The sequence below is a fragment of the Kutzneria viridogrisea DSM 43870 genome (assembly GCF_000525635.1).
Classification (GTDB): domain Bacteria; phylum Actinomycetota; class Actinomycetes; order Mycobacteriales; family Pseudonocardiaceae; genus Kutzneria; species Kutzneria viridogrisea.
The window spans coordinates 512525-569135 of sequence record NZ_CP007155.1 but is presented as its reverse complement, the minus strand read 5'-3'; the positions used below and the strand labels follow the sequence as shown (position 1 = coordinate 569135).

53 protein-coding genes and 2 riboswitches (2 of these 55 cut by a window edge) are annotated in these 56611 nt (G+C 71.5%); of the genes, 23 read left to right on the top strand and 30 right to left on the bottom strand.

Translation table 11 applies throughout. The features are described from left to right. The 3 genes in view from KALB_RS49015 to KALB_RS02735 are tightly spaced (at most 21 nt apart) and all read right to left on the bottom strand, a layout consistent with a single transcriptional unit that may run on beyond the window. Positions 1-592 carry the 5' portion of a DUF742 domain-containing protein gene (locus KALB_RS49015; protein ID WP_025354195.1) on the bottom strand. It extends 329 nt beyond the left edge of the window, so the window shows 592 of its 921 coding nt (coding positions 1-592); it begins with the start codon at positions 590-592; its stop codon lies off the left edge, out of view. A gap of 21 nt (positions 593-613) precedes the next feature. Next, entirely contained in the window at positions 614-1039 is a 426-nt protein-coding gene (locus tag KALB_RS02740; RefSeq protein WP_025354194.1) for a roadblock/LC7 domain-containing protein, read from the bottom strand. Beyond that, positions 1036-4299: a sensor histidine kinase gene (locus KALB_RS02735; RefSeq protein ID WP_236650158.1), complete on the bottom strand. Its 3264-nt coding sequence runs from the start codon at positions 4297-4299 to the stop codon at positions 1036-1038. The genes KALB_RS02740 and KALB_RS02735 overlap by 4 nt, the downstream gene beginning before the upstream one ends. Positions 4300-4725: 426 nt before the next feature. On the opposite strand from KALB_RS02735, the gene KALB_RS02730 reads away from it, so the two are divergent. After that, positions 4726-5712, top strand: a complete 987-nt coding sequence (locus tag KALB_RS02730) for an ABC transporter substrate-binding protein (protein WP_025354192.1) — start codon at positions 4726-4728, stop codon at positions 5710-5712. Here KALB_RS02730 and KALB_RS02725 read toward each other — a convergent pair. Further along, on the bottom strand, positions 5709-6692 hold the full coding sequence (locus KALB_RS02725; protein ID WP_025354191.1) for a Bug family tripartite tricarboxylate transporter substrate binding protein: 984 nt from the start codon (positions 6690-6692) through the stop codon (positions 5709-5711). The two genes, KALB_RS02730 and KALB_RS02725, sit on opposite strands and share 4 nt — an antisense overlap. 219 nt (positions 6693-6911) lie before the next feature. Continuing rightward, the gene (locus KALB_RS43600; protein ID WP_025354190.1) at positions 6912-7502 is read right to left on the bottom strand and encodes an LppU/SCO3897 family protein; all 591 of its coding nucleotides are present in this window, start codon (positions 7500-7502) and stop codon (positions 6912-6914) included. 407 nt (positions 7503-7909) lie between these two features. On the opposite strand from KALB_RS43600, the gene KALB_RS02715 reads away from it, so the two are divergent. Then, positions 7910-9571, top strand: coding sequence for a DNA repair helicase XPB (locus KALB_RS02715; RefSeq protein WP_025354189.1), 1662 nt, complete (start codon positions 7910-7912; stop codon positions 9569-9571). A 4-nt stretch (positions 9572-9575) separates the two neighbouring features. Further along, on the top strand, positions 9576-10523 hold the full coding sequence (locus tag KALB_RS02710; RefSeq protein WP_025354188.1) for an o-succinylbenzoate synthase: 948 nt from the start codon (positions 9576-9578) through the stop codon (positions 10521-10523). A 354-nt stretch (positions 10524-10877) separates the two neighbouring features. Here the strand turns inward: KALB_RS02710 and KALB_RS02705 are convergent, their stop codons facing one another. Then, a complete protein-coding gene (locus tag KALB_RS02705) occupies positions 10878-11996 on the bottom strand; it encodes an XdhC family protein (RefSeq protein ID WP_025354187.1) in 1119 nt (372 codons plus the stop codon). 85 nt (positions 11997-12081) lie between these two features. On the opposite strand from KALB_RS02705, the gene KALB_RS02700 reads away from it, so the two are divergent. The 3 genes from KALB_RS02700 to KALB_RS02690 all read left to right on the top strand — a co-directional run bounded on the left by KALB_RS02700 (position 12082) and on the right by KALB_RS02690 (position 15489). After that, on the top strand, positions 12082-13377 hold the full coding sequence (locus KALB_RS02700) for a helix-turn-helix domain-containing protein (RefSeq protein ID WP_025354186.1): 1296 nt from the start codon (positions 12082-12084) through the stop codon (positions 13375-13377). A gap of 122 nt (positions 13378-13499) precedes the next feature. After that, positions 13500-14594 (top strand): hypothetical protein, encoded by a 1095-nt coding sequence (locus KALB_RS02695; protein ID WP_025354185.1) that lies wholly within the window; start codon positions 13500-13502, stop codon positions 14592-14594. A gap of 667 nt (positions 14595-15261) precedes the next feature. Beyond that, complete coding sequence (locus tag KALB_RS02690) at positions 15262-15489, top strand: PspC domain-containing protein (RefSeq protein WP_025354184.1); 228 nt, start codon at positions 15262-15264, stop codon at positions 15487-15489. Positions 15490-15562: 73 nt separating this feature from the next. Here KALB_RS02690 and KALB_RS02685 read toward each other — a convergent pair whose 3' ends face one another. From KALB_RS02685 to KALB_RS02655, 7 genes are all read right to left on the bottom strand, one after another. Then, complete coding sequence (locus KALB_RS02685) at positions 15563-16849, bottom strand: GGDEF domain-containing protein (protein WP_025354183.1); 1287 nt, start codon at positions 16847-16849, stop codon at positions 15563-15565. 211 nt (positions 16850-17060) lie between these two features. Further along, a complete protein-coding gene (locus KALB_RS02680) occupies positions 17061-18608 on the bottom strand; it encodes a beta-N-acetylhexosaminidase (RefSeq protein ID WP_025354182.1) in 1548 nt (515 codons plus the stop codon). A gap of 3 nt (positions 18609-18611) precedes the next feature. Further along, on the bottom strand, positions 18612-19454 hold the full coding sequence (locus KALB_RS02675; protein WP_025354181.1) for a carbohydrate ABC transporter permease: 843 nt from the start codon (positions 19452-19454) through the stop codon (positions 18612-18614). After that, a complete protein-coding gene (locus KALB_RS02670; RefSeq protein WP_025354180.1) occupies positions 19451-20338 on the bottom strand; it encodes a carbohydrate ABC transporter permease in 888 nt (295 codons plus the stop codon). Before KALB_RS02670 ends, KALB_RS02675 begins: the two co-directional genes overlap by 4 nt. Continuing rightward, positions 20335-21618 (bottom strand): extracellular solute-binding protein, encoded by a 1284-nt coding sequence (locus KALB_RS02665; protein WP_030108233.1) that lies wholly within the window; start codon positions 21616-21618, stop codon positions 20335-20337. The genes KALB_RS02670 and KALB_RS02665 overlap by 4 nt, the downstream gene beginning before the upstream one ends. Before the next feature lie 106 nt (positions 21619-21724). Then, complete coding sequence (locus KALB_RS02660; protein WP_051912937.1) at positions 21725-22888, bottom strand: glycoside hydrolase family 27 protein; 1164 nt, start codon at positions 22886-22888, stop codon at positions 21725-21727. 10 nt (positions 22889-22898) lie between these two features. Further along, positions 22899-23579 carry a copper homeostasis protein CutC gene (locus tag KALB_RS02655; RefSeq protein WP_025354178.1) on the bottom strand — a complete coding sequence of 227 codons (681 nt, stop codon included), beginning with the start codon at positions 23577-23579 and terminating at the stop codon, positions 22899-22901. A 681-nt stretch (positions 23580-24260) separates the two neighbouring features. Between KALB_RS02655 and KALB_RS02650 the strand changes: the two genes are divergently transcribed. From KALB_RS02650 to KALB_RS02635, 4 genes are all read left to right on the top strand, one after another. Beyond that, positions 24261-24518 carry a hypothetical protein gene (locus KALB_RS02650; protein ID WP_025354177.1) on the top strand — a complete coding sequence of 86 codons (258 nt, stop codon included), beginning with the start codon at positions 24261-24263 and terminating at the stop codon, positions 24516-24518. 311 nt (positions 24519-24829) lie between these two features. Continuing rightward, on the top strand, positions 24830-25417 hold the full coding sequence (locus KALB_RS02645; RefSeq protein ID WP_025354176.1) for an RNA polymerase sigma factor: 588 nt from the start codon (positions 24830-24832) through the stop codon (positions 25415-25417). After that, positions 25414-25920 carry a hypothetical protein gene (locus KALB_RS02640; protein ID WP_025354175.1) on the top strand — a complete coding sequence of 169 codons (507 nt, stop codon included), beginning with the start codon at positions 25414-25416 and terminating at the stop codon, positions 25918-25920. The genes KALB_RS02645 and KALB_RS02640 overlap by 4 nt, the downstream gene beginning before the upstream one ends. 63 nt (positions 25921-25983) lie before the next feature. Then, positions 25984-28638 carry a CHAT domain-containing protein gene (locus KALB_RS02635; protein WP_236650157.1) on the top strand — a complete coding sequence of 885 codons (2655 nt, stop codon included), beginning with the start codon at positions 25984-25986 and terminating at the stop codon, positions 28636-28638. 264 nt (positions 28639-28902) lie between these two features. Here the strand turns inward: KALB_RS02635 and groL are convergent, their stop codons facing one another. From groL to KALB_RS02620, 3 genes are all read right to left on the bottom strand, one after another. After that, positions 28903-30525 carry a chaperonin GroEL gene (gene groL, locus KALB_RS02630; RefSeq protein ID WP_025354173.1) on the bottom strand — a complete coding sequence of 541 codons (1623 nt, stop codon included), beginning with the start codon at positions 30523-30525 and terminating at the stop codon, positions 28903-28905. Positions 30526-30703: 178 nt separating this feature from the next. Next, positions 30704-31897, bottom strand: coding sequence for a serine/threonine-protein kinase (locus tag KALB_RS02625; protein WP_025354172.1), 1194 nt, complete (start codon positions 31895-31897; stop codon positions 30704-30706). A gap of 129 nt (positions 31898-32026) precedes the next feature. Then, positions 32027-32230 carry a cold-shock protein gene (locus KALB_RS02620; protein ID WP_025354171.1) on the bottom strand — a complete coding sequence of 68 codons (204 nt, stop codon included), beginning with the start codon at positions 32228-32230 and terminating at the stop codon, positions 32027-32029. 239 nt (positions 32231-32469) lie between these two features. Here KALB_RS02620 and moeA point away from each other — a divergent pair, with 239 nt between their 5' ends. From moeA to KALB_RS02595, 5 genes are all read left to right on the top strand, one after another. Continuing rightward, on the top strand, positions 32470-33657 hold the full coding sequence (moeA, locus tag KALB_RS02615) for a molybdopterin molybdotransferase MoeA (protein ID WP_025354170.1): 1188 nt from the start codon (positions 32470-32472) through the stop codon (positions 33655-33657). A 9-nt stretch (positions 33658-33666) separates the two neighbouring features. Beyond that, complete coding sequence (locus tag KALB_RS02610) at positions 33667-33939, top strand: GlsB/YeaQ/YmgE family stress response membrane protein (protein WP_025354169.1); 273 nt, start codon at positions 33667-33669, stop codon at positions 33937-33939. An 81-nt stretch (positions 33940-34020) separates the two neighbouring features. Then, entirely contained in the window at positions 34021-34743 is a 723-nt protein-coding gene (locus KALB_RS02605; protein ID WP_025354168.1) for a phosphatidylserine decarboxylase, read from the top strand. A gap of 61 nt (positions 34744-34804) precedes the next feature. After that, positions 34805-35722, top strand: a complete 918-nt coding sequence (gene pssA / locus KALB_RS02600; protein ID WP_042221570.1) for a CDP-diacylglycerol--serine O-phosphatidyltransferase — start codon at positions 34805-34807, stop codon at positions 35720-35722. Between the two features lie 24 nt (positions 35723-35746). Continuing rightward, positions 35747-37966, top strand: coding sequence for an AAA family ATPase (locus KALB_RS02595; RefSeq protein WP_025354166.1), 2220 nt, complete (start codon positions 35747-35749; stop codon positions 37964-37966). 42 nt (positions 37967-38008) lie between these two features. Here KALB_RS02595 and KALB_RS02590 read toward each other — a convergent pair whose 3' ends face one another. Further along, the gene (locus tag KALB_RS02590) at positions 38009-38620 is read right to left on the bottom strand and encodes a LytR C-terminal domain-containing protein (protein ID WP_025354165.1); all 612 of its coding nucleotides are present in this window, start codon (positions 38618-38620) and stop codon (positions 38009-38011) included. Then, a complete protein-coding gene (locus KALB_RS02585; protein WP_025354164.1) occupies positions 38617-38913 on the bottom strand; it encodes a DUF3263 domain-containing protein in 297 nt (98 codons plus the stop codon). Before KALB_RS02585 ends, KALB_RS02590 begins: the two co-directional genes overlap by 4 nt. Positions 38914-39132: 219 nt before the next feature. On the opposite strand from KALB_RS02585, the gene KALB_RS02580 reads away from it, so the two are divergent. After that, complete coding sequence (locus tag KALB_RS02580; protein WP_025354163.1) at positions 39133-39714, top strand: peptide deformylase; 582 nt, start codon at positions 39133-39135, stop codon at positions 39712-39714. 132 nt (positions 39715-39846) lie between these two features. Here KALB_RS02580 and KALB_RS02575 read toward each other — a convergent pair whose 3' ends face one another. Beyond that, entirely contained in the window at positions 39847-40266 is a 420-nt protein-coding gene (locus KALB_RS02575) for an ACT domain-containing protein (RefSeq protein WP_025354162.1), read from the bottom strand. Between the two features lie 53 nt (positions 40267-40319). Between KALB_RS02575 and KALB_RS02570 the strand changes: the two genes are divergently transcribed. After that, positions 40320-40913, top strand: a complete 594-nt coding sequence (locus KALB_RS02570) for a LysE family translocator (protein ID WP_025354161.1) — start codon at positions 40320-40322, stop codon at positions 40911-40913. On the opposite strand, the gene KALB_RS46265 is transcribed toward KALB_RS02570, so the two are convergent. Beyond that, positions 40910-41311 (bottom strand): BP74-related protein, encoded by a 402-nt coding sequence (locus tag KALB_RS46265; RefSeq protein WP_025354160.1) that lies wholly within the window; start codon positions 41309-41311, stop codon positions 40910-40912. The genes KALB_RS02570 and KALB_RS46265 overlap by 4 nt on opposite strands. Positions 41312-41447: 136 nt before the next feature. Further along, positions 41448-42095, bottom strand: a complete 648-nt coding sequence (locus KALB_RS02560; RefSeq protein ID WP_030111538.1) for a hypothetical protein — start codon at positions 42093-42095, stop codon at positions 41448-41450. An 84-nt stretch (positions 42096-42179) separates the two neighbouring features. Further along, positions 42180-42308, top strand: a riboswitch (TPP riboswitch). Here KALB_RS02560 and thiC point away from each other — a divergent pair. Together thiC and thiD are read left to right on the top strand one after the other, a co-directional pair. After that, entirely contained in the window at positions 42300-43961 is a 1662-nt protein-coding gene (gene thiC, locus KALB_RS02555) for a phosphomethylpyrimidine synthase ThiC (protein WP_030111537.1), read from the top strand. Its footprint overlaps the riboswitch before it by 9 nt. Continuing rightward, positions 43958-44785: a bifunctional hydroxymethylpyrimidine kinase/phosphomethylpyrimidine kinase gene (gene thiD, locus KALB_RS02550; protein ID WP_025354157.1), complete on the top strand. Its 828-nt coding sequence runs from the start codon at positions 43958-43960 to the stop codon at positions 44783-44785. The genes thiC and thiD overlap by 4 nt, the downstream gene beginning before the upstream one ends. A gap of 110 nt (positions 44786-44895) precedes the next feature. Here thiD and KALB_RS02545 read toward each other — a convergent pair whose 3' ends face one another. Further along, a complete protein-coding gene (locus KALB_RS02545) occupies positions 44896-45861 on the bottom strand; it encodes an AsnC family transcriptional regulator (RefSeq protein WP_025354156.1) in 966 nt (321 codons plus the stop codon). 82 nt (positions 45862-45943) lie between these two features. Here KALB_RS02545 and KALB_RS02540 point away from each other — a divergent pair, with 82 nt between their 5' ends. Next, positions 45944-47152 (top strand): carboxylesterase/lipase family protein, encoded by a 1209-nt coding sequence (locus tag KALB_RS02540; RefSeq protein WP_025354155.1) that lies wholly within the window; start codon positions 45944-45946, stop codon positions 47150-47152. Here KALB_RS02540 and KALB_RS02535 read toward each other — a convergent pair. The 4 genes from KALB_RS02535 to thiO all read right to left on the bottom strand — a co-directional run bounded on the left by KALB_RS02535 (position 47149) and on the right by thiO (position 49773). Further along, complete coding sequence (locus KALB_RS02535) at positions 47149-47583, bottom strand: MarR family winged helix-turn-helix transcriptional regulator (protein WP_025354154.1); 435 nt, start codon at positions 47581-47583, stop codon at positions 47149-47151. The two genes, KALB_RS02540 and KALB_RS02535, sit on opposite strands and share 4 nt — an antisense overlap. Before the next feature lie 116 nt (positions 47584-47699). Beyond that, entirely contained in the window at positions 47700-48458 is a 759-nt protein-coding gene (gene thiG / locus KALB_RS02530) for a thiazole synthase (protein WP_025354153.1), read from the bottom strand. 2 nt (positions 48459-48460) lie between these two features. Further along, positions 48461-48661, bottom strand: coding sequence for a sulfur carrier protein ThiS (gene thiS, locus KALB_RS02525; RefSeq protein ID WP_025354152.1), 201 nt, complete (start codon positions 48659-48661; stop codon positions 48461-48463). Continuing rightward, the gene (gene thiO / locus KALB_RS02520; protein ID WP_081789806.1) at positions 48661-49773 is read right to left on the bottom strand and encodes a glycine oxidase ThiO; all 1113 of its coding nucleotides are present in this window, start codon (positions 49771-49773) and stop codon (positions 48661-48663) included. The genes thiS and thiO overlap by 1 nt, the downstream gene beginning before the upstream one ends. Beyond that, positions 49774-49883, bottom strand: a riboswitch (TPP riboswitch). It lies immediately after the preceding gene. Between the two features lie 31 nt (positions 49884-49914). Here thiO and thiE point away from each other — a divergent pair. After that, positions 49915-50610 (top strand): thiamine phosphate synthase, encoded by a 696-nt coding sequence (thiE, locus tag KALB_RS02515; protein ID WP_025354150.1) that lies wholly within the window; start codon positions 49915-49917, stop codon positions 50608-50610. A gap of 186 nt (positions 50611-50796) precedes the next feature. Here the strand turns inward: thiE and KALB_RS02510 are convergent, their stop codons facing one another. From KALB_RS02510 to KALB_RS02495, 4 genes are all read right to left on the bottom strand, one after another. Beyond that, positions 50797-51807 carry a S1 family peptidase gene (locus KALB_RS02510; RefSeq protein ID WP_318296917.1) on the bottom strand — a complete coding sequence of 337 codons (1011 nt, stop codon included), beginning with the start codon at positions 51805-51807 and terminating at the stop codon, positions 50797-50799. Positions 51808-52373: 566 nt separating this feature from the next. Further along, positions 52374-53054: a hypothetical protein gene (locus KALB_RS02505; protein WP_025354148.1), complete on the bottom strand. Its 681-nt coding sequence runs from the start codon at positions 53052-53054 to the stop codon at positions 52374-52376. Positions 53055-53136: 82 nt separating this feature from the next. Continuing rightward, positions 53137-54639 carry an MFS transporter gene (locus tag KALB_RS02500; RefSeq protein WP_025354147.1) on the bottom strand — a complete coding sequence of 501 codons (1503 nt, stop codon included), beginning with the start codon at positions 54637-54639 and terminating at the stop codon, positions 53137-53139. Positions 54640-54682: 43 nt separating this feature from the next. Then, complete coding sequence (locus KALB_RS02495) at positions 54683-55270, bottom strand: TetR/AcrR family transcriptional regulator (protein ID WP_025354146.1); 588 nt, start codon at positions 55268-55270, stop codon at positions 54683-54685. 64 nt (positions 55271-55334) lie between these two features. Here KALB_RS02495 and KALB_RS47425 point away from each other — a divergent pair, with 64 nt between their 5' ends. Together KALB_RS47425 and KALB_RS02485 are read left to right on the top strand one after the other, a co-directional pair. Beyond that, positions 55335-55583 (top strand): hypothetical protein, encoded by a 249-nt coding sequence (locus tag KALB_RS47425; RefSeq protein WP_025354145.1) that lies wholly within the window; start codon positions 55335-55337, stop codon positions 55581-55583. Next, a protein-coding gene (locus KALB_RS02485) for a carboxylesterase/lipase family protein (RefSeq protein ID WP_025354144.1) crosses the window boundary here: on the top strand, positions 55580-56611 show its 5' portion. It continues 471 nt past the right edge of the window; 1032 of the gene's 1503 nt are visible here — the first part of the coding sequence; it begins with the start codon at positions 55580-55582; the stop codon falls past the right edge of the window. Before KALB_RS47425 ends, KALB_RS02485 begins: the two co-directional genes overlap by 4 nt.

Here is a 56611-nt window from a genome sequence, read left to right as displayed (position 1 = left end):
ACGAGCCGGTTTCCACGACGGGCTCAGGTGGCTCCGCGACCGGTTCGGGTTCCGGATCGACGAAGTGCACCTCGTAACCGTCGGCATCGTAGAGGGGCCCCGAGATGGGGTCCGAGATCGGCCCCGACGGCGGACCGCCACGATACCCCCCGGTGCGCTCCGGCGGGCGCTCCTCCGCGAAACCGAAGGCATGTGCTCCGGGCATGTCCTCGGGCAGCCCGTAGGCCCCCCGGTTCGTGGGCGTGCCCTCGGCGAAGCCGTGCTCGCCGAACAGGTCAGCCCCCGGCCCGCCGAACAGGCCGTTGCCGTACCCGTCGATGTCGAACCGGTTGGGCACCGCGTCCAGCCCGTGCTGGGGCGGATCGTCAAGACCGTGCGCTGCCATGTCGCCTAACCCCTGTTCGGCGGCGTCGTGCAGCTGGTGTCGTGGCGAGTCATCCAGCACCTCATCCAGCTCGTAGTGCGCTTCGTCCTCGGCGTCGGCGAGGCCTTCCGCATCGGGGTCGGAGAAGCGGAAGCCCTCGGCGGCCCATGCCTGGTAATCGAACTTCTTACCGAACCGGCCGCCGGGTACGCCAGAACCCTTGGCCATCTCTTCTCACCCCCGCCGCGGCTATCTCCGGACCACGCCCTGCAGCTGAGCCCGCAACTCGGGCGTCAGCTGCTGGCCGACCCGCTCGACGAGAAGGGTCATCTCGTAGGCCACCAGCCCGATGTCGCAGTTGGGCGCGGCCAGCACGGACAGACAGGACCCGTCGCTGATGGACATCAGGAACAGGTAGCCGCGCTCCATCTCCACCACGGTCTGGTTCACCGCGCCACCCTCGAAGCAGCGCGCGGCGCCCTGGGTGAGGCTGATCAGGCCGGAGGACACAGCGGAGAGCTGTTCGGCGCGGTCGCGCGGCAGGCCGTGCGAACCGGCGAGCAGCAGCCCGTCGGCGGAGACCACGACGGCGTGTGCCACGCCGGGCACCCGCCGGACGAAGTCGGTGATCAGCCAACTGAAGCTGCCGGGCTGCTGTACAGAGGCGGTTGTCACTCCTGCTCCTCGTCCTCACTGCTCTGGGGCGATTGGGGCGCATCGCCAGAGTAGGCGTCTATCAGTGCGTGCCGTCCACGGCGCACGCCCTGCTGGAAGCTTGACATGCGACCCCGCACCGAGTCAGCAGATCGTGGTGCCGCCGGCGACCTCGTGGGCTGCGCAGCGGGCGTCCTCGGTGCCGCCGATCCGGGGATCAGCTGCGCCTTCGGCACACGTTTGGGCAGGCCAGCGGTGGTGGTGCTGTCCGGTACCCGCGACAGCAGGGACTCTGCCGCGTGCCACCCTTCGTCGCCAGGAGATGTCCATTCGTTACTCCTGGCCGCGGCGGGACGCGGGGCCGCGGGCTCCGACGTCACCTGTTCGGGGGCTTCCGCTGGGACCGGCTCGTACTGCGCGGTCGGCTGCTCCACGACCGGGCGGCTCGACGCGCGGGGGGTGCGCCGCGGCAGCGGGGCGGCAGCGGCCGGCTCGGCGGGCGCCTGCGGGGCGGCCTGCGCCGGCTCGGGCTCGGGCCAGGCGGCCGGCTGCTCGGCCTGCGTGGCGGCCTCGGGCTCGGCGGGCGCCTCGGGCTTGGCCGTCGGGGCGGGGGCGACGCCGTTGCCGCTGGGACCACCGCTGATCGACGCGGTGGCGGGGCCCGCGGGCAGGTCGTTCAGACCGGTTCCGGGCTGCGCCGGCACCCCGAAGGGGCCCTCCAGGTCCGGGGTCTCGTTCTCGACGGCCTGGAACCACTGGGACAGCAGTGCCTCGTAGATCGGTAGACGCTCGGTCGGGGCGTCCAAGTCGTGTTCAACCTCCCTGGCTGGCACCGCGCCGTCCGAAGGCGGCGAGGAGGCCACCGGGGCGCGGGGAACCGGAGCCGGTTCCGCGGCTCCAGCATGCCCGAGAGGATCATCCGTTCGAGTGAACACGCCGGTGGGCTCACCCGCCTCGGAGGCGGGCTCGGGCTCGTCCTGCTCCTCGAAACCGGCGAACAGGTTGAGCGACCCGCTGGGCGTGTCGGCCCACTGCTGGGTGGACTCGGCGGGGGCCAGGGCCTGCGGGCTCCACTTCGGCACGGCCGTGGCCCCGCCGTGCTCGGCCTCGCCCTGCACGAACTGCACCGGCAGCCCCGGCTCCTCGGCGGCCGACCCGGCGTCCTGCTCGGCCGGCTCGCTCCCGGCCGCGGCCTGCTGGGCCTGCCTGCGGGCCACGCCGAAGGCGCTGGCGATGCCGCCACCGGCCTGGGCCGGCGGCCGCTCGCCGGTGGTGCCCGCCGGGGACGGGGTGGCACCGGGGGCCAGCACGAGCGTGCTGGGCACGACGACCAGCGCGGTGGTGCCGCCCTCGATGTCCTCGTTGGCGCGCAGCCGGACCTTGATCTCGTGCCGCTTGGCCAGCCGGGCGACCACGTACAGACCCATCCGGCGGGACACCGCGACGTCGACCTCGGGCGGGTCGGCAAGCCGCTGGTTGGCGTCCTCGATGTCCGGCCCGGACATGCCGACCCCGCGGTCGTGGATCTCGATGGCCAGCTCGCCGCGCCGCGTCTTGGCGGTGCGCACGGTGACCTTGGTGTTGGGGTCGGAGAAGACCGTGGCATTGTCCAGCAGCTCCGCGATCAGGTGCACCAGGTCGTTGACGGCCCGGCCCTGCACGGTCAGCTCCGGGGTGGGCGCCACCTGCACCCTGGCGTACTGCTCCACCTCGGACACCGCGGCGCCGACCACGTCGCCAGCGGGCACCGGCCGGGTCAGTCTGCGGCCCAGGTCGGTGCCGGAGAGCACCAGCAGGTTCTCGCTGTTGCGCCGCATGCGGGTGGCCAGGTGGTCCAGCTCGAACAGGTTGGCCAGCTGGTCGGGGTCCTGCTCGTCCTGCTCCAGCCGGTCGATCAGGCCCAGCTGGCGCTCGACCAGGGTCTGGCTGCGCCGGGACAGGTTGACGAACATCGCGTTGACGTTGTCGCGCAGCAGGGCCTGCTGGGCCGCCATGCGCACCGCCTCGCCGTGCACCGCGTCGAAGGCCCTGGCCAGCTGGCCGACCTCCTCCTTGGTGTGCACCGGCACCGGCTCGACCACGTCGCGCGCGGCCTCCTGCGGGTTCGGGTCGGTGAGGATGCGCTGCACTTCCTCGGGCAGCCGGTGGTCGGCGATGTCCAGGGCGGCACGGCGCAGCACGCGCAGCGGCCGCAGCAGCGAGCGGGCCACGAACAGGGCCATGACCAGCGCGAGCAGCAGGGCGGCCAGCACCAGCACCGAGTTGCGGATCGCCGAGTCCTGCGAGGTGGCGGCCAGGTTGTTGGTCTGGCTCTGCAACTGGTCCAGCAGGGCGGCCTGCACGGAGTTGGTCAGGTTGACCGTCAGCGTGGAGTCCACGTCCCACTGGGTGGCGTTGAGCCCGTCCAGGGAGCCGTTGCTGGCCACCCCGCGGATCAGCGCCGACTCCTCCAGCTTGTTCGCGTTGTCGACGATCAGGCCGGTCACCGTGTCGTCGAAGATGCGCTGCTGGTCGGGGGTGGCCGACTTGCTGAAGTCGGCCTTGGCGGCGTCCAGCTCGGCGTCGGCGGCGAGCAGGGCGCGCTTCTGCGCGAAGGAGAACTTGCCGGTGGTGAAGACCTGGAGCAGGATGCCGCGCTTGCGGGAGGTCTGCTCCTTGACCCGCGCGACGGCGTTGGTGGCCAGTTGCAGGCGGACCAGGTCCGAGTCGCTGATCGAGGAGACCGTCTGCCCGGACAGGTCGAGCAGGTTGAGGATGAAGTCGCTGTAGGCGTTGAAGGTGGCGTCCGCCGGGTAGGAGGACTCCTGCACCGCCTTGCGCAGGTTGGTCAGCCGGGACATCTGGTCCGAGGCGGTGCTGAACCGGTCGCGGGTCGACGGGTCCATGCCGGGGCCGAGCTGGTTGAGCTGGTCGCGGAAGGCGTTGACCCCGGCGACGACGCGGTCGCGCTGGCGGTCGAGCACCACCCGGTCCCCGTTGCGGTTGTCCGCGACGAAGCGCGCGGTGAGGTCGCGCTCGCGCTGCAACTGCTGGATCAGGTCGGCGACCGTGACCTCCAGCTGGACCTGCTTGGCCAGCCGCTGGGCGTCTGTGAGGTTCAACACATCCGCGCGGACACGCACCCCGCCAAGGATCAGCGCGAGCACGGTGGGGATGAGCAGGACGACCAGCAGTTTTGTCCGCAGCCGCCAATTGCGTAGCCGCCAGCGGCCGGACTCGGTCACACCTTGGTCGGACGCCTCGGCCTCGACGGGTGTTGCTTCTTCTACTGATTCACTCACATCATCACGCTGCGCAGTCAGTCCTTCACCCGATCCGGTGCCTTCTGTGCGCGCCGACTCAGTTCGGCCTGGTCGACCGGGACCTCTCTCGCGACGGGCCACCGTGGGCATCCTCTTCCAGCAGCAGTGTCCTGGCCTTCCCCGGACCGAGGTTGGACCCGGAGTGGGCCGAATTGCAGCACAGTGCAGGGCGTAATGCCAGATCCCCGGCAACTGTTAGCCGCGGTGGTCCTCACCGACCACCGCCACTAGCCCAAGAAGCGTAGTGGCGCCCCCCACCCATCGGAAGACTCCAGATGCACTCACCGTGTCCGCCGCCGGGGGTGCCTTCATACGTCCGGGTGGCTACGATCCCCGCACGGTGGTATCGACCTGGTCGGTGCCCGAAGCTGTCGGGGGCGACGCTGACCAACTAATGAGGTGTGCATGGCCATCGGAGCGGTACGTCGGACCGCGGTGCTGCTCGCGGGGGTCCTCGGGCTCAGCGCCACGGCGAGCGGGTGCAGCCTGATGTCCTCGGGTTCGAGCGGCTCCCCCTCGCTGGAGCACCCCACGCTGCGGGTGGGCTACGAGGCCCAGGTGGACGTGGCCCCGCTGTACAAGGCGGTCAACAGCGGCCTGTTCGCCGACGCCGGTCTGCGCATCGAGCTCCAGCAGGAGCCCAGTGACGCCGACGCGATCAAGGCGCTGTCCGACGGCAAGCTGGACGTCGCCTTCGCCACCCACGTGAGCCTGTTCAAGGCCGCCGGGGCCGGTACCCAGTTGCAGTTGCAGGGCGAGGCGTACCAGGCGGGCGCCAACACGATGGCGCTGGTCAGCCTGCCCTCGCTCGGCTACGACGACCCCTCGCAGAAGCCCTCGCCGCGGATCGCCGTGAACGCGCCCGACGACCTCGGCGTGCTGACCACCAAGTCGGTGCTGGACACCGCTGGCGTTGCCCAGAACAAGATCCAGTTCAAGACGGTGCCCTTCGCCACCATGGCCGACGCGTTGCAGAACCGCGAGGTCGACGCCGCCTGGATGGTGGAGCCGTTCATCACCAAGGCGCAGAAGGCGCTGGGCGCGACCATCGTCACCGATGCCGCGCGCGGGGCCACCCTGGACTTCCCGATCTCCGGTTACGCCTCGCTCAAGAAGTTCGCCGACGGCAACCCGAACACCATGTCGACCTTCCGCAAGGTGCTCGCCCAGGCCCAGCAGCAGGCCTCGGACCGGTTGCAGGTGCAGACCGTGCTCAAGGACTACGCCGGGGTGGACGCGGCCACCGCCGACCTGATCTCGGTCGGCTCGTTCCCGACCACGCTCAACGCGGTCCGCCTGCAGCGCGTGGCCGACATGATGCAGACCTCGCAGATGCTCGCCAACCGGCTGGACGTGCAGTCCATGATGCCGCCGAACGAGCAGCGCGGTTAGGCGCCGCCGCGCAGCCCGACCTGGGCCAGCAGCCCCGACACCTTGCTGGTCTCCTGGTCCACGAACCGGTCCAGGTCGGGGCCGGTCAGGAACTGGTCGAGCCAGTCGTTGGCCGAGACCACGCGCTGCCAGGCCGCCGACTCGTGCAGGCGGGTCACCATGTCGACCAGCCGCTGCTTGGCGCTGGAGGACAGACCGGGCCGCGCGACCAGGGCCCGCCACTTCGTCAGCGTCACGCCCAGTCCCTGCTCGCGCAGGGTCTTGACGTCAGGCAGCACCGTGGACCGGCGGTCCGCTGACACGCCCAGCGCGCGCAGCTTGTTGGACTTGACCTGCGCCGCGTACGTGGCCACCCCGGAGATGCCCGCCTTGGCCTCACCGGAGAGCAGCTTGTTCACCGACTCGCCGCCGCCGGAGTTGGGCACGTAGCGCACCAGGCTCGGGTCGATGCCGATCTGGTCGGCCAACTGGTAGGCCAGGATCTGGTCGTCCCCGCCCGCGGAGCCGCCGGTGATCGGCGTGCCCTTGGGATTGGCGGCCCAGTCGGTGAGGAACTGCTCCAGGGTCAGCCACTTGGAGTCGGCGGGCACCACGAAGATCTCGCTCTCGGCGACGGTGCGGGCGATCAGGGTGGTGTCGCGCAGGGACTTGGCCGACTTGGCGGCCACCGTGGCGCCGACCATCACCTGGCCGGTGGTCATCACGGTGGCGTCGTCGGCGCTGTTCACGAGCTGGTTGAGCCCGGCGATGCCGCCGTCCCCGTCCACGTTGTAGGTGCTGACCCCGCTGGCCAGCTTCTCCTGTTGCAGGACGTCGGCCATCTTCCTGCTGGTGATGTCCCAGCCGCCGCCCGGTGCGGAGGGCGTCATGATTCTCAGCCCCGAAATCGGCTGGAACTCGCCGCCGCCGAAGACCGAACAACCGGTCACGGCGGAGACGGAAACGAGCAGTGCGACCGCGCCGAGAAATGTACGGGACATCGTTGTCCTTGATTGCCACCCCAGAGGAACGAGTCGGCCCAGAACTGGACAAACCCGGCGTCGGCCGTGTCGACGCGGTGAGCATTCCACCACAGTCGGTGATCGTCCACCAGCGATGTGCACGATTCACGGTCGATTGGCCGTGACCATTCACCCGCGGACGCGCGAGAGCCGGGCCGCCCCGCGTGGGACGGCCCGGCTCAGGTACTCGCCGCCTGCTCAGGCCCCGGTGGGCTTGGCCAGGCAGTAGGTGGTCTTGATCTCGCTGTAGGCCAGCGTGGCCTCCGGCCCGCCCTCACAGTTGGCGGCGCCGTCCCCCTTGACCACCTTCACCTGCAGCGCGCTGCTGTCGGTGCAGGCGACCTTCGGGTAGCCCATGGACGTCGCGACGGTGCTGAACTTGTAGCACTGGCCGTCGACGAACACCGGCGCGAGGCACAGCTTGACCGGGTTGACCGCATTGGTCTCGTAGTACTCGTCGAAGTCCTTGCCGCAGGTGGCACTGGAGGAGCTGAGCACCTTGGCCACGGTGTAGTTGGCGTCCGCCGAACCGCAGTCGGTCTTGGTGTAGTGCGGCTTGGACATGGTACCGCTGACCTGTGCGCACTCCCCGACCGCGGTCTGGTGCGCGTCGTTGAAGTTGCTGGCGACGCCGCCGATGACCAGGCGGATGCCGACGTAGGCGATCACCGCGACGATCAGGGTCCCCGCACCGATCACGAAGCGCAGCCAGGGCTTGCGCCGCTTCGGCGCGGCGGTACCCACCGGGGCCTGCGGAAACGGCTGCGGCTGGCCGGGAACGGGCGCCACCGGACCGGTCCCCTGCGGAAAACCGGGGGCAGGCGGAACGGGCCCGGTTCCCTGCGGAAAACCGGATGCGGGCGGAACATTCTGTCCCGCCGGATCCTGCGGAAAACCAGGGCCGGGCGGAACGGGCGGAGTGGTCATGACAGCCTTCACTGTTCGGCACTTGACGTGCGGTTATCGCCTGGTTACACCGGAACAGAGCCCCCCAGACGGAAATGGACTTTAACGCCCAGCCCAAGGCCATAACCAATTCTTTACCGAGCCGAATCCGACAAGTGATGTTCATGGTTCACCGTGGGCAGTCAGTCAATTGCCGGGAGTGATCCAACCTCGTCGGCCACCCCGGATTGGCCGAACGGCCTCCGGGATTGGGACACTGGTGGGACCCACTACGGGGAGGAGCCCGCCCGGTGACCGACGGCCCCCTGATCGTCCAGTCGGACAAGACCCTGCTGCTGGAGGTCGACCACCCCCTCGCCGAGGAGACGCGTACCTCGATCGCGCCGTTCGCCGAACTGGAGCGCGCCCCCGAGCACGTGCACACCTACCGGATCACCCCGCTGGCGCTGTGGAACGCGCGCGCCGCGGGCCACGACGCCGAGCAGGTGGTGGACGCACTGGTGCGCTACTCGCGCTACCCGGTGCCGCAGCCGCTGCTGGTGGACGTGGTCGACACCATGGCCCGGTTCGGCCGGTTGCAGCTGGTCAACCACCCCGCGCACGGCCTGACCATGCTGTCGCTGGACCGCGCGGTGCTGGAGGAGGTGCTGCGCAACAAGAAGATCAGCCCGATGCTGGGCGAGCGGGTGGACCCCGACACGGTGGTCGTGCACCCCAGTGAGCGCGGCAGGCTCAAGCAGGCGCTGCTCAAGGTGGGCTGGCCCGCCGAGGACCTGGCCGGGTACGTGGACGGCGAGGCGCACCCGATCTCGCTGGCCGAGGACGGCTGGCAGCTGCGCGAGTACCAGCGGCTGGCCGCCCAGGCGTTCTGGGCGGGCGGCTCCGGGGTGGTCGTGCTGCCCTGCGGTGCGGGCAAGACCCTGGTCGGCGCGGCCGCCATGGCGCAGGCCCAGGCCACCACGCTGATCCTGGTCACCAACACGGTGTCGGGCAGGCAGTGGAAGCGCGAGCTGGTCGCGCGCACCTCACTGACCGAGGACGAGATCGGCGAGTACTCCGGGGAGCGCAAGGAGATCCGCCCGGTCACCATCGCCACGTACCAGGTGATCACCCGCAAGACCAAGGGCGAGTACCGGCACCTGGAGCTGTTCGACTCCCGCGACTGGGGACTGGTCGTCTACGACGAGGTGCACCTGCTGCCCGCCCCGGTGTTCCGGATGACCGCCGACCTGCAGTCACGCAGGCGGCTGGGGCTGACCGCCACCCTGGTGCGCGAGGACGGCCGCGAGGGTGACGTGTTCTCGCTGATCGGTCCCAAGCGCTACGACGTGCCCTGGCGCGACATCGAGGCACAGGGCTGGATCGCGCCCGCGGACTGCGTGGAGGTGCGGGTGACGCTGACCGACAACGAGCGGCTCACCTACGCCACCGCCGAGCCCGAGGAGCGGTACAAGATCTGTTCCACGGCGAACACGAAGATCCCGGTGGTGCGGGCCGTGCTGGACCGGCACAAGGGCGAGCCGACCCTGGTCATCGGCGCGTACCTGGACCAGCTGGAGGAGTTGGGCGCCGCGCTGGACGCGCCGGTGATCCAGGGCTCCACCAAGAACAAGGAGCGCGAGGAGCTGTTCGACGCGTTCCGCCGGGGCGAGCTGCGCACACTGGTCGTGTCCAAGGTGGCGAACTTCTCCATCGACCTGCCCGAGGCCTCGGTCGCGGTGCAGGTGTCGGGCACCTTCGGGTCCCGGCAGGAGGAGGCGCAGCGGCTGGGCAGGCTGCTGCGGCCCAAGGGCGACGGCCGGCAGGCGCACTTCTACTCGATCGTCTCCCGCGACACCCTGGACACCGACTACGCCGCGCACCGGCAACGCTTCCTCGCCGAGCAGGGCTACGCGTACAAGATCGTCGATGCGGACGACCTGCTGGGCCCGGCACTGCCGGAGGTGGACTAGCCCGGTGCAGGCGCACGTCTACGCGATCCCGATGCGCAACCGGTTCCGCGGCATCACCGAGCGGCAGGGCGTGCTGCTGCGCGGCGAGTCCGGCTGGGGCGAGTTCTGCGCCTTCGAGGACTACACCGACACCGAGTCCGCCCTGTGGCTGGACTGCGCCCTGGAGTCCGCCGAGCAGGACTGGCCGGAACCGGTGCGCGACCGGGTCCCAGTCAACTGCACGGTGCCGGTCGTCAGCCCGGAGCGGGCGCACGAGATCGTGGCGGCATCGGGGTGCCGCACCGCCAAGGTCAAGGTCGCCGACCCGGGCTCCCCGCTGGCCGGGGACTGCGCGCGGGTCGAGGCCGTGCGGGACGCGCTCGGCCCGTCCGGCGCGATCCGGGTGGACGCCAACGCCGCCTGGTCGGTGGACGAGGCGGTGCGGGCGATCTCGGCGCTGGACAAGGCGGCCGGTGGCCTGGAGTACGTGGAACAGCCCTGCCCGAGCGTGCCGGAACTGGCCCAGGTGCGGCGGCGGGTGGACGTGCGCGTCGCCGCCGACGAGTCGATCAGGCGTGCCGAGGACCCGCTGCGGGTCGCCGTGGCCGGGGCCGCCGACGTGGCGGTGCTGAAGGTGGCTCCGCTGGGCGGGGTGCGGCGCGCGCTGCGGGTGGCCGAGGCGTGCGGGCTGCCGTGCGTGGTGTCCTCGGCCGTGGAGAGCAGCGTCGGGCTGGCCGCCGGGCTGGCGCTGGCCGGGGCGCTGCCCGAACTCGACTTCGCCTGCGGGCTCGGCACGCTGTCACTACTCACCGCCGACGTGGTGGACCAGCCCCTGCGGCCGGTGGACGGCTGGCTGCCGGTGCCGCGCCGTGCGCCCGCGCCAAGCGCGGACCTGCTCGCCGCGGTCACCGCCAACCCCGCCACGAGCCAGCGCTGGCTCACCCGCCTGGACCGGATCCGCGCCCTGGCCTGACCCGATACGGCGGCACCGGTCGGTCAGCGGCCAGGGACGTGTACCGGTCGCGGCAACGGCGCGTGTCGGACGTTCCGGTACCGCGTGTCGGCGCTCCCGGTACGGCGTGTCCCGCCCTGGCACACGCGAGTCCCGCTCTCCTGCGCGCGAGTCCGGCCCAGCCGACGACGAGTCCCGCCCACCAGACCGCGAGTCCCGCCCACAGGTCGACGAGTCCCGCCCTGCCGCAGCCAAGTCCCGCCCTGGGGAGGCCGAGTCCCGCCCACCGGACCGCGAATCCCACTCCCCCGCAGCCGAGTCCCGCGCACCGGACCGCGAGTCCCGCCCACAGGTCGACGAGTCCCGCCCAGCCCCTCAGGACGAGCGGTGGATCGGCCCGCTGACCTCGACCAACCGCCGCCCATGCCCACCCCACCGCAGAGCGATGATCTCCGCGGCGATGGACACGGCGGTCTCCTCCGGCGTGCGAGCACCCAGGTCCAGGCCGATCGGCGAGGACAACCGGGCCAACTCCCACTCGGACACACCCGCCGCCCGCAGACGCGCCACACGGTCCTCATGCGTACGACGCGACCCCATCGCACCGACATAGGCCACATCCAGCCGCAACGCCACCTCCAGCAACGGCACATCGAACTTCGGATCATGGGTCAACACCGTGACCACCGTGCGCTGATCGACCCGCCCGGCGGCCGCCTGCGTGGTCAGATACCGGTGCGGCCAGTCAACAACCACCTCGTCGGCCTCGGGAAACCGGCCACGGGTAGCGAAAACCGGGCGCGCGTCACACACCGTGACCCGATAACCCAGATAACTACCGAGCCTGGCCACCGCGGCGGCGAAGTCGATCGCGCCGAACACGAGCATCCTCGGCGGCGGCTCGAAGGAGTTCACGAACACCGCCAGACCCTCACCACGGCGCTGGCCGTCCGGGCCGTAATGCAGCAGGCCACTGCGACCGCTGGCCAGCATGCCCCGCGCGTCATCGGTGACCGCATCGTCCACTCGGGACGAACCCAGGCCGCCGAGGGTGCGGTCCGGCCACACCACCAGGTGCCGGCCCACGCGCTGCGGGTCGGGGTGGCGCACCACGGTCGCCAGCACGACCGGTCGTTGCGCGCGGATCGACTCGGTGAGCTCGGCCAACTCCGCGAAGTGCTCGGCGTCCACCGGCTCGACGAACACGTCCAGGACCCCGCCGCAGGTCAGTCCAACGGAGAAGGCGTCCTCCTCGCTGACGCCGTAGCGCTGCAACACCGGCCTGCCCTCGGCCATCACCCGCTGGGCCAGCTCATAGACCGCGCCCTCCACGCAGCCGCCGGACACACTGCCCCAGACCTGCCCATCCTCGGCCACCAACATCGCCGCACCCGGCGCACGCGGCGCGGAGTGAAACGTGGCCACCACCGTGCCCAGCGCACTCGGCCGCCCACCCTGCCACTGAGAACTCACCTCGGCGAGGACGTCACGCACGGCGCACCTCCGTCACGACCTGGATGCCGGACTGTACCCGCCGCTAGTCCGAATGCGTGGCCGCGCCGGGGTCTAGCCTGCACGCATGGATCGGTCGGCGCACCTGGGCGAGCACCTCAGGCGGCTGCGCGCCGAGCGCGGGCTCACCCAGCGTGAGCTGGCCGAACCGGAGTTCAGCCGTGGCTACCTGTGGGCTCTGGAGGCCGGTCGCAAGACGCCGACCGACGAGGTGCTGCGCTACCTGGCCGGTCGGCTGGGGGTGTCCGAGGACGACCTGCGCCACGGGCGGCCGGCGGGGCTGGCCGAGGACTTGCGCGAGCGGCTGGCCCAGGTACGGAGGCGGTCGGCGGCCGGCCAGGTCTGGGCGGCCATCGCCGAGTTCGCGGAGATCGCACGGGAGGCCGCGCAGGCGCACCTGGTCGAGGAGGCGGCACTGGCCACGCGGTGCCTGGCCGAGGCGAGGATGACGCTCGGTGAGGCAGGTCAGGCCCTGACCGACCTGCGCACGCTGGGCCCGACGCTCACCGAGTTGAGCAGCCCGCTATGGGCCTCGGTGATCGCGGTCGAGGCGGCGGCACGCTACCGGATCGAGTCCGCCGAGGCAGCGATCACCTTGCTGGAGAAGGCATTGGGCGAGTTGCGGGCACGCCCGTCCGCCCAGCCTGACGCCGAGTTGCGACTGGAGAGCGCGCTGATCCACCCGTGTCTGGCCAGCGGCGCCGTGGAACGTGCGCGACAGGCCGCCGAACGGGGTCGGCTGCTCCTCGCGCACGCCGCCGAGCCCGAGTGGATCGCCATGTACCACCTCAACGCTGGCCAGTTCTGGCAGGCCGTCGGCGAATTGGCCGAGGCCGAGCGGGGCTTGGTCACCGCGACCCGGCTCTACCGCGAACTGGGCATGGAGGTGCTGGTGGCACGCTGCCTGTGGTCGCGGGGTTATGTGCTGGGCCGGATGGACCGCTTGCCCGAGGCACGCGAGGAACTGGCCCAGGCACGAAGGATCCTGTCGGAAGCCGGTGCCGTGTTCGAGTACGCGGGCGCCACGTTGGAGGCGTGCGACCTGGCCCGGCGGCTGGGTGATCTGGACGAGGCCGCTGCACTGGCGGAGGAAACGCGCCGCCTGCACGAGGAGTTCGAGTACGCCGAGGGGCTCGGCGAGGCGCACCGGCTGATCGGGTTGATCGCCCGCGACCGGGGCGACCTGGACGCCGCCGAGTCCGCGCTACGGCGGTCGCTGGACCTGCAGATCGGTGCCGGGCTCTGCGGGGAGGCGGTGGCCACCGCGCGCGTTCTCGGTGCGCTGCTGCTGGGCGTCGGGCAACTGGCGGCGGGCATCGCGGTGCTGCGTCGCGCTGTGGTCGCGGCCGAGGAGACCGGATGACGACCGACCACATAGGACAGACCATATACCGCTTGCGCACGGGATTGTCCCTGACACAGCGCCAATTGGCCGAGCCGAGGTACACGGCGGCATATGTGTCCTCTGTGGAGAGTGGTCGACGAGTGCCTTCCGGTGACGCCCTGCGGCACTTCGCCGCGAGGCTCGGCGTCGCGGAGGAGCAGTTGCGCACCGGGCAGTCCCCGGACCGGCACGTGGCCGCCGACCTCGCCGTGATCGAGGCCGCACTGGCCGGTGACGTGTCGGCGCTGATCGAGGTGGAGCCTCGGCGGCCTGCCCGGGTGGCCCTGGTGCGCGGGCACCTCGCGCTTGCGGCGGGCCAAGCCGCTGACGAGCACTTCGACCGGTCGGCACACCTGCTGGCTGAGGCCCCGTTGACAGCGCTCGTCGACTGCACGATCGGTCGTGCACTTTGTCTGCTCGGGCGGCAGGAGGCCAACGTGGCGGCACACCTGGTCAAGTCGGCCGCCGACGGGTTGTACGCGGCGAACCACCTCGACCCTGTGTCGTTGCTGCTGCTCAACGCCCTGCTGGCGCAGTGCCAACTACGGGCCGGCGACGAACGGCAGGCAAGGCGGGCAGCGACCACGGCGCTCGGCCTCGGCCCGCTGCCCGATCCCAGAGGCTCCTGTGCGATGTACCTGGCCTGGGCGCGAACCTTGTTGGTGGACAACGAGATCGATCAGGCCGCGTTGGTCGCCGAGCAAGCGTGGCAGGTGTACCGGCAGGTCCCGTTGGGCACTGCGGTGGCGCACTGCCTGCGGGCTCGCGGCAGCCTGGACGACCTCGCGGCGGCCCAGCGCGGGTTCGCGGCGGCCGGGCTGGTCGAGGACGCACTGGCCTGCCAGGTGGACGCCGCCGAACTGAACAGAACGAACGGTCGTGCGGAAACTTCCCGTGCCCTGCTCACCGAGGTCCTGGCCAGCGCAGGAGCGGGAACGCTCGTGCAGGCCAGGGCCCAGCACACGCTCGCGCTGCTGGCGCTGGACAAGGCGGATCGGGTGACCGCCGAGCCACTGCTGCGCTCCGCGATGGAGACGCTGCTGCATGCCGGGTCACGGGTCGTGCTCGCGGCGACGACCAGGGAGCTCGGCGACCTGCTCGTCGCCGAGGGGCGTCACACCGAGGCCGCTGAGGTGCTCGTGCGCGGACTGGGCAGGATCGGGCAGTTGGTCTCACCCAACGTGGTCATGGACTGACCACGCCATACACGGCGGGACCATCGCGTGACAGCGCAGAGCGCGGATGCTCCGGCGCGGGACTCGCACACGCCAGGGCGGGACTCGCCGTCGCCCGCGCGGGACTCACCACCGCCAGAACGGGACTCACCGTCTCGAGGGCGGGACTCGCCACCAAGACGGGACTCGCGCATCGCCAGGCTGGGATTCACGAAGACCAACGCGGGCACCGCGCGCCGCAGAGCGGGACTCACCGTCTCGAGGACGGGACTCACACGCCCCAGCACGGGACTCACCACCACCAGAACGGGACTCGCGCATCGTCAGAACGAGACTCATGGGGTGGCGGACGGTGAGGGTGGACGGACGGCCCCTACACACCCCGTCCGCCCACCCTCGCCGAGGCCTCGCCAGGGTGCGCGGGCGAGGTCGCTGTGGGGCCTGGTTCGCCGGCAGCGCTTCGGGGGGCGCCACCGGCGAACCAGGAGTCTCGGTTGTGCAACCTAACTGTTAACTCGTGTTGAGCATCAGGTAGCACAGTCGAGTGTGTGCCCCGGACCGGGGTACGTCAAGGGGTCAGCACGCGCTTGCCCGTTCGGCCCCGCGTCCTGCCCAGGGGTGCCCTCAGGGTCCGAACCAGGGACGTTCCCCGATGGCAGGGGGCACGCGGGAGGGCAGTGTTGTGGTCATGACGAACAACATCCTGAACGAGGCCGGCCAGCAGGTTCGCAAGTTCCGCCGCAGCAGGGACAACCGGATGCTCGCCGGGGTGTGCGGCGGCGCTGCGGAGCTGCTCGGTGTGGACGCCACCCTGCTGCGCGTGGCGATGGTGGCCATGACCGTGTGCTTCTTCGGCTTCGGCGTGGTGCTCTACGGCGCCTGTTGGCTGCTGGCACCGGAGGCCGATGACGACTGATCTACCGGGGGTGAGTCGGGGGGCCGGGCGCGAGGGCCGTCGGGGGGTGGGCCCGCACGCCCGGCGGCGGCACTCAGGCCGCCCTCGGGTGGCCGGAACTGGCGACCACGCGGTTGCGCCCGGTGCGCTTGGCCCGGTACACGGCGGTGTCCGCGGCCAGGAGCAGTTGCTCCATGGAGGTGCCGGTGGTGGGCAACACCGCCACCCCGATCGAACAGGACAGCCCGGTGATCGAGATGTGCTCCACGGGGGTGGGCACGCTCAGCGCCGACACGGTCGCCCTGATCCGCTCGGCGGTGGCGATGGCCCCTCGCTCGTCCGCGCCGGGCAGCAGCACCACGAACTCCTCACCACCGAACCTGCCGACCGCGTCGCCCGCGCGCACCTGGGCCTTGACCGCGGTGGCCACCGAGCGGAGCACCGCGTCCCCGGCCAGGTGGCCGTAGGTGTCGTTGATCCGCTTGAAGTGGTCCAGGTCGACCATCAGCACGCCGACCTGGTCCACCCGGTCCAGTTCCCGGCTGGCCAGCCGGTGCCAGGTGACCGCGTTGAGCAGACCGGTCTTCACGTCGGTGGTCGCGTCGGTCTCCAACTGCTTGACCAGCACACTGCGGTGCAGCAACAGGACCGGGCAGAGCAGCAGCGGCAGGAACAGCGGCTGGCACACCAGTACCAGTGCGGTCAGCCCGCCCAGGCACAGCGTGGTGATCTCCAGGGCGTTGTCGTCCCAGGTGCCGAACAGCTCACCGAGCGGGGTGGCGCCACGGGTCCTGAGCTTGATCGACACGGCCAGCAGCACGGCGTCGACCAGCTCGAAGACCACCAGGGCCGCGACACAGGACATGTTGGTGTAGAAGGAGAAACCGGCCGGTCCCCCGGCCAGCGGGGCGGCGACCGCGACCGCGGAGGCGGCCAGGCAGCTCACCAGGGCGGCACAGGCGCCGAACACGGTCCTGCGGGTGGAGATGCTGTCCAGCGTGCGCCAACACCGCAACCACATGTGCAGGTACAGCACGGCGCAGAGCAGTACGAGCAGGTGCCGGGGCAGCACCAGCACCCCGGCGATCAACCAGACCGAGGTCATGGTGATGTGCATGTTCCCGCACAGCCTGCGACGATCGCGCTCGATGCGCCGGGACAGCTCCGCCTGCACCACGCCGAGCACCACCAGCCCACCGAACCTGAGCAGGTCGGTGTTCGTCGCGGTGACGTGCAAATGGCAGAGCGCGGCCGCGGTCAGTGCGGCCGCCTCGACCAGCACGGAGTAGACCACCCAGCCCGCGGGCAGCCCGGCCCACCAGGAACCGCTCAGCAGACCGGTGTGCCCCGGTGACGATCTGCTCTGCTCCGCACCCGGCATGGCTCCCCCCGTATCGTCCCGGACATCCAGTGTTCAACCGAGCGGGGTTGGCTGGCTAGCTGACATCCGGGTGAGCCGAACGGCCGTTCTGGACAGCTGTTGACGAGGAATTACCCTTGGTGCAGAACAACATTCGACCGAACGGCGGTGGTGTGCCTTCATACCACCACCGCCGTCGCACGAATGGACTCAACCTGTGAGGAACACTCGACTACCGCGGCCTGCCCGGCACACCCGGCCTGGTCTGCCACGGGTGCGGCCCGGCCAGCGGGCGGTACTCCACGCCCAGCGCGTCCAGGCGGGGCAGGTGGTGCTCGGCCAGCCTGCGCAGGAACTCGTCGGTGTCCTTGCCCGCCCTGCTGGACCAGACGACCTCGGCGAACGCGGCCAGTCGGGGGAATGCCGCGTAGTCCACGCGCCGGGGCGAGTCCAGGTGCTCGGTCCAGACCTGCGCCTGCGCCCCCAGCACGCGCGCGGTGGCGCCGCCGGTCAGCTCGGCGGGCACGGGCTCGTACTCGTAGACGTCCGCGGTGGTGTGCACCTCACCGACCGGGATCGGCTCGTCCTCCCGATCGGACTCGCGGTGGTCCAGGTAAACCTTCTGCTCGGGGCACATCACCACCTCGTAACCCGCTTGTGCCGCAGCGATTCCGGCCTCCTCGCCGCGCCAGGAGGTGACGATCACGCCATCCGGCAGGGGGCCCACCTCCGTGATCTCGTCCCAGCCCATGGCGCGCCGGCCACGCTTGGCCAGGTGGTCGGCGATCTGCCGGATGAACCAGCCGTGCAGACCCGCCACTCCTTGCACACCAAGCTCTTCAGCGCGCTCCTCGGTCCACTGCACGGTGGGCACCTCGTCCCCGCCGAGGCAGATCACCTCGGAGGGGAACACCTCGACGAGTTCGTCGAACACGTCACGGAAGAAGTCCACAGTGGACTCCTTGGTGTTCAGTACGTTCTCGTTGATGCCCCACAGGGGCCACACGGGCAACTCGGTGCCGAGGTTGCCCAGCTCCGGGTACGCGGCGATCGCGGCCTGGCTGTGCCCCGGGATGTCGATCTCCGGAACGACGGTGATGTGCCTGCGCGCCGCGTATGCCACGACCTCACGCAGGTCGTCCTGGGTGTAGAACCCGCCGTGCGGTCGGCCGTCGTGCACGTTGTCCCTGTGCGCGCCGACCCGTGAACCCGCCCGCCAGGCACCGACCTCAGTCAGCCTCGGGTAGCGCTTGACCTCGAAGCGCCACCCCTGGTCGTCGGTCAGGTGCAGGTGCAGCACGTTCAGCTTGTGCGCGGCGAGCAGGTCGATGAACCGAAGCAGACCGTCCTTGGGCATGAAGTGCCTTGCCACGTCAAGAAGGCAGCCACGCCAACCAAACCTCGGCCGATCGGTGACAATGCCACAGGGGATCTCCCACTGTCCACTGTGCACATTGGCGGCACGGAACGCCTGCGGCCCCAAGAGCTGCCGCAAGGTCTGAGCAGCGTGAAATGCGCTGGCCTCATCCCCAGCAGTTACCACAACAGACTCAGGTGAAACGGAAATCTGGTAACCATCCACGGTGGACACCACGTTGACGGCGATGTCGGGCGTGGTCGAAGGCGCGAGCGCGAAGCCCGTCGCCGCACCGAGCACCTCGCGGAGCCAGCTGACCGCCTGCGCGTCCCCGCCGAGGGTGGCGGAGCGGCCCAGCACGAACACCCCGGGATGTTCATCCACACTGGACGGTTTGGGCAGCAGCACGTCGAATCCGGACACGCCTCATCCCTTCACGGCACCCGCGAGGCCGGAGACCAGCCTGCGTTGCACGAGTACGAAGAACACCAGCACGGGCACGGTCATCAGAGTCGATCCTGCCATGATCGCGCCCCAGTCGTTCTGGTCCGGTTTGAAGAAGGCCAGCAGGGCCAGTGGCAGGGTCTGGTTCTCCGAGGCGGAGATGATGAAGGTCTTGGCGAACAGGAAGTCGTTCCACGCGTGGATGAACGACAGCACGCTGGTGGCGACCAAGCCCGGTGCCACCAGCGGGAACAGCACCTGCCACAGGAAGCGCTGGCGGCTGGCCCCGTCCAGGGTGGCGGCCTCCTCCAGCTCCACCGGCACCGCGGCGACGAACCCGCGCAGCATCCAGATCGCGAACGGCAGGCTGAACGCCAGGTGTACCAGCACCAGTCCACCGAGTTGGTTGAGGCCGAACGCGGGCACCGCGTCACCCACCGAGCGCATCAGGAAGAACATCGGGATGGTCAGCGCCTCGACCGGGACCATCTGCGCCACCAGCAGCATCACCAGCAGCAGGGTGCGCCCTCGGAAGCGCAGGCGGGTCAACGCGGTGGCGGCCAGGAAGGAGATCAGCAGCGACAGGGCGACCACCACCAGCGCCACCAGCACGCTGTTGAGGAAGTAGCGGCCGAAGCCCTGCGTGGTGAGCACCCGGGTGAAGTTGTCCAGGCTCGGTTGCAGGGTCCACGGCTTGGGGTCGCTGGAGATCACCTCGCTCTCCGGCTTCAGCGCGGAGAGCACCATCCAGTACAGCGGGAACGCGATCGCCGCGGCGGCGAGCACCGCGAGGACCTCGGCGAGGGTCCTGCCCGGCCGCTTCACAGCGCCTCCCCACTGCGGCGCAGCGCGCGCAGGTAGATCGCGGTGAAACCAAGCAGCAGCACGGTCATCACCACGCCGATCGCCGAGCCGAGCCCGTACTCGGAGGCCGCGAACGCCTGTTGGTAGGCGTAGACGTTCAGCACGAGGTTGCCGCCCGCGACCCCACCGCCGCCGGTCATCACGTAGATCTGCGTGAACACCTTGAAGTCCCAGATCACCGACTGGATGGTGACCACGACGAGCAGTGGGCGCAGCAGCGGCAGGATCACGCTGCGCACGGTGCGCGGCACGGAGGCGCCGTCCAGGGCCGCCGCCTCGACGACCTCACCGGGAATCGCCTTGATCCCGGCGTAGAGCGTGACCATGACAAACGGGAACGAGCACCAGACGACCTGTGCGGCAACGAGCCCGAAGGCGACCCACCGGTCGTAGGTCCAGGAGAAGCCCTGGAGGCCGAGTACCTCGTTGACCAGGCCGAAGTTGGCGTCGAACAGGAACAGCCACACGGTGGATCCGGCGACCGTGGGCGTGGCCCAGGCCCCGAGCGCGGCGAGGAACAACAGGGCCCTCGGCACAGCGCGGACGCGGGTGGCCAGCACCGCGAGCGCCGCACCGACGAGCAGGGTGCCCAGCACGCAGCAGGCGGCGAATCCGACGGTCTGCGCCAGCACGGTCCAGAACTGGCTGTCGGACAACAACTTCGCGTAGTTGCCCAGCCCGAGCCAGTTCAGCGGGGCGCCACCGCTGACCTGCTCCTGGCCGTAGTCGTAGAAGGAGATCAGCACCAGCTGGTAGATCGGGTAGCCCAGCAGGCCGATCAGCACCAGGGCGGCCGGGGCGAGGTAGGCCAGCGCCGCCCGGCCGTCCCGGCTGATCCCGATCATGAGCCGAATGCCTCGTTCATGTGCTGGGCAGCCGTGGCGGTGGCCGCCGTGAGGTCCTGGGCCTTGGTGGCGATCTGTTGCAGCATCGTGGGCAGCACCGCCTGGGCGTCGATCTTGGCCCAGGCCGGGGTCGCGGGCACGAAACGGGGGCCCGCGTCCAGTGTCCGCACGAACGGTCGTTCGAATTCATCGCCCTCGGCGACGGCGCGCTGCACGTCGGTGAACGTGGGCAGGTTGCCCATGGCGTCGAACATCTTGCGCTGGAAGGACTTGCCGCCCAGCAGTTGCAGGAACTGCACGGCCAGCGTGCGGTGTGCCGTGCTCTTGGTGACGCCCAGCAGGTTGCCGCCCGCGAACGCGGGTGCGACCGAGCCCTCGGTCATGCCTGGCAGCGGCACGACCGCGTATTTGCCCGACACCGCACCGGCTTTCATGGCGCCGCGGTTGAAGTCCCCACCGATGGTCATGGCCGCCTTGCCGGAGACGAACGCCTGCACGCTGGCGTCCCCGCCGTTCTGCGCGCACTGCTGCGGCGGGCAGATGTCCTCGGCGAGCAGCTCGGTGTAGCGGCCGATTCCCGCACGACCGTTCGTGCTGTCGACCGCGCTGGTGAACTTCCCGTCCTGCTGGCTGGCCAGGTCACCGCCGGACGCCCACAGGAAGGGCAGCATGCCGTAGGTGTACTTGCCGCCGACCGAGATGCCGAACAGGTCCGGCTTGGCGGCGCGGATCCTCCTGGCCAGCGGGGCGAGTTCGGCCAGCGTCTTGGGCGGGGTCAGGCCGAGCTCGCTGAACACGTCGGTGCGGTAGTACAGCGCCCGCACGCCGACGTACCAGGGCACCGCGTACACCTTGCCGCCGACCTTGGCCGTGTCCAGGATGCTCGGGCTCAGGTCCTTGGCGTCCGGCCACTTGTCCAGGTCGGCGCCCACCTCGGCGAAACCGCCCGCGGCCACGTACCCGGCGAGGTCGGTGTTGCCGAACTCGGCCACGTCCGGCGCGCTCTTGGGGTCGCCGAAGGCCCCCTTGAACCGCTCGGCCCGCGTGCTGATCTGGATGTACTGCACGTCGACGGTGACACCCGCGTGCTCGGACTGGAACTGCTTGACCGCCTGGTCCACCACGGCCTGCTTGGGACCGCGGTTGACCTCGTCGAACAGCCACACGCGCAACTGCCCGGACTTCTCGTCGGCAGCACCGCCGCTCGGTCCGGACTGCACTGGGGCGCACCCGGCCACGGCCAGTGCGCCCACGGCGACCAGCAGTGCGATCCGCTTCATGCCTACCTCCCCGATATTGCACTGTGCGCAACGAACGTTTCGCTAGAGGCAATGACGGCATGTTAGGTCGACCACAGCAATTCGGACAAGGTCTAGACCAAGACGATCAGCGGGCAGCCCAGACGCGGTAGGCCAGCGCCGACTGGGCGGGCACGGAGCCGTAGTGCAGGGCGACGGTCTCGCGCTGCTGCCCGGTCCACAGGTCCCGGACCAGGTACGGACCGTTGGCGGGCAGGCCGAGGCAGCGCGCGGCGAACCCGGCCTCGGCCGGGGACGCACCGCGGTTGAGCAGCACCACCGCGGCCGAGCCGTCCGACATGGGTTTGACCCACGCCTGCACCGAACCGACGGTGCAGGCCAGCCGCCCCGACACACCTGCCCAGTCGCGGTCCACGGCGATCAGATCGGGGTTGAGCAGGATGCGAGCGGTGTCCTGGTTCATCGAGCGCAGGTCGTTGCCCGCGATCAACGGCGCGTTCAGCACCGCCCACAGCGCGAAGTGCGCCCGGTACTCGGCCTCGGTCATGCCGCCGTTGCCGACCTCCAGCGAGTCCGGGTCGTTCCAGCCGCCCGGTCGCGCGTAGCCGCCGAGCGCGGCCTGGCGGTCCAGGATGGACAGCACGCTGGCGAAGTCGTCAGCGATGTCGGGCGCGGTCCGCCACAACTGGGCGCCGACACCCGCACCCCACCGCCACGCCTCGTTCTGCCCGAGGTCGCTGACTGACAGCACGATCGTTCGATCAGTTTTCGCCAGGGCCTCGGCCATGGCCTGGACGCGGGCCGGTGCGGTCTCCGCGTCGCTGCCGCAGTGGTCGTACTTGAGGTAGTCCACGCCCCATGCCGCGAAGGTCGCCGCGTCCAGGTCCTCGTGCCCCAGGCTGGCGGGCAGCCCGGCGCAGGTGGTCTCGCCCGCCGAGGAGTACAGCCCGAGCAACAGCCCCCGGCCGTGCAGGTACCGAGCGAGGGCCGCGATGCCGTGCGGGAAGCGGACCGGGTCGGCGGCCAGCCTGCCCGCCGCGTCCCGGACCGGGGCCATCCAGCAGTCGTCCACGTTGGCGTACCGGTACCCGGCGGCGCGCATGCCGCTGGCGACCATCGCGTCGGCGGCCTGCTCGACCACCTGCTCGTCCACGGCGCAGCCGAACCGGTTCCAGCTGCTCCAGCCCATCGGCGGCGTGGGCGCGAGCAGTCCGCGCGCCGGGTGGAGGTCCGGTGCCGAGCCGGTCAGCAGCGCGGCGAGCACCACCAGCACCGCGACCAGCCTCAGCACCGGGTCGAGGCTAGTCCCCGGAGATCAGCTCAACCCAGCTCCGCACCGCCTCGGCGCTGACCGGTTGGTCCCAGCCCTGCGGGCGTACGGCGCTGCCCACGTGGAAGCAGCGGACCCCGGCGGACCGCAGGCCGCTCACCTGGTCGACGCGCAGGCCACCGCCCGCCATCACCACGGGCGCGCCCTCGCACTGGCGGGCGGCCAGCTCGCGCAGCATCGGGATGCCCTGGGCCACGCCGTGCTTGCTGCCCGCGGTGAGCACGGTGTCGGCGCCCAGTTCGACCACCTCGTCCCAGGCGGCCAGCGGGTCGGCGGCGTTGTCCAGCGCGCGGTGGAACGTCCAGCGGGCGCCGTCCAGCTCACCGAGCACGGTGCGGCACACGCCGACGTCCACGGCGCCCCGGTCGTCCAGGAAGCCGAGCACGAACTCGGTGACGCCCAGTTCGCGCAGGGCCACCGCGTCGCGGCAGAGCCGGGTCAGCGACTCGGGCGCGAACCCGGCGGCGTCGCGCAGCATGGCCCGCACCGGCAGGTCGGTGGCGGCGAGCACCCGGCGTGCGGTGGCGGCCGTGGGAGTGAGCCCGTCGGCGGCCATGTCGCAGACCAGTTCGATGCGGTCCGCACCGCCCGCCTCGGCCTGTTCGGCGTCGCGGGCGTCCAGCGCGATGACCTCGAGCAGCAAGTCCGACATGGTCTAGACCATAAGGCCAGGTGGGCAGGGGGCACCAGCGCCGGAGGACCAAGATCGGATTCGGTCCGAGAATTTTTCCCACCCGTGTATCTGCGCCGGGACACCCGGCTCATCTCTGGTGTCCGGCCAGTTCACCGAGCCACGGGGGACGGGCGGGACCTGCACCACGCGCCGGGGGGCGCGGGTCGGGGGTGGCACGACCGGTCGCGGGGATCTGGTCGTGCCGGGTGAGAACCACCAGCGGTGTGCGACCAAGGGGCGTCGCGGGGCAGGTGTCGAGGGGGCACCGTAGTCCCACGGCGAGGGAGCGCGCGACCGCCAGTGGGGAGCCTTCACGTCAGCGGGGGTGTGAAGGGTCCAGGCGCGCGGACTTCGGCGGTCCGCGCGCCGCGACGAACAGGGCGGGGTGTCCGCCGGTACCGGCTGGGAGGACCGGTACCGGCGGACACCCCGCCCTTTGTCGTGCCCGGGACACATCGCCCCTAAGGGATCACTTGTGGTGAGTATCTACTCCGTTCGAGCGGTCTCTTGAATAATCGTTGGGCTGATCGAGCCAACGAGCAGTCACAATCGACACGCATGGTGACGCGAGTGGGAGCGCATCGCCATGGCGTTGGTCCACTGGGCGCAAAGCCCCCGGGAGGAACCCTCCGGGGAGAACCAACAGAGGGGAACAGCACCATGAGCACCACAGACGACAGCATGAAGATCGCAGCCACTCCCGACCCGTTGATCGTGGACGAGGTCGAGCAGGCGATGAGCGGGGTCGCGAAGGTCCGTGGCATGGGCCACCCGGACGCCCCGCCGCCCATCGAACTGGACCCGGTGACCGAGGACGGCGACTCGGGCATGGGCCACCCGGACAAGCACGAGCCGCAGGCCGCGCCCGGGAAGCCGGCCGAGATCAAGGCCGAGCAGGGCGCAGGGCACCGCGCCTGAGGCGGACCGGCGCCGGTCACGGGGGTCGCGGCCGGCGCCGACCAGGCGTTGCTGATTCGTGATGTATCTGAGTAGTTTCCCGCCCCACCTGTCTGAGTCGGGCTCATCCGGGGCCCGCGGTGCGGATCGGGGCGGCGGTGGTCGGACACGGGAGCACGCCGGGGGGCGTGGCCGTCGTCAAGCGCGACGTGAGCTGGCCGTACTGGGCGCGGGGGGCTGTGCCGGGTAGGGCAGGATGCAAGGTGAAGGAGCGCTACCGCGACGGGGGGACCGGACTGCGCCGAAGTACCTCAGATCCGGAGGTGCACGGAATGGCAGTGGACACCTGGGAGGGCCTCAGCGGCCACGACCGCCACGCGGCATGCCTCGTCGCCGCGCAGGGCGGCAACCGCAGGGCCCTGGACACGCTGGTCACCGACCTCACCCCACTGGTGTGGCACGTGACCAGGAGCCAGGGACTGGACCGGGTCAGCGCCGAGGACGTGGTGCAGACCGTGTGGCTGGCCCTGTTGCGCCACCTCAACCGGCTGGAGCACCCCAGGGCGCTGGCCGGTTGGCTGATCACCACCACCCGGCGGGAGGCCCAGCGGGCCCGCACGACCGGGTACGACCGGGAGTCGCCGGTGCCCAACGAGGGCCTCAGCGACATCCCCACGCAGAACGACGGCCCCGAGCAGGAGGCGCTGCGCGACGACCGGGACCGCCGGTTGTGGGCGGCCTACGCCCAGCTCACCGAGCGGTGCCAGCACCTGCTCAAGCTCACCGTGCTCGCGGGCAGGGCACAGTACGACGCCGTGGCCGAAGCACTGCACATGCCTCGGGGCAGCATCGGCCCGACCAGGGGTCGCTGCCTCAACCAGCTACGTGACCTGCTGAACAGGGAAGGGGGGCCTCAATGAACGCGGGCCAGGACAACAACCCGACCGCCAACGGCCAGGACGACAACCCGACCGAGGAGGACCTCCTCCTGCTGGCCGAACTGGACGTGCTGTTCGACAAGGTCGACCCGATGCCCGCCGACCTGGTCGAGCGGGTGCAGTTCGCGATCGCCCTGGAGGACCTCGACGTCGAGGTGGCCCGCTGGCAGCGCGACCAGGAGCTGGCCGGCGTCCGGGGCGCCGGCCCGAACACGGTCACCTTCACCGTGGAAGACCTGACCATCATGGTCAGCTTCGCCCCGGCAGGTGGCGGCTACCGGTTCGACGGCTGGCTGGTGCCGGGCGGGCCGCACACCGTGGAGGTCAGGGTGGCCGGTCACACGTCCACCACGACCGCGGCCGACGAGGGCGGGCGGTTCGCGGTGGACCAGGTGCCCAAGGGCACCACCCAGCTGGTGATCCACCTGGCCTCGGGCCACGGTGGTCGCGGGCGCACGGTGGTCACGCCGACCCTGGTGCTGTAACGGTGCGATCTTCCCCCCGACGGTGGACACCACCTTTCCGCCGGGGTGTGCTGGTATGTACGGGTGCCGTCACCGCCCACAGCCGTCCTCGCGCGCCCGCGCGCGGGTGAGCCCGACCGTGCGGCGGTGCTCAGCGGGGCCGAGCGGCTGTGGTCGGTCGGCTACCGGCTGGCGCTTGGCCAGTCCTTCGGCAACTCGGCGAAGGGCTTCCGCAAGGCGTTGCGCCTGCTGGACCAGCTCGAGGTCGACCCCGCCGACGTCGAGCACCTCGCACTGCGCGTGCAGGTGCTCACCTCGCTGGCGTACTCGGACTCCGAACTGCACAGCGTCCAGGAGGGCATGAAGTCCCTCGACCTGGCCGCCGAGCTGATCACCGTGATGCCCGCGGGGGCGGATCGCATGGCCGCCGAGGCCCGCGTGCAGCGCCAGCGCGGGTCCATCCTGCAACGGGCAGGCTGGCTGCGTGAGTCGATCGGGGTGCTCGACTCGGCGGTGGTGGCCACCGAGCGGGCCATGGCGCTGGGCGCGGGTGCCGAAATGGGCCTGGTCAACGCCCTGACAGCGCGCGCACTGGTGCACATCAACCTGGGCACCCCGCACACCGCGGCCGACGACCTGCGCCGCTGCATGTGGATCGGGCACGCCTACGACTCCCCGATCACCCGGGCGATCACCTCCAACAACCTCGGCGAGCTGCACTACAAGGCCGGGGACATCCCCACCTCGTTGCGCTACTACGAGGACGCCGAGCGGCTGTTCCGCAAGGTCGCGCCGAGCGCCCTGTCGAAGTTGCAGGTCGACCGGGCCGAGGTGCTGCTGTTCGCCGGGCTCGGGGAGGAAGCGGCCCGGATGCTCGACGAGGTGCTGCCCGACCTGCAGGCCCAGGGCAGCATGCGTGACCTCGCCGAGGCGGAGACCCGCCGGGCCGCCGCCGCCCTGCTGGAGAGCGACCCGCGGCTGGCGGGCCGGTTCGCCGCGGCGGCACGCCGCCGCTACCTGCGGCAGGCCAAGCCCGCGCTCGCCGCGCTGGCCACGCTGACCGCCCTGCGCGCGGAGACCGCCGAGGTACTGGCGGGTCAGCGCCCGGCGCGCAAGAGCCTGATCGATCGCGCGCTGGCGCTGTCCACCGAGCTGCACGAGCTGGGCCTGGTCGACGAATCGGCCGTGGCGCGGCTGCTCGCGGTCCGCGTCGAGGTCCGCCGCGGCAACCGGGACCGCGCCGGGCAGCTGCTGGCCGCGCTGCGCCCACCGGGCCGGTTCACCTCGATCGACAACCGGATGCTGCGCAGGCTGTGCCGTGCCGAACTGGCCGAGTCCACCGGCGACCGGCGGGCCGCGCTGAGCCAGGCCAGGTCCGGGTTCACCGAGCTGGGCAAGATCCGGGACCGGATGGGCGGGCTGGACCTGGTGTGCGGCACCGCCGTGCACGGCAGGGAACTCGGCGAGCTGGCCGTGCGCCTGGTGCTCGACGGGCGCAGGGGCAGCGCCGACGCGAGGCGGCTGTTCAGCTGGCTGGAGCGCACGCGGGCCCAGGTGTACCGCTACGAGCCGCAGCCCACCGTCGAGGACCCGGAGCTGGCCGAGCGGGTCGTGGAGCTGCGCAGCCTCACCCGGGCCATGCAGCAGGCCAAGGTGGAGGGCCGCAAGGTCCGCGACCTGGCGGCCCGGCACTCCGCGCTGCAACAGGAGGCCGCCCGGCTCGGCTGGCAGAGCAAGGTGTGGGGCACGCCCCGGCCGGTCGCCTCGATGGACGAGGTGGCCCAGCGGCTGGACGACCGCGCGCTGGTGACGTTCGCGGCCTCCGGTGACGCCATGGTCGCCGTTGTGCTCGTCGCGGGACGGCCCAGGCTGGTCCGGCTCGGCAGCGTGGCCGGTGCCCGGCAGGCGGCCCGTGAGCTGCACGCCGACCTGGACGCGCTGGCCCCCGACCACCTGCCCAGGGCGCTGGTCGAGGTCGTGTCGGCCTCCGCGAGGCGCCGCGCGCAGCTTCTCGACGACCAGCTGATGCGCCCGCTCGCCGAGGTGATCGGCGACCGCGAGCTGGTCGTCGTGCCCACCGGCCCCCTGTACCCCGTCGCCTGGGGCGCACTCCCCTCGCTGTGCGGGCGGCCCGTGGTCGTCGCGCCCTCGGCCACGGCCTGGCTGGCCGCCTCCAGCACCCCGCAGGCGCAGGCCGGTCCCGTGGGCCGCAGCGTGCTCGTCGGCGGCCCCGACCTGCCCGCCGCCGTGGGTGAGGTCGCCCAGCTGACCCAGTACCGGCCGGGCGCCCAGGTCATCGACGGGGACCGCGCCACGGTGGAGACCGTGCTCAAGGCGTTGGACGGGGCGCAGATGGCGCACGTCGCCGCGCACGGGGCGCACGAGCCCGGCAATGCGCTGTTCTCCCGGCTGGAGCTGGTGGACGGGGCCTTGTTCGCCCACGAGACGGCACGGCTGCAACGGCCACCGGAGCAGGTCGTGCTCGCCGCGTGTGAGCTCGCGCTGAGCCGGATCCGGCCGGGTGACGAGGCGCTCGGGTTCGCCGGTGCCCTGCTCGCCGCAGGTGTGCGCACCGTGACCGCCGCCGTGACGCGGGTCGGCGACCACACCGCCGCCGAGAGCATGGCGTTCTACCACCGCCGTGTGTCGGAGGGCGCCCGTCCCGCCGTGGCCCTGGCCGACGCGACGGCCGTCGACCCGTTGCGCCGACCGTTCATGTGCCTCGGCGCCAGCAACTGAGCCCGCTCTCCCCGCGAGTCCCGCCCACAGGCGCGCGAGTCCCGGCCTCAGGCCCACGAGTCCCGCTCTCAGGGCAGCACTGCCGCATCGGTCGCCGGGATTCACGCGCTGCAAAGCGGGGTTCGTGCTCCCCAGAGCGGGACTCGCCGTCCCGAGAGCGGGACTCGCGCGCTGGAGAGCGGGACTCGCCGTAGATGTGCGGGAGGGGCGGCCCCCACAGCGGGCCGCCCCTCCCGGGCAGTGCGAATCAGCTGGTGGCTGGACTCAGAAGTCCATGCCGCCGGCCTCGGGGCCGGCCGGAGCGGCCGGGGTCTTCTCCGGCTTGTCGGCGACGACGGCCTCGGTGGTGAGGAACAGGGCCGCGATCGAGGCCGCGTTCTGCAGCGCCGAACGGGTCACCTTGGCCGGGTCGATGATGCCCGCGGCGACCAGGTCCTTGTACTCACCGGTGGCCGCGTCCAGGCCCTCGCCCGGCTTGAGGCCCTTCACGCGCTCCACCACGACGCCACCCTCGAGGCCGGCGTTCACGGCGATCTGCTTCAGCGGGGCCTCGACGGCGACCTTGACGATGTTGGCACCAGTGGCCTCGTCGCCGACCAGGTTCAGGCCCGCGAAGGCGGCCTCGGCGGCCTGCAGCAGGGCGACGCCACCACCGGCGACGATGCCCTCCTCCACGGCGGCCTTGGCGTTGCGCACCGCGTCCTCGATGCGGTGCTTGCGCTCCTTGAGCTCCACCTCGGTGGCGGCACCGGCCTTGATGACCGCAACACCGCCGGCCAGCTTGGCCAGGCGCTCCTGCAGCTTCTCGCGGTCGTAGTCCGAGTCGCTCTTCTCGATCTCGGCGCGGATCTGCTTGACCCGGCCCTGGATGGCCTCGGCGTCGCCGGAGCCCTCCACGATCGTGGTCTCGTCCTTGGTGACGACGACCTTGCGCGCCTTGCCCAGCAGGGTCAGGTCGGCGTTCTCCAGCTTGAGGCCCACGTCCTCGGAGATGACCTGGCCACCGGTCAGGGTGGCGATGTCCTGCAGGATGGCCTTGCGGCGGTCACCGAAGCCGGGCGCCTTGACGGCGACGGACTTGAAGGTGCCACGGATCTTGTTGACCACCAGGGTCGCCAGGGCCTCGCCCTCGACGTCCTCGGAGATGATCAGCAGCGGCTTGCCGGCCTGGATGACCTTCTCCAGCAGCGGCAGCAGGTCCTTGACCGAGGAGATCTTGGAGCCGAACAGCAGGATGTACGGGTCCTCGAGGACCGCTTCCTGGCGCTCGGCGTCGGTCACGAAGTAACCGGAGATGTAGCCCTTGTCGAAGCGCATGCCCTCGGTGAGCTCCAGCTCGAGCCCGAGGGTGTTGCTCTCCTCGACGGTGATGACGCCTTCCTTGCCGACCTTGTCCATCGCCTCGGCGATCAGCTCGCCGATGGTGGAGTCAGCGGCGGAGATGGACGCGGTAGCAGCGATCTGCTCCTTGGTCTCGATCTCCTTGGCGGTCTTCAGCAGCTGCTCGGCAACGGCCTCGACGGCCTGCTCGATGCCGCGCTTGAGGCCGAGCGGGTTGGCGCCGGCGGCGACGTTGCGCAGACCCTCGCGCACCAGCGCCTGGGCCAGCACGGTGGCGGTGGTGGTGCCGTCACCCGCGACGTCGTCGGTCTTCTTGGCGACCTCCTTGACGAGCTCGGCCCCGATCTTCTCCCACGGGTCCTCGAGCTCGATCTCCTTGGCGATGGAGACACCATCGTTGGTGATGGTGGGGGCGCCCCACTTCTTCTCCAGGACGACGTTGCGACCCTTGGGGCCGAGCGTCACCTTGACGGCGTCAGCGAGGGTGTTCATCCCGCGCTCGAGACCGCGGCGGGCGTCCTCGTCGAACGCGATCATCTTGGCCATTGCGGTGTGGTCCTCCGGTGGTGGATGACACGGTGCTCGGCCAGGCTCGGTGCCCGCGACGGACGGCACCCGGGGATTCCCGGAGGCCTCACCGTCCCGACCTCATCGTTGGCACTCAGGTTGCGTGAGTGCTAGTGCAGGTTTAGCACTCGCCGGGGCCGAGTGCAAGAAACGCAGCTCAGTGACCCGCGGTCAACCACACGATCAGGACCACCACGACCACCAGCACCGCCGTGCCCACCAGCACCGGCACCGCCCAGCGCACCGCGCCGGAGCGGTCCTCGCGGAAGGCGGAGGAGCTGACCGGCGCGGGCGGGCGCAGCCGCACCGGCTGGTCGCCGCCCGCCGGGTAGCCGCCGTACCGGCCCTGGTCGCCCTGCTGCTGGTACCCGCCGACCTGGCCCATGCGCACCGGACCGGAGGGCGGGCCCGCGGGCGCGGGCGGGGGCTGGACCGCGCCGGAGTGCACCGGCGAGGCCACCGGCAGCCCGCCGCCGGAGTCGGCGGAGCGCAGCTGCGGCGGGGGCGAGCCCGGCTGGGCCACGGCCACCAGCGCGCTGCGCGCCGCGGCCACCAGCTCGCGGCAGGTGCTGTAGCGCTGGTTGGGGTCCTTGGCCATGCCCTTGCGGATGACCTCGTCGATGCCCGGCGGCAGGGCTACCAGCGCCGTCACCGAGGGCGGCTCGCTGCCCAGGTGGCCCTGGATGACCTCGGAGACCCCGCCCTTGTACGGGGGCCGCCCGGTCAGGCAGGCGAACAGCACACAGGCCAGCGAGTACAGGTCGGTGCGGCCGTCCACCGGCTCACCGCGCAGGTGTTCGGGCGCGGCGTAGGTGGGCGAGCCCAGGAAGTCGCCGCCCCGGGTGCGGTGGCCGGTGGCCCCGCGCCGGGTCAGCCCGAAGTCGGCGAGGTAGACGTGCTCGCCCGCGGACTCCCGGCTGGTGACCAGCATGTTGGCCGGTTTGACGTCCAGGTGCACCAGCCCGCGCCCGGCGAGCATGTCCAGCGCCTCGCCCGCCTGGCTGACCATGATCAGCGCGCGGGAGGGGGACAGCGGGCCGTCGGCGATGAGGCTGGCCAGGTCGGAGCCGTCGACCAGGCGCATGGCGATGTAGAGCAGGCCGTCGAGCTCACCGAAGTCGTAGAGCGGCACGACGTTGGAGTGGTCGATGGCCGCGGTGTTGCGCGCCTCGTCCACGAAGCGCTCGCGGAACTCCGGGTCCTCGGTGAGGTGTTCGGAGATGACCTTGAGCGCGACCTTGCGACCGAGTCTGACATCGGTGGCGCGGTACATGATGGCCATGCCGCCGCGCCCCAGCACCGCATCGATGCGGTAGTGGCCGAGGCGCTTACCGGTCAAGTCGTCCGACACGCCGGGAAGCCTAACGCGCTGCGGATTCGGCCCGCCGCCGGTTGCTGGAAACCGGCCGGGCCGGGCCGCCACGGGCACGCGCGGCGGACCGGCCGTCGAGAATCAGGTGGTGTGACCGACTGTCCGGTGTCAGACCTTGCGGACGTCCGCGGCCTGGCTGCGGCCGTCCCGGCCCGCCTGGACCTCGAACTCAACCCGGTCGCCCTCGGCCAGTGCCCTGAATCCGTCCATCTGGATCGCCGAGTAGTGGACGAACACATCCTGACCACTGTCCTGAGCGATGAATCCGTAACCCTTTTCCGAGTTGAACCACTTGACCGTGCCGACAGCCACGGCGTCCTCCTTGAAGATGTGGCGCACGGCGCCGGAAGCGCCGATTGGATCTCCCGAAACGCTACCGACCTGCTGGCCCCCTGCCATCTGCTTCTCGGGTGCTCTTGCCAGAGCCCGTTTAACCCGCTCGGACGCGCCGACCCGTTGTGCGGCACCAATTCGGCTGACACGAATGGCGGTACCCGCGAAGTGCGGATCCGATAAGGGAGGATGAAGCGGTGGCGAACCCAGCACCGAGGATGATCGGCGTCGACGAACACCTGGCCGCGGTCGTGGAACTGGTCGGCGTGACCCCGGTGGCGGAACTGCCGTTGGCGGACTGCCTTGGCCTGGTCCTGGCGCGGGACCTGGTGTCGGCGATCGCCCTGCCGCCGTTCGACAACTCCGCGATGGACGGCTACGCCGTGCGGGCGGCCGACGTGGCGGACGCGCCGGTGGAGCTGCCGGTGGCCGGGGACATCCCCGCGGGCCGGGTGGACCTGCCCGAGCTGGCGCACGGCACGGCGCTGCGCATCATGACCGGCGCACCGGTGCCGCCGGGCGCGGACGCGGTGGTGCAGGTGGAGCTGACCGACGGGGGCACGGAGCGGGTGCTGGTGCACGGGGACGTGCCCGAGGGGGCGCACATCCGCCGCGCCGGTGAGGACGTGCGGCCGGGCAGCGTGGTGCTGCGCGCTGGCGCCGAGCTGGGTGCCGCCCAGCTCGGGCTGGCCGCGGCGGTCGGCGCCGCCGTGCTGCCGGTGCGCAGGCGGCCCAGGGTGCTGGTGCTGTCCACCGGCTCGGAGCTGGTCGAGCCGGGAACCCCGTTGCTGCACGGGCAGATCTACGAGTCCAACGGGGTCATGCTGGCAGCGGCGGTGACCGCGGCGGGCGCGCTGCCCACGCTGCTGCGGTTCGTGCCCGACGACGTGGCCGCCTTCCACGCGGCACTGGACGAGCATCTGTCCACTGTGGACCTCGTGCTGACCTCGGGCGGGGTGAGCGCGGGGGCCTACGAGGTGGTCAAGGACGCGCTCGCGGGCAACGGGGTGGAGTTCCGCAAGGTGGCCATGCAGCCGGGCATGCCGCAGGGCGCCGGGCGGTACCGGGGTGTGCCGGTGGTCACGCTGCCGGGCAACCCGGTGAGCGCGCAGGTGTCCTTCGAGGTGTTCGTGCGGCCCGCGCTGCGCGCCGCGATGGGTCACCGCAGCCCGGGCCGTCCCCGGCTGAGTGCACGGCTGACCGAGCCGGTGCGCTCGCCCGCGGGCAGGCGGCAGTTCCGCCGCGGGGTGCACGACCCGGTCGCGGGCACCGTGTCCCCGGTGGGCGGCCCCGGCTCGCACCTGCTGGGCGCGCTGGCCCTGGCCGACTGCCTGATCGAGGTGCCGGAGCCGCTGGCCGAGCTGGCCGCGGGCGATCTCGTCACCGTGCTGCCGCTGGCCCCGTAGAGTCGCGTCGTGGGTCTCATCGGATGGATCGTGCTGGGCGCCGTCGTGGGCTGGGCGGCCAACCTCGTTGTCGGCGGGCGGGACCGCCGCCCGCAGGGCTGCATCGTCAGCATCCTGGTCGGCGTCGCCGGGGCCTTCCTCGGCGGCTACCTGTACCAGGCGGTCACCGGCAGGGAGACCGCCTTCACCTGGAGCTTCGAGAGTTTCGGCATCGCGCTGATCGGGGCGATCGTGCTGCTCGCCGTGCTGCGGCTGATCACGGAACTGACCCGTCGCCGCTAGCTCCGCCGCCAGCTCCCGGCGCACGAGCGGTAGCGTGTGGCCGGTTCACTCCCCTACCGAGGATGACGGACAGCCGAGCTGATGAGCGAGAACGCACCCGAGGGCTTCTCCCTGGGCAACTTTGTCGAACTGGCCCGCAAGACGGTGCCGCCGATGCACCCGGGCGGGCGCCCGATCGTGCTCGGCTTCGCGGTGGGCGCGCTGGTGCTGCGCCTGTTGTCCCGTCGCCTCGGCGCGCTCGGGTTCCTGGCCACGGCCTGGTGTGCGTGGTTCTTCCGCGAGCCCAAGCGGGTCACGCCGACCCGTCCGGGCATCGCCGTGGCACCCGCCGACGGCACGATCGCGCACGTGGAGCAGGCGCTGCCGCCCGCCGAACTGGGCCTGCCCGCCCGGCCGATGCTGCGGATCAGCGCCTTCCTGAACATCTTCGACGTGCACGTGCAGCGCACGCCCGCGCAGGGTGAGGTGCGCCAGGTCTCCTACCGGCCGGGCAAGTTCCTGTCGGCCGACCTGGACAAGGCCAGCGAGGACAACGAGCGCAACACCGTGGTGCTGCACACCCCGGACGGCCACGACCTGGTCGTGGTGCAGATCGCCGGGCTGATCGCGCGCCGGATCGTCTGCACCGCAACCGAGGGCGACAAGGTCGCGGCGGGCCAGACCTACGGGCTGATCCGCTTCGGCTCCCGGGTGGACCTGTACGTGCCGATGGGCAGCCGGGTGCTGGTCGAGCCCGGCCAGCGCACCATCGGCGGCGAGACCGTGCTCGCCGAACTGCCGCCGCTGACCGGCCGCGAGGGCTGAGCCGGTGGTACCGACCGGGCCCGGGGTGCGGCTGCTGCCCAACGCCATCACCGTGCTGGCGATGTGCTCCGGCCTGACCGCCGTGCAGTTCGCGCTGACCGGGCACTACGAGTGGGCGGTGTACGCCATCGGCGCCGCCGCGATCCTGGACAGCCTGGACGGGCGGCTGGCCCGGTTGCTCGACGCCACCAGCAAGATGGGCGCCGAGCTGGACTCGCTGGCCGACGCCGTGTCCTTCGGCGTGGCCCCCGCGCTGATCCTGTTCGTGTGGAACCGCGGCAGCAACAACGTGGTCTGGGTGGTGTCGCTGATCTTCGCGGCCTGCATGGTGCTGCGGCTGGCCCGGTTCAACACCCTGCTGGAGGACACCGAGAAGCCGCCGTTCACCAAGGAGTTCTTCGTCGGCGTGCCCGCGCCGCCCGGGGCGCTGCTGGCGCTGCTGCCGCTGATGGTCTCGCTGGAGGCGGGCGAGGGCTGGTGGACCTCCCAGGTGCTTGTCTCCCTGTGGACGATCTTCGTGGCCGCGCTGATGATCAGCCGGGTGCCCACGCTCTCGCTGAAGACGATCAAGGTCTCGCCCCGGCTGGTGGCACCGCTGCTGGTGGGTGTGGTGCTGCTGGCGGCCACCGTGCTGCTGTACCCGCTGATCGCGCTGGCCGTGGCGATGCTGGTCTACCTCGCGCACATCCCGTACGCGGTGTACCGCTACCGCTGGCTGGCCCAGCACCCGGAGGCGTGGACCGTGCCCGCGCGGGAGCGCAGGGCGATCCGCCGCGCGGGCAGTGCCGCGCGCCGGTTCGGGCTGCGCCCGCCGCTACAGCGCCGGGTGGCCGGCGCGGCCAGCCGGATGCGCGGGGTTCGGCTGCCCCGGCGCAACGGTGAGCCCTGGCTCAACGGCAGCCGCCGCTCCGAGTCCGAGGACGGGGAACCCCGCAGGGGCTGGCGCCAGCTGGGGCTGCGGCGAAACCAGGACCGCTAGCCCGGCGGCCCGTAGGCTGGCCGCGTGATCACGTTGACCGCGCGGCTCTCACCGTCCGCACTGGACACCCGGCGTGGTGTCGTCCGCCTGCACCCCGAGGTGCTCGACGCGCTGGGCCTGCGGGCCTGGGACGCGGTGCGGCTGACCGGGGCCCGGGTCAGCGCGGCCCTGGCCGCCGCGGGCAGCCAGGACGCCGCGCACGGGGTGGTCCTGGTCGACGACGTCACCCTGTCCAACCTCGGGGTGGTCGAGGGCGCCGAGGTGGTGATCGCCCCGGTCGAGGTGGTGCACGCACGTTCGGTCACCGTGTCCGGCTCGCGGTTGGCCGCGGCCTCGGTGCCGCCGGACACCCTGCGGCTGGCGCTGACCGGCAAGGTGCTCACCGTGGGCGACGCGGTGTCCCTGCTGCCGCAGGACCTGGCCCCGCCGCCCGGTTCGGACGTCACCGAGGCCCGGCGCAGGCTGTCCGCGGCCATCGGCATGACCTGGACCAACGAGCTGCTCACCGTGACCGGGACGGTTCCGGCGAGCCCGGTCGCGGTGGGCCCGAGCACGGTGCTGACCTGGCGCGGCGCGGCGAGCCCCGAGCCGGAGGTCGAGTACGCCGAGCTGGTCCTCGACGCCGAGATCGTGCCCGATCCCGTGCTGGAACGGCCCGCGCTGCCCGCGGCCTCCCCCGTGCCGATCGCCGACCTGGTGGGCAACCAGGACAGCGCGCAGTTGCTGTCCGAGTGGCTCACGCTCACCTTCCGCCGCCCGGAGTTGCTGGCGCAGTTGGGGGCTGTGCCGCAGCTGGGCGTGCTGGTCAGCGGCCCGGAGGGGGTGGGTAAAAGCACGCTCGTTCGTTCAGTCGCGCACTCCGTGGACGCCGAGGTCGTGGAGCTGGCCGCGCCGAGTGTCGCGGTGCTGGAGGCGAATGCCGCCGCGAAGCGGATCGCCGAGGCTGTCGCCGCCAAACAAGGTGAACGACCGTTCGTACTCCTGCTGACCGATGTGGACGCCCTGCTGCCGTCGAGCAGCCCGCCACCGGTGGCCACGGTGGTGCTGGACACGCTGCGCGCCGCCGTGCGCCAGCCCGGGTTCGCGCTCGTCGTGACCAGCGCCCACCCCGAGGCCGTGGACCCGCGACTGCGCACCCCGGACCTGATCGACCGTTCGCTCTCCTTGCCGCTGCCGGACGGCAAGGCACGGGTCGAGCTGCTGCGCGTGCTGCTGCGTGAGGTGCCGCTGGAGTCCGATGTGGACCTGGGCGCTGTCGCCGATCGCACACCTGGCTTCGTGGCCGCGGATCTGGCCGCGCTGCGCCGTGAGGCCGCGGTGCGCGCGGCGATGCGCCACCGCGCCGTGGACCAGGTGCTGCGGGTGGGTCAGCAGGACCTGCTCGGTGCGCTGGAGACCGTGCGCCCGATCTCGATGTCCACTTCGGACAGTCTGCGCACCGGAGGGCTGTCCCTTGAGGACGTCGGGGACATGGCGGAGGTCAAGCAGGCGCTGATCGAGGCCGTGCTGTGGCCGTTGCAGTACCCGGATTCGTTCGCACGACTGGGAGTTCAGCCGCCCAGGGGGGTGCTGCTGTACGGCCCGCCCGGCTGCGGCAAGACCTTCCTGGTGCGGGCGCTGGCGGGCAGTGGCCGGCTGAACGTGTTGTCGGTCAAGGGCGCCGAGCTGATGGACAAGTTCGTCGGCGAGTCCGAGCGCGCGGTGCGCGAGCTGTTCCGCCGTGCCGCGGAGGCCTCGCCGACCCTGGTGTTCCTGGACGAGGTGGACGCGCTGGCCCCTCGCCGAGGGCAGTCCTCGGACTCGGGCGTCGCCGACCGGGTGGTGGCGGCGCTGCTGACCGAGCTGGACGGTGTGGAGCCGCTGCGGGACGTGGTGGTGGTCGGTGCGACGAACCGGCCCGAACTGGTGGACCCTGCGCTGCTGCGGCCCGGTCGGCTGGAGCGGGTCGTGTACGTGCCGCCGCCGGACACCGAGGCGCGCGCGGAGATCCTGCGTTCGGCCTCGCGCAAGACCCCGTTGGCCCAGGACGTGGACCTGGCCGCGCTGGCCGCCGAGCTGGAGGGCTATTCGGCCGCGGACTGCGCCGCGCTGGTCAGGGAGGCGGCGCTGACCGCGATGCGCGAGTCGCTGGAGGCCGCCGAGGTCACCGGCCAGCACCTGGCGCAGGCCCGCGCGGCGGTGCGGCCCTCGCTGGACCCGGCCCAGCTGGCCGCGCTGGAGGCGTACGCCGATTCCAGGCGGTGAAACACGAAGGCCCGCGACCGGGTGGTCGCGGGCCTGGCGGGCTCAGCTCTTGCCGGGTGGGCCCTGGTAGTCGTTGGTGAGGATGACGATGACCCCGGGGTCGGCGGCCTGGATGCCGTCGAAGCGCGGCTCCACGTGCAGCTGGAAGCGCTGGGCCAGGACCTTGGCCGCGTTCTCCTCGTCGGTGCCCGGCCGGTAGTAGACCGTGGTCCTCGGGATGATGCCCTGCGAGTAGTTGCCCGAGGCGGTGACGTTCCAGCCGTTCTGCTTGAGCTCCTCGGCGGCCTTGGCGGCCAGGTTCTTGATGGTGCTGTTGTTGTAGACCCGCACCGGCACCGAGGGGGTCTGCTGGCCACCGCCGTTGTCCGGCGGCGGGGGCGGCGCCTGGGTGGTGGTCGTGGTGGGCGGCGGCGCGCTGGTCGTCGTCGCGGGCGGCGCGGAGCTGCTCTGGCTCGTCGGCGCGGGCGCGGCGCTGCTGGTCGCGGCGGGCGGTGTGGTGGTGGTGGTGGTGGTGCCCGCGGCGTCGCTGCTGGAGTTGTTGCTCACGATGAGTGAGACCACGCCCATGACCAGTGCGATGGCGGCCACACCGAGCAATGCGAAACCCGCGATGCGCGCGGGACGTGCCGGGCTTCCCGGTTCCATGGAGCTCATCGCGGTTCGATGCCCAGTCGGCGGGCCGCGCGGACGCGCTGTCTGCCCGCGCGCAGCCGGCGCAGCCTCTTGACCAGCATGGGATCGGCCCGCATCGCCTCGTGCTTCTCGATCAGCCCGTTGAGCAGCTGGTAGTAACGGGTGGACGACATGTCGAACAGTTCCTTGATGGCCTGCTCCTTGGCACCTGCGTACTTCCACCACTGACGCTCGAACGCCAGGATCGCGCGCTCACGAGTGGTCAGGCCGTCGTCCGGCTCGCCTGCCGGTACCAGGGCCTTTGCGGCGTCCATCTGGTTCCTCGCCCCTCACGGTCGCGGATCCCTGCGGTCGCAGGAATCACAGCCGTGTGATTCCCAGCGGCCATTACATCACGTGATCACCTCGGCGCGGTGGCCCGCGCACCGGCGCGTCACGGGGACACACCGGTCGTGCGGGGCCGCGCGCATGGCGCCAGACCTTACCGAGTACCCCTGACAATGATCTTCCAGACCTGCCCATAGGGTCGGGACATGGCGATTCACCCGATCCGCGTCGTCGGCGACCCCGTACTGCACAACCCGACGCGCCTGGTTGAGGACTTCGACGAGGCCCTGCGCACCCTGGTCGAGGACATGAAGGAGACGATGGCCGCGGCCAACGGGGTGGGGCTCGCGGCCAACCAGATCGGCGTGGACCTGCGGGTTTTCGTCTACGACTGCCCCGACGACGAGGGCGTGCGGCACCAGGGCGTCGTGGTGAACCCGGTGCTGGAGACCTCCGAGCGCCCCGAGACCATGCCCGACCCGGAGGACGACTTCGAGGGCTGCCTGTCGGTGCCCGGCGAGTCCTACCCGACCGGGCGGGCGCAGTGGGCCAAGGTCACCGGCTTCGACGAGCACGGCAAGCCACTGGAGGTCGAGGGCACCGGCTTCTTCGCGCGCTGCCTGCAGCACGAGACCGACCACCTGGACGGCTTCCTGTACCTGAACCGCCTGGTGGGCCGGTACGCCAAGGAGTCCAAGCGCATGCTCAAGCGCAACGGCTGGGGCGTGCCCGGGCTGTCCTGGGACCCGGCGACCTCGGAGGACCCGTTCGCCGAGGACGAGGACTGAGCTGTCCACAGGCGGCGAGTTGTCCACACGTGGATCTTGAGCAAGATCAACTGTCGGGGGTGGGCGGTAGACTGGTGCCGGGGACGCCCCCCCAGGGAGCGGCGGGGGACGTTCATGAGTAGGACGACTCGCTCAGCCTGACTCCGTCGACGGCGTGTGCGAGGCCGACAGGGCGTCGAGGGCGGCGAGCGCCTCGGCGGCCCGGTCGGCGGGCACGAACAGGTGGTCGTGGTGGTAGCCGGCGACCACGTTGCAGCTGATCCCGTGCTCGGCGAGGCGCCCGCTGACGGCGTGGGTGAGGCCGACGGCGTCCAGGGCGGAGTGCACGCGCAGGGTGAGCCAGGCGGCGAGGTAGTCGTACCGGAGCCCGGCGGCGTCGGCCTGCTCGCGGCGCACCACCACGGTGAGCCCCTCCGGCTCGGTGACCGTCACGACGGGCCGCAACGCGGTCAGGTCGAGGCCCTCGGGGGCCACGGCGAACACGTAGTCGCCGGGCTGCTGATAGGCCCGCATCGAGGCAAGCAGGACGGCCAGGTCACGTTCGCCACTCATGGCACCAGGCTAATTCGGTTGGCGGGCAAGGCCGATCAGCCCACCATGTGGCGATGTTCGCCAACCTGTTCGCGCTGATCATCGCGTCCCTGCTGCTGGCCATGGTGCCCGGCGCCGGCACGGCGGTACTGCTGCGACAGTCCGTGCTGAACGGGCAGCGCGCGGGTCTGGCCACGTTGGCGGGCATGGAACTGGGCGTGCTGTTCTGGGCGCTGGCCGCGGCCTTCGGGCTGTCCGCCCTGCTGGTGGCCTCGCAGCTCGCCTACGAGGTGCTGCGCGTGGTCGGCGTGCTGGTGCTGTTCTGGTTGGGCGTGCGCGCCCTGCTGGCCAAACCCACCGAGCCTCCGACGAAACCGTTGCGGCACAACGGGTTCCTCAGCGGAGCGCTGGTCAACACGCTGAACCCGAAGATCGGCGTGTTCGCGATCTCGTTCCTGCCGCAGTTCTCCGGGCCGGGCCAGCTGCCGCTCGTGGCCTGCGCGGTGGTGTGGGTCCTGGTGGACACGGTCTGGTACCTGGCGGTGATCGCGCTGATCGGCCAGCTCGGCCGGTGGCTGCGCCAGGCGCGGGTGCGCCAGCGCCTGGAGCAGCTCACCGGCTTCGTGCTGATCGGACTCGGCGTCCGATTGGCGTTGCAGTCCCGTTAGCTGACCGGCTGCACGGACAGCACGGTGCTGGTCCACGGGCAGAACCGGTCACCGGTGATGGTGTGCGTGTCCACGTCCACGACCCGGCCGTCGCACACCTCGGTGGTGACGTCGGCCCAGGCGAAGTCGGCCGGGTCGATGGACCACTTGTGCCCGGTGTTCACGTCGGTCTGGCCGTAGACGATCTTGCCGTTCGGGATGCGCGGGACGTCGGTGCGGTGCGCCAGCAGGGCGCGGGCGTTGTCGATGTCGGCCTGGCGGACCAGCTTGACCTTGTAGGTGGCGCCGTCGGAGTCGGCGATGGTCACCACCTGCGGGGTGGTGGTAGCGGCGGCGGCCGGGGCGGCCGCGAGCACGGCGGCGGTCGCGGCGGTCAGCACAGCTGCGGTGAAGCGCATGGTGTTCTTCCTCGTTCCCCAGTGGTTACGAACACCAAATACGGTACTTTCGTCCCAGAAAATATCAAGGTAAGAACGGGCAGAAGCCGGACGTTTATAGGGTGATGGGCGGGTTTAGCGCCAGGTTGTTCGGCGATCAGGAGATGCGGCGCCAGGGAACACCGGGCAGGCCCGCCATCTCCTCCAGCGAGCGGCAGCGCACGAGCTCCTCGTCGCGCTCGGCGAGCACGAAGGCCCGGATCCGCTGCGCCTGGCCGCTGGTCGGCAGCTCGCCGACCAGCAGGAACGGCAGGGACAGCCGCCAGCCCCGCAGCACGGTGTCGCGCTGGCGGTGCGGGGCGCGCAGCACCGCACGGGCCACCCGCAGCGCGTGCTCGTTGCCGGTCATCCGTGTCGGGAAGCCCATGTGGTCCCACGCCCAGCGGCCCTCGTCGGCGACCTTGCAGCGCAGGCAGGACAGCGGCCCGGCGCCCAGTTCCGCGCCGCACGCGGAGCAGCGCAACAGGGTCATCGCCCAGTCGGTGCAGGTCCACGGGTGCCTGCCGACCTCGTCGGCCAGCAGCAGCTCGGCCAACTCCCGCTCCTCGGTGCCGCCGGGGGCCACCGACTTGGCCGCCAGCAGGGCCCGCCAGTCCGCCGCCCAGAACTGGTCGACCAGCTCAGCGCACACCGGACAGCTCGGGTAACCGCGTCCGGCGAGCTCGCCGCACGCGGGGCAGGGCTTCGCGCTGGCTGGGCGCACGGCCCGCCGCGCGCCCGGTGGAAACGGTTGATCGGCGGGCACGCCCCAGAAGGTACGCCGTGATCGTCTCGGGCACGCACGCTGGCATCAACGGGCAGCAGTCGCTAGCCTCGGGACCCGACAACTTCACATCACCGCGGGAGCTCGCGCCACAGCGGGCTGAGAGGGCGGCTGGAGTCGATCACGACCCGGTGCCGCCGACCGCCTGAACCTGTACTGGGTAATGCCAGCGTAGGGAGGATCTCGATGACATCGCAGAAGACTGCCCTGGACAGCCACGTCCGGCCCACTGTGACCACCGGCCCGATCTCCGGCTCGCACAAGGTCTACCTCGAAGGACCGGACGGCCTGCGCGTGCCGCAGCGCCGGGTGGAGCTGAGCAACGGCGAGCACCTGGACCTCTACGACACCTCCGGGCCCTACACCGACGAGTCGGCGACCATCGACGTCCACAGTGGACTCGAACCGCTGCGGGCGGGCTGGGTTGCCGAGCGCGAGCCGGTCAACGGGGCGGTGACCCAGCTGGCCTACGCCAAGGCGGGGATCATCACCAAGGAGATGGCGTTCTGCGCGCTGCGCGAGGGCGTGGACGCGGAGCTCGTGCGCCGCGAGGTGGAGATCGGGCGCGCGGTGATCCCGGTCAACCGCTGCCACCCGGAGTCCGAGCCGGCGATCATCGGCAAGAAGTTCCTTGTCAAGATCAACGCCAACATGGGCAACTCGGCGGTGACCTCCTCCATCGAGGAGGAGGTGGACAAGATGGTGTGGGCCGCCCGCTGGGGTGCCGACACGATCATGGACCTGTCCACCGGCAAGCGGATCCACGAGACCCGCGAGTGGATCATGCGCAACTCCCCGGTCCCGGTCGGCACGGTGCCGATCTACCAGGCACTGGAGAAGGTCAACGGGGACCCGACGAAGCTGTCCTGGGAGGTCTACCGGGACACCATCGTGGAGCAGTGCGAGCAGGGCGTGGACTACATGACCGTGCACGCGGGCGTGCTGCTGCGCTACGTGCCGCTGACCGCCAAGCGGGTCACCGGCATCGTGTCCCGGGGCGGCTCGATCATGGCCGCGTGGTGCCTGGCCCACCACCAGGAGAACTTCCTCTACACCAACTACGACGAGCTGTGCGAGATCCTACGCCGCTACGACGTGACCTTCTCGCTGGGTGACGGGCTGCGGCCGGGCTCCATCGCCGACGCCAACGACGAAGCGCAGTTCGCCGAGCTGCGCACGCTGGGCGAGCTGACGCACCGGGCCCGCGCCCTGGACGTGCAGGTGATGATCGAGGGTCCCGGCCACGTGCCGATGCACAAGATCGTGGAGAACGTGCGGCTGGAGGAGGAGCTCTGCGGGGAGGCGCCCTTCTACACGCTGGGCCCGCTGGCCACCGACATCGCCCCGGCCTACGACCACATCACCTCGGCCATCGGGGCGGCGCAGATCGCCTGGGCGGGCACCGCGATGCTCTGCTACGTCACGCCCAAGGAACACCTTGGCCTGCCCAACCGGGACGACGTGAAGACCGGCGTGATCACGTACAAGATCGCGGCGCACTCGGCGGACCTGGCCAAGGGCCACCCCAAGGCGCAGGAGCGGGACGACGCGCTGTCCCAGGCCAGGTTCGAGTTCCGCTGGAACGACCAGTTCAACCTGTCGCTGGACCCGGACACCGCGCGGTCCTTCCACGACGAGACCCTGCCCGCCGAACCGGCCAAGACCGCGCACTTCTGTTCCATGTGCGGGCCCAAGTTCTGTTCCATGAAGATCACTCAGGACGTGCGCAAGTACGCTGAGGAGCACAACCTGACGTCAGTGGAAGCGATCGAGGCTGGGATGGCGGAGATGTCCGAGGAGTTCGCGGCGCAAGGCAGGCAGGTCTACCTCCCGGTTGTCGAGGCATGAGCTCGACACCGCCGCGCGCGCTGACCATCGCCGGGACCGACTCCGGCGGTGGCGCGGGCATGCACGCCGACTGCAGGACCTTCTTCAGCTGCGGGGTGCACGCCACCACGGCGGTGACCGCGGTGACCGTGCAGAACTCCTTGGGGGTGACCGGTTTCACCGAGATCCCGCCCGAGGTGGTCGCCGCGCAGATCAGGGCCGTGGTCACCGACATCGGGGTGGGCGCGGCCAAGACCGGCATGCTCGCCTCGGCCGGGATCATCTCGGCCATCGCCGGGGCCTGCGACGAGGTCGGCATCGGACGCGGGCGGGAGATCCCGTTCGTGGTGGACCCGGTGTCGGCCTCGATGCACGGTGACCAGCTGCTGCACGACGACGCACTGGACGGCCTGCGCGGGGAACTGTTCCCGCGGGCCAGCCTCGTCACGCCGAACCTGGACGAGGTGCGGCTGCTCACCGGGATCGAGGTGACCTCGCGGGCGGGCATGCTCGACGCCGCCAAGGCCATGTACGAGCTGGGGCCGCAGTGGGTGCTGATCAAGGGCGGGCACCTGGCCAGCGACCCGGACTGCATGGACCTGCTCTACGACGGGGCCGACGTGGTCGAACTGCCCGGTCCCCGCTTCGACACCCGGCACACCCACGGCGGCGGGGACACGCTCGCCTCCGCCATCACCTCGGCCCTGGCCAAGGGCGCGGACATGCCCGAGGCCGTGGCCTTCGGCAAGCGCTTCGTGGTGCGCGCCGTGGAGGCGGCCTACCCGCTCGGCGGCGGGGTCGGCCCGGTGTCGAACTTCTGGCGCCTGTCCGCGGACCCGATCTGACTGTCAGACCCACCCCGTAGCCTCGATGTCGGGGGGTTCGGGCTCCCCCAGGGGGAGGAACGAGGTCCCCCGGTTCAACGTTATGCCGGGGGTCTGACAGGCCGGGATGATCAGTGGGTGCCGGAGCCGCTGCGCTTGAGCACGTGCATGATCGGTGTGGTCTCCAGGTGGGTGACCTCGGCCTGCTCGCCGACGAACTCGGTGAGCAGGCGGTACAGCTCGGCCAGGTCCCGGCAGTAGACGGAGACGAACAGGGTGCAGGGGCCGCTGGTGGCCATCACCAGGCGGGTCGCGGGGTGCCGGGACAGCAGCAGGCCGACCCGGTCGATGGCGGCGGGCGGCACGGACAGCCAGAGGTTGGCCTCCACCTGGTAGCCGAGCAGGGCGATGTCCACCTCGGTGGCGATGCGCAGGGCACCGCGGCGGGCGATGCGGGCCACCCGGCGGCGCACGGTGGACTCCGAGGTGCCGACGAGCCTGGCCAGGTCGGGGTAGCCGAGCCTGCCGTCCCGGGAGAGTGCCTCGATGACGGCCAGTTCCACCGGGTCGGAAACCTGTTCGAAGGCGGCGGGCACCAGGCCGTGCGGGCGCAGCGCGGTGACCTCCTCGTCGGTGAGCACGTCGGCGTGCCACCACAGGGACTCCAGGAAGACCCGCAGCACGGTGTACACCGACCAGGACCGCACGGACTTGCTGGCGGGCAGGTACTTGAGCAGGAAGGCCCTGCGCCGCTCGGCCCCGGCCATGAACATGATCGCGACGACCTCGTCCCCGCCGTCGAGCACGCTGGCCTCCAGGCAGTCCTCGCGCCTGGCCAGTGCCTCGGCCAGCGCGAGCACGTGCCCGGGGCGGCAGCGCACGCGCAGCACGAGCGGGGTCACCTCGGGCATGGCGAAGGGGTTGCGCACGGCGCGGACCTTCACGGCCCCGGAGCCCAGCAGCGGGTTGAGCCGCCGGGCCACGGTGCGCTCGGACACCCGCAGCACCTCGCCGAGCTGCTCCCAGCTGGCCCTGCCGTTCACCTGAAGTGCGGCGACCAGGCGCACGTCCAGCGGGCTGAGTGCGGTTTCCGTCATTTCAGCCTCCCCCGTGCCCTGAATCCGCCAGATCCCCTCTGTTCACTGTAGGCGCTCGCGGGACCCGAGTAGGTCTTGAGCGATGGAGACGACAATCAGCTCAGGAACCCTGCGGGGCAGCGAACAGGACGGGGTCGCGGTCTTCCGGGCGGTGCCCTACGCCACGGCGGAGCGGTTCCACGCACCCGAACCGGTGCGGCCCTGGCCGGGCGTGCGGGACGCGACCAGGCCCGGCGCGGCGGCACCTCAGGCGATCGGCGGCCCACCGGTGGTCCCGGCCTGGCCCGACCCCGTGTTCGACGAGGCGCAGTGCCTGAACCTCAGCGTGTACCGGCCGACCGCGCCCGGCGGCCCGCGCCCCGTGCTGCTCTGGATCCACGGCGGCGGCTTCCTCACCGGCAGCGCGAACCTGCCCTGCTACGACGCGACGGAACTGGCCCGCGCCGGGGACATCGTGGTGGTGACGATCAACTACCGGCTCGGCGCACTGGGCTACCTCGACGTCAGCGGGGGCAACTTCGGGCTGCTGGACCAGATCGCGGCGCTGCGCTGGGTGCACGAGAACATCGCGGAGTTCGGCGGGGACCCGGGGGCGATCACGGTCGGCGGCCAGTCGGCGGGCGCCATGTCCACACACCTGTTGATGGCCAACGAGGACAGCGCGCCGCTGTTCCACAGGGTGTTCCTGCAGAGCGCGCCATTGGGCTTGCTGCCGGCCACGGCGGAGCAGGCCGCGCTGAGTACGCAGTGGCTGACCGAGGCGCTCGGCGAGGACCCGGGCACCGCGCCGTGGCAGCGCATCGCGGAGGTGCAGACCACCCTGCGCGGCGTCGCGATGGTGCCGCCGCCGTTCATCCCGGTGCTGGGCGGCAACGGCCTGCCCAAGCTGCCGGAGGAGGTGGACCTGAGCCGGTTCCAGGTGATGATCGGCACGACCGCGGACGAGCACACCTTCTTCGGCGGGCCGCGCGGGGACTCACCACTGTTCGAGCCTGGCAAGCTCGCGCTGGCGCAGCGCCAGACCGAGGCGGGTTCCCCGGCGTACGTGTACAAGTTCGACTGGGCGGGCGCCGCGCCGTGGTACGCCACGCACTGCGTCGACCTGCCGTTCCTGTTTGGCAACGCGCCGGTCTGGGACACCAGCGCGGCGCTGGCCGGGTCCACTGCGCAGCAGCGGCAGCCGCTGACCGAGCAGTTCCAGCGAGCCGTCAGCGGGTTCGTGCGCACCGGCGACCCCGGCACGGACTGGTCCCCCTACCCGGCCGTGCGGCACTTCAGCCATTCGGCCTAGATGTCCTCGGCGACCAGTTCCTCCAGCGCGGGCACGGCGGCGGCCAGCGCGGCGCGCTGCTCCTCGGTGAGCCGGGCGAGCCTGTTCTGCAACTCGTGCATCCTGGTCGAGCGCACCCCGGAGATGACCCGCTCACCCTCCGGGGTGGCCTTGACCAGGGAGGCCCTGCCGTCCTGCGGGTCGGCCTCGCGCAGCACGTAGCCGGACTCCACCAGCGCGGCGACGATCCGGGACAGGGTGGGCGGGGCCACGCCCTCCCGGTTGGCCAGGTCACCCAGGCGCATCGGCCCGTTGTAGACCAGGGTGGCCAGCGCCGAGATGGAGCCCTGGCCCAGCCCCGGGGAGCCGCTGCGGCGCAGGATGCGGGACAACCGCCCCACGGCCAGGTACAGCCGCGTGGTCTCGTCGACCTCGGCGGCGGTCGTCGGCACCGGCACTTCGCACACTCCTCGGGTAGCGGGACTTCCCACCATGATGACGTGTGCGCGCGGTGCTGAGCACACTGCTCAACCCGAACAGTGGCCCGACTAGGCCAGAGAGGGCAACCTCACGGGACATCCGGGCTGGACGCCTGCGCCCAGAAGCGGCGCGGGATGCGCCCGGCCAGGCGGGCCAGCCGCCCGGCGTCCACCCCGGCGCGCATCGCGGCGGCCATGCGCTCCGGGTCCTGCGCCCGGGTCACGGCGGTGGCCAGCAGCACGGCGGAACAGCCCAGCTCCATGGCCAGCGCGGCGTCGGAGGCCGTGCCGATGCCCGCGTCCAGCACCACCGGCACCGAGGCCCTGGACACGATCAGCTCGATGTTGTGCGGGTTGCGGATGCCCAGGCCGGTGCCGATGGGGCTGCCCAGCGGCATGACCGCGGCACAGCCGACCTGCTCCAGCCGCAGGGCCAGCACCGGGTCGTCGTTGGTGTAGGGCAGCACGGTGAAGCCGTCCTCGACCAGCTGCTCGGCGGCGTCGAGCAGTTCGACCGGGTCGGGCAGCAGGGTCTGCTCGTCGGCGACGACCTCCAGCTTGACCCAGTCGGTGGCCAGGGCCTCGCGGGCCAGCCGCGCGGTCAGCACCGCCTCGGCCGCGGTGCGGCAGCCAGCGGTGTTGGGCAGCGGCTCGATGCCGAGCCTGCGCAACAGGTCCAGCACCCCGGTGCCGCCCGCGGCGTCCATCCGGCGCATGGCCACCGTGGTCAGCTCGGTGCCCGAGGCCACCAGTGCCCGCTCCAGCACGGCCAGGTTGGCCGCACCGCCCGTGCCCATCACCAGCCGCGAGCCGAACTCCCGGCCCGCGATCACCAAGGGGTCGTCCACGCCTAGCCTCCCTGCACCGCGGTGAGCACCTCGACCGCGCACCCGGCGGCCAGCGGGGTCCGCTCCCACCTGGCGCGCGGCACCACCTCGCCGTCCAGCGCCACGGCGACCCCGGTGCGCGGCGCGCCCAGCTCGTCGAGCACGAGGCCGACGGTGGCGGTCTCCGGCAGGTCGCGTTCCACCCCGTTCACCAGGACCAGCATCAACTTCCTCCACAGTAGGCAGTCGCGCGCAGCGGGTCGGCCGCGCGCACCTCGGCGGGTACGTCCCGGCCCGCGAGCAGGTCCAGCACGGACTCTGCGGTGATCGGCGCGAGCAGGATCCCGTTGCGGTGGTGGCCGGTCGCGGCCAGCACCCCGGGTTCCAGCCAGCCCAGCAGCGGCAGGTTGTCCGGGCTGCCGGGGCGCAGGCCCGCCGCGCACTCCAGCACCGCGTACTCGGCGATGCCCGGCACGACCAGTTCCGCGTCGTGCAGCAGGTCCCGCACCCCGCCGACGGTCACCTCGGTGTCGAAGCCCGCCTCGTACTGGGTCGCGCCCAGCACCAGTCCGTTGTCGTTGCGCGGCACCAGGTACACCTGCCTGCCCTGGGCCAGGGCGCGGACCGTGCGGCTCGGCGGCGGCAGCGCCCCCGCTCGCGCCCGCATCCGGATGACCTCGCCCTTGACCGGTCGCACCGAGGCGGCCAGCGCGGGGTGCAGGCCGCCGCTCCACGCCCCGGCCGCCAGCACGGCCACGTCGCAGCCGACGGTGGACCCGTTGGCCAGTTCGACCGCACCGGCCCGCACCGAGGTGGCCGCGACGGCGATCGGTTCTGCCCCACCGGACACGGCGGCGGCCCGCAGTGCCGCGAGCAGCATCCGGTTGTCCACGGCCAAATCGCCCGGCACCGACAGTCCACTTCGGACTGATGTGCCGATGCTGGGCTCCAGCCCGCGCAGTTCCCGTGACCCGAGCCGGTGCGTCTGGCGGCCCAGGCTGGCCAGGTAGTCGGCGAGCTGGGCCAGTTCGGCCCGGTCGGCGCTGTCCACCGCCACGACGAGCGTGCCCTCGGTGCGCAGCCCCGGATCCCGGCCCGCGTCGGCCGCGAGCCGGTCGGCGAACCCGGGCCAGCGGGCGAGCGAGGCGCTGCCCAGTGCCAGCACGTGCTCCTCGCCGGGCCAGGCCTCGGTGACCGGGGCGAGCATGCCGCCCGCGACCCAGGACGCACCGCTGGCCGGTGCCGCGTCGATCAGCACCACCCGGTGGCCCGCGCGCACCGCGGCCCAGGCCACGGACAGACCGATGACGCCGCCACCCACGACGGCAACCCTCATGGACACAACCATCACGCTCCCTGCGCCGGCATGACCCGGATCAGGTTCGACGGTCGGGGCTGGCAAGCCCCCTCTCAGCCCGGTTCCTCCAGGCTCCCGTGCGGACCGGGTTCCACCGTAGCACCTATACAGTCGGCTCCCGTGCCGGGATTTGACGCAGACCAGATCAGGAAGCGGCTCGCCGACGCGCGGCTGTACCTGTGCACCGACGCACGTCGCGAGCGGGGCGACCTCGCCGAGTTCGTGGACGCCGCGCTGGCCGGGGGCGTGGACATCGTGCAGTTGCGCGACAAGGGCGGTGCGGGCCCGTTGGAGGCCCGCCAGGAGTTGGCGGCGCTGGAGGTGCTGGCCGAGGCGTGCGCGCGGCACGGGGCGCTGCTGGCCGTGAACGACCGCGCCGACATCGCGCTGGCCGCGGGCGCGGACGTGCTGCACCTGGGCCAGGACGACATCCCGGTGGCCGTGGCCCGCCGGGTGCTCGGCGAGGACGTGGCCATCGGCCGCTCGACCCACGACCTGGCGCAGGCGCGGGCCGCGGCCGAGGAGCCGGGGGTGGACTACTTCTGCACGGGCCCGTGCTGGCCGACCCCGACCAAGCCGGGCCGTCCCGCGCCGGGTCTGGACCTGGTCCGCCAGGTGGACTCGCGGCGCCCGTGGTTCGCCATCGGCGGGATCGACGCGGACCGGCTGGACGCCGTGCTGGCCGCGGGCGCCACGCGCATCGTCGTGGTGCGGGCCATCACCGAGGCCGAGGACCCGCGCTCCGCCGCCGCCACGCTGGCCGCCCGCCTGCCCCACCCCGGCGAGTCCCGCTCACCGGCGCGCGAGTCCCGCTGAGCCGCGGCCGAGTCCCGCCCAGCGGCCACCCGCCGCGCGGGACTCGCCAGCCCCAGAGCGGGACTCGCGCGCGGCAGAGCGGGACTCGCCGGGGGTGGGCGTAGGTGTGCCCCCGAGGCGGGGCGGGAAGGGGTCGCCGGCCTCGGGGGCACTGGGGGCGGGCCTGCAGGGGTGGCCCGCTGCGGATCAGCTCGTGGTCAGGCGCAGACCCCAGGTGCTCAGTGCGGGTCCGACCGGGCTGAAGTAGGTCGTGCCGCCGGAGCTGCAGTTGCCGGATCCGCCGGAGGTGACGCCCTGGGCCTGGCTGCCGCTGATCCAGGCCCCGCCGGAGTCGCCGGGCTCGGCGCACACGTTGGTCTTGGTCAGGCCGGTGACGGTGCCCTCGGCGTAGCGCACGGTCTGGTTCTTGGCCTGGATCGTGCCGCAGTGCCAGCCGGTGGTGGAGCCGGAGCGGCACACGGCCGCGCCGACGGCCGCTTCGGTGGAGCCCTTCACGGCCACGGTGGAGCTGCCGTTGGTCACCAGGCCCTGCAGGGTCCACTGGCTGCTGGTGACGTCCACCTTGCCGTAGTCCCCACCGGTGCCGAAGTGGCTGCCGTTGATGGTGCCCAGCGCGGCCCGGTTGTAGCCGGAGGCGCTGCCGCCGCTCTTGGTGCAGTGACCAGCGGTGACGAAGTGCTTGCCGCCGGAACTGTCGGTGGCGCTGAAGCCCACCGAGCAGCGGAAGTTGGAGCCGTACCAGGCGTCGCCGCCGCGCACGTTGTAGAACAGCTCGGGTTTGGCGGAGCCGGTGACCACGCGGACCGAGTCGCCCAGCGAGCGGGCCTGGTCCAGGAACGCGCTTACCCGCTGATCGGTGCCGGTGGTCTCGACGACCACGCTGTTGCCGGGCAGGTCCACGTACCAGCCAGTGACCGAGTCGGGGGCGGCCAGCGCGTCCAGACGGTCCTTGACGGCGTTGAGCTGGGCCTCGGTGTGCCGGACCACGCGGGCCTTGGCGCCGGCCGCGGTGACCTGGGCGGCCTGCCGGGCGTCGGTGACGTCGACCACGGCCCTGCGGCTGACCTGGTCGAACCAGGAGTCCGCGAAGGCCCCGCCGAGCTTGCCGCGCAGGGAGTCGGCGAGCCGGGCGGCGTGGTCCTGCTGTGCGAAGAGCTGCTGGGCCTGAGCGGGGTCGAGACCCAGATCACGCTGCAACGACGTAACCACATCGGGTGACAACGAGAAATCATCCGAGGAGGGTGTCGGGGAGGCAGGCACAGACGCCCCCAAGGCCGGTACGCTGATAGCAGAGGCGACGCCCAGTGCGAGCAGGGCGGCGCCGACAACACGGACCGCACGTGTGCGGTTCATCAGTCGTCTCCCTCATCTTCGGGTGCAGGGAACCCGGGAGGTCGTGGTTGCAGGGACCCCCCTCCCGGGGTCTGTAGGGGGACGGGTGGTGGGGCGGCGGCAGGGGTCGCCCCACCCTCCCCCACTCCTCGTCCGGGAGCAGGCGACTGCTGGCGCGGGAGTCATCGCCAACCGACCTCCTCCCCACTCACCCCATCGGCTGACACTTACTCAGCCCGACGGGTGTAGTTACGAACCCGTTACCTGTTACGACAAGGCCTGATTGGGTGCGAAGCGTGTCACAAGACACGGTTGCCTGGGTACGCCGAGTAGCAATTAACAATTGACTAATACGTAACGTCACCGTTGTAAGACACTCCGCACACGTCCGGGTGAAGTAGACACCGCTAGATGACGCAGTGCGTATGCGGCTATCCGGTGGTGGGCGCCCGCGAGGGTGGCGCGCTGGGCGCGGTGGTGCTCGGCGCGGCCGGGCTCGTCGTAGTGGTCGTCGGCGGCGGCGGGGTGGTCGTGGTGCTGGGTTCCGTGGTCGAGGTCGGCGGCGTGGCGGTGGTCGTCTCCGTGGGCGGGGTGCCGCTCGGCGGCACGCTCGTGGTGGTGGGTCCCGGCGCGGGGTGCTTCGCGGGCGTCTCGGTCGGCTGGTTGAACAGGGCACCCAGGGTGGTGCCGTTGTTGCCGCCGGAGACCGGCGCCCCGCGCACCGCCTCGATGCCGAAGATCACGAGCATGCCCAGGCAGAACGCGGCCACCGTGCCGAGGGCCACGGTGGCCCAGCGGCGCCTGCTCCAGCCGGTGCGCTCCGGCTCGGCCCCGGGCAGGTCCTCGGTGCGGATCTTGACGGTCTCCGCTTCCGACGGGTCCTCACCGCGGCCGCCGACCCGCGAGCGCACGGTGTCCCTGGCCCGGTCGATCGAGTGCTGGTAGAGCGTCGCGCCGACGGTGGTCACCACGCTGGCCAGCCCGGCGCCGAGCACCGTGCCCGCCACGCCGAGGTTGCTGCCCAGCAGGGCCGCCGTCACCGCCGCGAGCGCACCCGCGACCACCTGCGTCGGCTTCAGCTCGAGCCGAGTCTTACTGGTCTCCTTGTCCATGTCTCCATTCCTCCGCTGCACGTCCAACGATCCAGACGTGAGCGGTGCTCCCCCGGTTCGCCAATGGTGAGCACGAACACCCTCAACCGTCCACAGTGGACTTGTCGGTGAGGTGCGTTGGCGGGCCGTCTACTCCGCAGGCCAGCGCGCCGTCCAGTTCGGCGGGCGGTGGCGGCTGCTGGTTGCGCAAAACCCCGTTGTCCACGCCCAGAGCGAACAGGCCGCCCACCGCGGCCGCCGCCGCGCACACCAGCAGCGCGAGCTGCCAACCTGCCGTGAGCGCAACGGGATCGGTGTACTGGTCGCCGCGGATCCCCGCCACTGCGGGCAAAACGGCCACCGCGAGCAGCGAACCCGTTCTGGCCACGGCGTTGTTCACCCCGGAGGCGACCCCGGCGTGCCGGTCCGGGGCGGCGGCCAGCACGGTGGCCGTCACTGGGGCGACGGCGGCCGCCAGGCCCAGGCCGAACACGAGCACACCGGGCAGCACACCGGTCAGGTAGGACGCACCGGGTTCGGCCATGCGCAGCAGCAGCATGCCCGCGCCGACCAGGATCGGGCCGACCACCAGTTGCAGGCGCGGGCCGATGCGCTGGGCCAGCCGTCCGGAGCGGGCCGACAGCAGCAGCATCAGGATGGTGATCGGCAGGCCGGACAGGCCCGCGGCCACCGGGGAGTAGTGCAGGGACACCTGCAACTGCATGACCATCAGCATCATGACCCCGCCCAGCGCCGCGTAGAGCAGGAAGGTCAGCAGGTTCGACAGCAGGAACGTGCGGTCCGCGAACAGTTCCGGCGGCACCAGCGGGTCGGCGGAGCGGGCCTGCAACACGCAGAAGGCCACCAGTGCGAGCACGCCGACCAGGCCCGCGACCAGCACCAGCGGATCGGCCACGCCACGGGCGGGTGCCTCGACCAGCGCCGCGGTGACCCCGGCGAGCCCGATCGCGCCCAGTGCGGTGCCGGTGAAGTCCGGGCGGCCGGTCAGCTCCCCGTCGCAGGACTCGGGCACGTAGCGCCGGGTCAGCCACAGGCAGAGCAGGGCGACCGGCACGTTGATCAGGAACGCCAGCCGCCAGGACCCGGCCTGCACGAGCAGCCCGCCCAGCAGCGGGCCGACCGCGGTGGCCACCCCGGACAGGCCCGACCAGGCGCCGATGGCCCGCGCCCGGTCGTCGTGGGCGAAGGCGGACTGGAGGATCGCCAGCGAGCCGGGGGTGAGCAGCGCGCCGCCGACGCCCTGGAGCACGCGGGCGGCCACCAGCACCTCGGTGGTCGGCGCGATCCCGCACAGCACCGAGGTGATGCCGAACCAGGCCACGCCCAGCTGGTAGACCCGGCGCCTGCCGTAGCGGTCGCCGAGTGAGCCCGCGACGAGGATCAGCGCGGCCAGGGACAGCAGGTAGCCGTCGATCACCCACTGCAGGCCGGTCACCGAGGCGCCCAGTTCGGCGCCGATCTTCGGCAGCGCCACGTTGACGATCGTGCCGTCCAGCATGGCCATGCCGGAACCGACGATCGTGGCCGCCAGCACCCCTCTGGCCTGGCCGCTGCCCCACCGCACACCTGTGCCCGAGCTCGTCATGGGTGCAGGTTCCTGCGTGCGGGTGTCGGCCGCAAGGCGGGGGTCAGCGGTAGAGCCGCGCCAGGTGGTTGGTGATCGCCAGCTGGGCGGCGGCCAGGTCGATGCGGCCGATCAGCACGTGTGCGTCCAGCCCGTCGATCAGGGCGAGCAGGGCGTCGGCCTCGTGCTCGGCGTCCACCTCGGGGCTCAGCTCCCCGTACTGCTGGGACAACAGCAGCACGGCGGTGAACAGATCACGCCCTGCGGCGTAGTGGCCGCGCAGCACCTCGGCCAGCTCGGCGGACACCACGGCGCGGGCCAGGAAGGCGATCCACACCCGGCCCTCGTCCACGTGCTCCGGGGCACCGGTGATCAGGTCCACGGCCACCCTGCGCAGGAGCACCTGGCCGGGGCAGCCCGGCACGACCTCGGCGATCTGCTTGTCCAGCCGGGCGTTGACGGTGCGCAGGCTGTACTCGAATGCGGCCTTGAGCAGGTCGTCCTTGGTGGGGAACTGGCGCTGCACGTAGCCCATGGACAGCTCCGCCTCGGCCGCGACGGTGCGCACGCTGACCGCGTCCAGCCCGTCCCGCCTGGTGATCCGCAGCAGCGCCTCCAGCACCTCCGCGCGGCGGGTGTCCTCGGCTCTCACCTAGCTAGTATGCCGCACATCGATGCGATACGATCGCATCGATGCGATCGTATCGACTTGGGGGATGACCGTGCAGAAGTCCACGTACGACCTGCTCATGACCGGCTGCGTGCTGGTCGGGGTGCATGAGGGTGTGGTGCCGATCGTGATGCAGCTCTGCGGCTGGGGCTTCCACGCCCTGGCCTTCCCGGTACTGCTGCCCACCCCGTGGATGTGGACCGTCTCGGTGCTGGCGATCCTCGCCGCCTTCGCCGGGCTGTGGTACCTGGACGAGGCGAAGAAGCGCGCCTACCCGGCCGGGGCCGAGTCGTGATCAGGCTGCTCACCGCGGCACTGACCGCGCTGTCGCTGACCACGGCACCCGGCACACCGACCGTGGTGCACACCGACGCCGGGTCTGTCAGAGGGGAACAGACCGGGCGGTTCCTGGAGTTCCGAGGCATCCCGTACGCGGCCCCGCCGGTCGGCGACCTGCGGTTCGCCGCACCGGCTCACGTGCATCCCTGGGCGGGGGTCAGGGACGCACGTGAGCCTGGCTCGCCTTGCCTGCAACAGGAGGGCGGTCGGGTCAGCGGCAGCGAGGACTGCCTGTACCTGAACGTCTCCGTGCCGACCACACCGCGCTCGGGGCCGCGGCCGGTACTGGTGTGGATCCACGGCGGCGGCTTCCTCACCGGCTCGGGCAGCCAGTACCCGTTCACCGGGCTGGCCACCGCCGCCGACGCCGTGGTCGTGACGATCAACTACCGACTAGGCCTGTTCGGTGCCTTCCCATACCCGGAGCTGGGCGGCGAGGTGGAGTTCGGCCTCCAGGACCAGCAGGCCGCCCTGCGCTGGGTGCGGCGCAACATCGCGGCCTTCGGCGGTGATCCGCACGACGTGACGGTGGGCGGCGAGTCGGCGGGCGCGATGAGCACCTGCTCGCAGCTTGCCTCCCCCTCGGCGGCCGGCCTGTTCCAGAAGGCGATCCTGGTCAGCGGTTCCTGCGCGATGCGGCACGAACCAGGTGCGCTCGCACCGGGTTCCGGCGCGGTGTCCACCTGGCTGCCGCTGGACCAGATGCACGGTCCCGCCATGACCGCCGCGGCGAACCTGCACTGCTCGGACCTCAAGTGCTTGCGGGACAAGCCTTCTGGCGAGCTGCTCGCGCAGAGCGGGCCGCAGTTCGGGCTGTTGCCGTACGGCACGGACGTGCTGCCGATCCGTCCGCTGGACGCCCTGCGGCGCGGGCTGTTCACGCACGCCGCCGTGCTGAACGGCACCACGCACGACGAGCACGTGCAGATCACCGTGGACGGTTGGCAGAGCGCGCACCTGGACCGGGACGGCTACAACCGCGTG

Bases quoted from the DNA above. Each gene is read 5' to 3' on its own strand.
- KALB_RS02730 (WP_025354192.1), top strand. From the start codon at position 4,726: ATGGCCATCGGAGCGGTACGTCGGACCGCGGTGCTGCTCGCGGGGGTC.
- KALB_RS02725 (WP_025354191.1), bottom strand. From the start codon at position 6,692: ATGTCCCGTACATTTCTCGGCGCGGTCGCACTGCTCGTTTCCGTCTCC.
- KALB_RS02700 (WP_025354186.1), top strand. From the start codon at position 12,082: ATGGATCGGTCGGCGCACCTGGGCGAGCACCTCAGGCGGCTGCGCGCC.
- KALB_RS02690 (WP_025354184.1), top strand. From the start codon at position 15,262: ATGACGAACAACATCCTGAACGAGGCCGGCCAGCAGGTTCGCAAGTTC.
- KALB_RS02685 (WP_025354183.1), bottom strand. From the start codon at position 16,849: ATGCCGGGTGCGGAGCAGAGCAGATCGTCACCGGGGCACACCGGTCTG.
- KALB_RS02670 (WP_025354180.1), bottom strand. From the start codon at position 20,338: ATGATCGGGATCAGCCGGGACGGCCGGGCGGCGCTGGCCTACCTCGCC.
- KALB_RS02665 (WP_030108233.1), bottom strand. From the start codon at position 21,618: ATGAAGCGGATCGCACTGCTGGTCGCCGTGGGCGCACTGGCCGTGGCC.
- KALB_RS02655 (WP_025354178.1), bottom strand. From the start codon at position 23,579: ATGTCGGACTTGCTGCTCGAGGTCATCGCGCTGGACGCCCGCGACGCC.
- KALB_RS02650 (WP_025354177.1), top strand. From the start codon at position 24,261: ATGAGCACCACAGACGACAGCATGAAGATCGCAGCCACTCCCGACCCG.
- KALB_RS02645 (WP_025354176.1), top strand. From the start codon at position 24,830: ATGGCAGTGGACACCTGGGAGGGCCTCAGCGGCCACGACCGCCACGCG.
- KALB_RS02640 (WP_025354175.1), top strand. From the start codon at position 25,414: ATGAACGCGGGCCAGGACAACAACCCGACCGCCAACGGCCAGGACGAC.
- groL (WP_025354173.1), bottom strand. From the start codon at position 30,525: ATGGCCAAGATGATCGCGTTCGACGAGGACGCCCGCCGCGGTCTCGAG.
- moeA (WP_025354170.1), top strand. From the start codon at position 32,470: ATGATCGGCGTCGACGAACACCTGGCCGCGGTCGTGGAACTGGTCGGC.
- KALB_RS02605 (WP_025354168.1), top strand. From the start codon at position 34,021: ATGAGCGAGAACGCACCCGAGGGCTTCTCCCTGGGCAACTTTGTCGAA.
- pssA (WP_042221570.1), top strand. From the start codon at position 34,805: ATGTGCTCCGGCCTGACCGCCGTGCAGTTCGCGCTGACCGGGCACTAC.
- KALB_RS02590 (WP_025354165.1), bottom strand. From the start codon at position 38,620: ATGAGCTCCATGGAACCGGGAAGCCCGGCACGTCCCGCGCGCATCGCG.
- KALB_RS02585 (WP_025354164.1), bottom strand. From the start codon at position 38,913: ATGGACGCCGCAAAGGCCCTGGTACCGGCAGGCGAGCCGGACGACGGC.
- KALB_RS02580 (WP_025354163.1), top strand. From the start codon at position 39,133: ATGGCGATTCACCCGATCCGCGTCGTCGGCGACCCCGTACTGCACAAC.
- KALB_RS02575 (WP_025354162.1), bottom strand. From the start codon at position 40,266: ATGAGTGGCGAACGTGACCTGGCCGTCCTGCTTGCCTCGATGCGGGCC.
- KALB_RS02570 (WP_025354161.1), top strand. From the start codon at position 40,320: ATGTTCGCCAACCTGTTCGCGCTGATCATCGCGTCCCTGCTGCTGGCC.
- KALB_RS46265 (WP_025354160.1), bottom strand. From the start codon at position 41,311: ATGCGCTTCACCGCAGCTGTGCTGACCGCCGCGACCGCCGCCGTGCTC.
- thiC (WP_030111537.1), top strand. From the start codon at position 42,300: ATGACATCGCAGAAGACTGCCCTGGACAGCCACGTCCGGCCCACTGTG.
- thiD (WP_025354157.1), top strand. From the start codon at position 43,958: ATGAGCTCGACACCGCCGCGCGCGCTGACCATCGCCGGGACCGACTCC.
- KALB_RS02545 (WP_025354156.1), bottom strand. From the start codon at position 45,861: ATGACGGAAACCGCACTCAGCCCGCTGGACGTGCGCCTGGTCGCCGCA.
- KALB_RS02540 (WP_025354155.1), top strand. From the start codon at position 45,944: ATGGAGACGACAATCAGCTCAGGAACCCTGCGGGGCAGCGAACAGGAC.
- thiS (WP_025354152.1), bottom strand. From the start codon at position 48,661: ATGCTGGTCCTGGTGAACGGGGTGGAACGCGACCTGCCGGAGACCGCC.
- thiO (WP_081789806.1), bottom strand. From the start codon at position 49,773: ATGAGGGTTGCCGTCGTGGGTGGCGGCGTCATCGGTCTGTCCGTGGCC.
- KALB_RS02505 (WP_025354148.1), bottom strand. From the start codon at position 53,054: ATGGACAAGGAGACCAGTAAGACTCGGCTCGAGCTGAAGCCGACGCAG.
- KALB_RS02500 (WP_025354147.1), bottom strand. From the start codon at position 54,639: ATGACGAGCTCGGGCACAGGTGTGCGGTGGGGCAGCGGCCAGGCCAGA.
- KALB_RS47425 (WP_025354145.1), top strand. From the start codon at position 55,335: ATGACCGTGCAGAAGTCCACGTACGACCTGCTCATGACCGGCTGCGTG.